The sequence below is a fragment of the Enterobacter sp. ODB01 genome, from assembly GCF_001623605.1.
Classification (GTDB): domain Bacteria; phylum Pseudomonadota; class Gammaproteobacteria; order Enterobacterales; family Enterobacteriaceae; genus Enterobacter; species Enterobacter kobei.
Map to the genome: position 1 here is coordinate 4306206 of NZ_CP015227.1, position 57671 is coordinate 4363876.

48 protein-coding genes, 6 tRNA genes, 1 other RNA gene and 1 pseudogene (2 of these 56 cut by a window edge) are annotated in these 57671 nt (G+C 52.8%); 22 read left to right on the top strand and 34 right to left on the bottom strand.

Annotation, left to right across the window (positions count from 1 at the left end; translation table 11 throughout):
• The 17 genes and pseudogenes from tssA to tssB form a co-directional block, all read right to left on the bottom strand.
• Positions 1-595, bottom strand: partial view of a type VI secretion system protein TssA gene (gene tssA / locus A4308_RS20480; RefSeq protein ID WP_045281769.1) — the 5' end (the start) only. The gene continues 1001 nt to the left of window position 1, outside the view; only the first 595 of its 1596 coding nucleotides appear in the window; the start codon lies at positions 593-595; the stop codon falls past the left edge of the window.
• Positions 595-4014 carry an ImcF-related family protein gene (locus A4308_RS20485; RefSeq protein WP_045134528.1) on the bottom strand — a complete coding sequence of 1140 codons (3420 nt, stop codon included), beginning with the start codon at positions 4012-4014 and terminating at the stop codon, positions 595-597. The genes tssA and A4308_RS20485 overlap by 1 nt, the downstream gene beginning before the upstream one ends.
• A complete protein-coding gene (locus A4308_RS20490) occupies positions 4001-5161 on the bottom strand; it encodes a hypothetical protein (RefSeq protein ID WP_045134529.1) in 1161 nt (386 codons plus the stop codon). The genes A4308_RS20485 and A4308_RS20490 overlap by 14 nt, the downstream gene beginning before the upstream one ends.
• Positions 5162-5164: 3 nt before the next feature.
• Positions 5165-5431: a PAAR domain-containing protein gene (locus A4308_RS22145; protein ID WP_071890886.1), complete on the bottom strand. Its 267-nt coding sequence runs from the start codon at positions 5429-5431 to the stop codon at positions 5165-5167.
• A 29-nt stretch (positions 5432-5460) separates the two neighbouring features.
• Positions 5461-6144: a hypothetical protein gene (locus A4308_RS20495; RefSeq protein ID WP_045134530.1), complete on the bottom strand. Its 684-nt coding sequence runs from the start codon at positions 6142-6144 to the stop codon at positions 5461-5463.
• The gene (locus A4308_RS20500; RefSeq protein WP_045281771.1) at positions 6141-8045 is read right to left on the bottom strand and encodes a LysM peptidoglycan-binding domain-containing protein; all 1905 of its coding nucleotides are present in this window, start codon (positions 8043-8045) and stop codon (positions 6141-6143) included. Before A4308_RS20500 ends, A4308_RS20495 begins: the two co-directional genes overlap by 4 nt.
• Positions 8046-8053: 8 nt before the next feature.
• The gene (locus tag A4308_RS20505) at positions 8054-8584 is read right to left on the bottom strand and encodes a hypothetical protein (protein ID WP_230278747.1); all 531 of its coding nucleotides are present in this window, start codon (positions 8582-8584) and stop codon (positions 8054-8056) included.
• A 1-nt stretch (position 8585) separates the two neighbouring features.
• A complete protein-coding gene (locus A4308_RS20510) occupies positions 8586-11222 on the bottom strand; it encodes a type VI secretion system Vgr family protein (protein ID WP_045134533.1) in 2637 nt (878 codons plus the stop codon).
• 370 nt (positions 11223-11592) lie between these two features.
• Positions 11593-12060 (bottom strand): putative T6SS immunity periplasmic lipoprotein, encoded by a 468-nt coding sequence (locus A4308_RS20515; RefSeq protein WP_045134534.1) that lies wholly within the window; start codon positions 12058-12060, stop codon positions 11593-11595.
• Positions 12054-12608 (bottom strand): hypothetical protein, encoded by a 555-nt coding sequence (locus tag A4308_RS20520; protein WP_045134535.1) that lies wholly within the window; start codon positions 12606-12608, stop codon positions 12054-12056. The genes A4308_RS20515 and A4308_RS20520 overlap by 7 nt, the downstream gene beginning before the upstream one ends.
• On the bottom strand, positions 12601-15240 hold the full coding sequence (gene tssH / locus A4308_RS20525) for a type VI secretion system ATPase TssH (protein WP_045281772.1): 2640 nt from the start codon (positions 15238-15240) through the stop codon (positions 12601-12603). Before tssH ends, A4308_RS20520 begins: the two co-directional genes overlap by 8 nt.
• Positions 15241-15408: 168 nt before the next feature.
• Positions 15409-15900 carry a type VI secretion system effector Hcp gene (hcp, locus tag A4308_RS20530; RefSeq protein ID WP_014884709.1) on the bottom strand — a complete coding sequence of 164 codons (492 nt, stop codon included), beginning with the start codon at positions 15898-15900 and terminating at the stop codon, positions 15409-15411.
• A 4-nt stretch (positions 15901-15904) separates the two neighbouring features.
• Positions 15905-17628 (bottom strand): annotated as a pseudogene (locus tag A4308_RS20535) (OmpA family protein).
• A 3-nt stretch (positions 17629-17631) separates the two neighbouring features.
• Positions 17632-18285, bottom strand: a complete 654-nt coding sequence (tssL, locus tag A4308_RS20540; protein WP_045134537.1) for a type VI secretion system protein TssL, short form — start codon at positions 18283-18285, stop codon at positions 17632-17634.
• Positions 18282-19619, bottom strand: coding sequence for a type VI secretion system baseplate subunit TssK (gene tssK, locus A4308_RS20545; RefSeq protein WP_045134538.1), 1338 nt, complete (start codon positions 19617-19619; stop codon positions 18282-18284). Before tssK ends, tssL begins: the two co-directional genes overlap by 4 nt.
• Before the next feature lie 18 nt (positions 19620-19637).
• On the bottom strand, positions 19638-21182 hold the full coding sequence (gene tssC / locus A4308_RS20550) for a type VI secretion system contractile sheath large subunit (RefSeq protein WP_014884713.1): 1545 nt from the start codon (positions 21180-21182) through the stop codon (positions 19638-19640).
• 32 nt (positions 21183-21214) lie between these two features.
• A complete protein-coding gene (gene tssB / locus A4308_RS20555) occupies positions 21215-21712 on the bottom strand; it encodes a type VI secretion system contractile sheath small subunit (RefSeq protein WP_014884714.1) in 498 nt (165 codons plus the stop codon).
• Between the two features lie 768 nt (positions 21713-22480).
• On the opposite strand from tssB, the gene lpxP reads away from it, so the two are divergent.
• Both lpxP and ypdK read left to right on the top strand, forming a co-directional pair.
• Complete coding sequence (gene lpxP / locus A4308_RS20560; protein WP_087529900.1) at positions 22481-23401, top strand: kdo(2)-lipid IV(A) palmitoleoyltransferase; 921 nt, start codon at positions 22481-22483, stop codon at positions 23399-23401.
• A gap of 358 nt (positions 23402-23759) precedes the next feature.
• The gene (gene ypdK, locus A4308_RS22600) at positions 23760-23831 is read left to right on the top strand and encodes a membrane protein YpdK (RefSeq protein ID WP_099458937.1); all 72 of its coding nucleotides are present in this window, start codon (positions 23760-23762) and stop codon (positions 23829-23831) included.
• Between the two features lie 52 nt (positions 23832-23883).
• On the opposite strand, the gene alaC is transcribed toward ypdK, so the two are convergent.
• Complete coding sequence (gene alaC, locus A4308_RS20570; RefSeq protein ID WP_014884716.1) at positions 23884-25122, bottom strand: alanine transaminase; 1239 nt, start codon at positions 25120-25122, stop codon at positions 23884-23886.
• Positions 25123-25509: 387 nt separating this feature from the next.
• On the opposite strand from alaC, the gene A4308_RS20575 reads away from it, so the two are divergent.
• Positions 25510-27216, top strand: a complete 1707-nt coding sequence (locus tag A4308_RS20575; protein WP_014884717.1) for a sensor histidine kinase — start codon at positions 25510-25512, stop codon at positions 27214-27216.
• A gap of 1 nt (position 27217) precedes the next feature.
• Positions 27218-27949: a LytR/AlgR family response regulator transcription factor gene (locus tag A4308_RS20580; RefSeq protein ID WP_045269731.1), complete on the top strand. Its 732-nt coding sequence runs from the start codon at positions 27218-27220 to the stop codon at positions 27947-27949.
• Between the two features lie 31 nt (positions 27950-27980).
• On the opposite strand, the gene glk is transcribed toward A4308_RS20580, so the two are convergent.
• Positions 27981-28946: a glucokinase gene (gene glk / locus A4308_RS20585; protein ID WP_045281773.1), complete on the bottom strand. Its 966-nt coding sequence runs from the start codon at positions 28944-28946 to the stop codon at positions 27981-27983.
• Positions 28947-29151: 205 nt separating this feature from the next.
• Between glk and A4308_RS20590 the strand changes: the two genes are divergently transcribed.
• A complete protein-coding gene (locus tag A4308_RS20590; protein WP_014884720.1) occupies positions 29152-30387 on the top strand; it encodes an ion channel protein in 1236 nt (411 codons plus the stop codon).
• On the opposite strand, the gene ipdC is transcribed toward A4308_RS20590, so the two are convergent.
• Entirely contained in the window at positions 30388-32046 is a 1659-nt protein-coding gene (ipdC, locus tag A4308_RS20595; RefSeq protein ID WP_045281774.1) for an indolepyruvate decarboxylase, read from the bottom strand.
• A gap of 184 nt (positions 32047-32230) precedes the next feature.
• Here ipdC and mgrA point away from each other — a divergent pair, with 184 nt between their 5' ends.
• On the top strand, positions 32231-33229 hold the full coding sequence (mgrA, locus tag A4308_RS20600) for an L-glyceraldehyde 3-phosphate reductase (protein WP_045134543.1): 999 nt from the start codon (positions 32231-32233) through the stop codon (positions 33227-33229).
• 127 nt (positions 33230-33356) lie between these two features.
• Complete coding sequence (locus tag A4308_RS20605) at positions 33357-33707, top strand: DUF2502 domain-containing protein (protein ID WP_023331027.1); 351 nt, start codon at positions 33357-33359, stop codon at positions 33705-33707.
• A gap of 32 nt (positions 33708-33739) precedes the next feature.
• Here the strand turns inward: A4308_RS20605 and A4308_RS20610 are convergent, their stop codons facing one another.
• Positions 33740-34978 carry an Nramp family divalent metal transporter gene (locus tag A4308_RS20610; protein ID WP_014884724.1) on the bottom strand — a complete coding sequence of 413 codons (1239 nt, stop codon included), beginning with the start codon at positions 34976-34978 and terminating at the stop codon, positions 33740-33742.
• Between the two features lie 346 nt (positions 34979-35324).
• On the opposite strand from A4308_RS20610, the gene A4308_RS20615 reads away from it, so the two are divergent.
• Positions 35325-36512 (top strand): NupC/NupG family nucleoside CNT transporter, encoded by a 1188-nt coding sequence (locus A4308_RS20615; protein WP_014884725.1) that lies wholly within the window; start codon positions 35325-35327, stop codon positions 36510-36512.
• Between the two features lie 44 nt (positions 36513-36556).
• Here A4308_RS20615 and A4308_RS20620 read toward each other — a convergent pair whose 3' ends face one another.
• From A4308_RS20620 to A4308_RS20630, 3 genes are all read right to left on the bottom strand, one after another.
• Positions 36557-38746, bottom strand: a complete 2190-nt coding sequence (locus A4308_RS20620; protein WP_032635939.1) for a sensor domain-containing phosphodiesterase — start codon at positions 38744-38746, stop codon at positions 36557-36559.
• Between the two features lie 215 nt (positions 38747-38961).
• Positions 38962-39037, bottom strand: a tRNA-Ala gene (locus A4308_RS20625).
• Between the two features lie 41 nt (positions 39038-39078).
• Positions 39079-39154, bottom strand: a tRNA-Ala gene (locus tag A4308_RS20630).
• A gap of 217 nt (positions 39155-39371) precedes the next feature.
• On the opposite strand from A4308_RS20630, the gene A4308_RS20635 reads away from it, so the two are divergent.
• Entirely contained in the window at positions 39372-39734 is a 363-nt protein-coding gene (locus A4308_RS20635; protein ID WP_014884727.1) for a YfeC-like transcriptional regulator, read from the top strand.
• A 1-nt stretch (position 39735) separates the two neighbouring features.
• Positions 39736-40128 (top strand): YfeC-like transcriptional regulator, encoded by a 393-nt coding sequence (locus A4308_RS20640; RefSeq protein ID WP_032629138.1) that lies wholly within the window; start codon positions 39736-39738, stop codon positions 40126-40128.
• Positions 40129-40172: 44 nt separating this feature from the next.
• Here A4308_RS20640 and gltX read toward each other — a convergent pair whose 3' ends face one another.
• Complete coding sequence (gltX, locus tag A4308_RS20645; protein WP_023331032.1) at positions 40173-41588, bottom strand: glutamate--tRNA ligase; 1416 nt, start codon at positions 41586-41588, stop codon at positions 40173-40175.
• A gap of 258 nt (positions 41589-41846) precedes the next feature.
• Here gltX and A4308_RS20650 point away from each other — a divergent pair.
• The 5 genes from A4308_RS20650 to A4308_RS20670 all read left to right on the top strand — a co-directional run bounded on the left by A4308_RS20650 (position 41847) and on the right by A4308_RS20670 (position 42379).
• Positions 41847-41922: transfer RNA gene (locus A4308_RS20650), tRNA-Val, on the top strand.
• Between the two features lie 41 nt (positions 41923-41963).
• A tRNA-Val gene (locus A4308_RS20655) sits at positions 41964-42039 on the top strand.
• 29 nt (positions 42040-42068) lie between these two features.
• Positions 42069-42144: transfer RNA gene (locus A4308_RS20660), tRNA-Val, on the top strand.
• A gap of 4 nt (positions 42145-42148) precedes the next feature.
• Positions 42149-42224, top strand: a tRNA-Lys gene (locus tag A4308_RS20665).
• Between the two features lie 29 nt (positions 42225-42253).
• Positions 42254-42379: non-coding RNA, RtT sRNA (locus A4308_RS20670), on the top strand.
• Positions 42380-42434: 55 nt separating this feature from the next.
• Here the strand turns inward: A4308_RS20670 and A4308_RS20675 are convergent.
• The 3 genes from A4308_RS20675 to xapA all read right to left on the bottom strand — a co-directional run bounded on the left by A4308_RS20675 (position 42435) and on the right by xapA (position 45525).
• A complete protein-coding gene (locus A4308_RS20675; protein ID WP_045281118.1) occupies positions 42435-43325 on the bottom strand; it encodes a LysR family transcriptional regulator in 891 nt (296 codons plus the stop codon).
• A 67-nt stretch (positions 43326-43392) separates the two neighbouring features.
• Positions 43393-44649, bottom strand: coding sequence for a nucleoside permease (locus tag A4308_RS20680; RefSeq protein ID WP_023331034.1), 1257 nt, complete (start codon positions 44647-44649; stop codon positions 43393-43395).
• Between the two features lie 51 nt (positions 44650-44700).
• Positions 44701-45525 (bottom strand): xanthosine phosphorylase, encoded by an 825-nt coding sequence (xapA, locus tag A4308_RS20685; RefSeq protein ID WP_023338616.1) that lies wholly within the window; start codon positions 45523-45525, stop codon positions 44701-44703.
• Between the two features lie 207 nt (positions 45526-45732).
• Between xapA and A4308_RS20690 the strand changes: the two genes are divergently transcribed.
• The gene (locus tag A4308_RS20690) at positions 45733-46074 is read left to right on the top strand and encodes a FlxA-like family protein (RefSeq protein ID WP_014884732.1); all 342 of its coding nucleotides are present in this window, start codon (positions 45733-45735) and stop codon (positions 46072-46074) included.
• Here A4308_RS20690 and A4308_RS20695 read toward each other — a convergent pair.
• On the bottom strand, positions 46071-47006 hold the full coding sequence (locus A4308_RS20695) for a LysR family transcriptional regulator (RefSeq protein WP_014884733.1): 936 nt from the start codon (positions 47004-47006) through the stop codon (positions 46071-46073). The genes A4308_RS20690 and A4308_RS20695 overlap by 4 nt on opposite strands.
• A gap of 89 nt (positions 47007-47095) precedes the next feature.
• Between A4308_RS20695 and A4308_RS20700 the strand changes: the two genes are divergently transcribed.
• Entirely contained in the window at positions 47096-48091 is a 996-nt protein-coding gene (locus A4308_RS20700) for a bile acid:sodium symporter family protein (RefSeq protein WP_014884734.1), read from the top strand.
• On the opposite strand, the gene A4308_RS20705 is transcribed toward A4308_RS20700, so the two are convergent.
• From A4308_RS20705 to zipA, 3 genes are all read right to left on the bottom strand, one after another.
• On the bottom strand, positions 48088-48303 hold the full coding sequence (locus A4308_RS20705; protein ID WP_014884735.1) for a DUF3820 family protein: 216 nt from the start codon (positions 48301-48303) through the stop codon (positions 48088-48090). The genes A4308_RS20700 and A4308_RS20705 overlap by 4 nt on opposite strands.
• A 1-nt stretch (position 48304) precedes the next feature.
• Positions 48305-50320, bottom strand: a complete 2016-nt coding sequence (ligA, locus tag A4308_RS20710) for an NAD-dependent DNA ligase LigA (protein ID WP_045281119.1) — start codon at positions 50318-50320, stop codon at positions 48305-48307.
• 69 nt (positions 50321-50389) lie between these two features.
• On the bottom strand, positions 50390-51373 hold the full coding sequence (gene zipA / locus A4308_RS20715; RefSeq protein WP_045281120.1) for a cell division protein ZipA: 984 nt from the start codon (positions 51371-51373) through the stop codon (positions 50390-50392).
• Between the two features lie 229 nt (positions 51374-51602).
• On the opposite strand from zipA, the gene cysZ reads away from it, so the two are divergent.
• The 5 genes from cysZ to crr all read left to right on the top strand — a co-directional run bounded on the left by cysZ (position 51603) and on the right by crr (position 56396).
• Positions 51603-52364, top strand: coding sequence for a sulfate transporter CysZ (cysZ, locus tag A4308_RS20720; protein WP_023338618.1), 762 nt, complete (start codon positions 51603-51605; stop codon positions 52362-52364).
• 163 nt (positions 52365-52527) lie between these two features.
• Positions 52528-53499, top strand: coding sequence for a cysteine synthase A (gene cysK / locus A4308_RS20725; RefSeq protein ID WP_014884739.1), 972 nt, complete (start codon positions 52528-52530; stop codon positions 53497-53499).
• Positions 53500-53816: 317 nt separating this feature from the next.
• A complete protein-coding gene (gene ptsH / locus A4308_RS20730; protein ID WP_000487600.1) occupies positions 53817-54074 on the top strand; it encodes a phosphocarrier protein Hpr in 258 nt (85 codons plus the stop codon).
• Between the two features lie 44 nt (positions 54075-54118).
• Positions 54119-55846: a phosphoenolpyruvate-protein phosphotransferase PtsI gene (ptsI, locus tag A4308_RS20735; RefSeq protein WP_014884740.1), complete on the top strand. Its 1728-nt coding sequence runs from the start codon at positions 54119-54121 to the stop codon at positions 55844-55846.
• Between the two features lie 40 nt (positions 55847-55886).
• A complete protein-coding gene (gene crr / locus A4308_RS20740) occupies positions 55887-56396 on the top strand; it encodes a PTS glucose transporter subunit IIA (RefSeq protein WP_003861316.1) in 510 nt (169 codons plus the stop codon).
• A gap of 44 nt (positions 56397-56440) precedes the next feature.
• On the opposite strand, the gene pdxK is transcribed toward crr, so the two are convergent.
• A complete protein-coding gene (gene pdxK, locus A4308_RS20745) occupies positions 56441-57277 on the bottom strand; it encodes a pyridoxine/pyridoxal/pyridoxamine kinase (protein WP_045281121.1) in 837 nt (278 codons plus the stop codon).
• A gap of 5 nt (positions 57278-57282) precedes the next feature.
• Positions 57283-57671 carry the 3' end of a cysteine synthase CysM gene (gene cysM, locus A4308_RS20750; RefSeq protein ID WP_045268314.1) on the bottom strand. The gene runs 523 nt beyond the window's last position, so the window shows 389 of its 912 coding nt (coding positions 524-912); its start codon lies beyond the right edge, outside the window; the stop codon is at positions 57283-57285.

A 57671-nucleotide genomic window follows, 5' to 3' on the forward strand; every position in this document is an offset into this window, starting at 1 on the left:
CGCCTCCCGCTTTCTGCAGACGACTTTCCAGCGCGCTATAAAGCGTATTGAGTTCGGGACGGGTTTCATCCGGCTCATTCTCAATAAGCTGTGATATCAGCAGCAGCGCACCAGTGATTCGCATCGCATCGATCCTGACAACCTCCGGGTACAGGGAAAGCGAATCAGTCATGCGCGACCCGGCCAGCCATTCCAGTGCCGCCTTACGGCTGCGGTCACGCTGCGGGTGCAACTGTGGTCCAAAGCGCTCCAGCAGACCAGCCAGCAACTCGAGTCCTTCGGCCAGCCCCTGCTCACCTTCGCGGTGTAGCTTCGCCCAGCAGTAGTATGTTGCCACACGGATATCTTTGGCGATCGTGGTCAGTAGCTTCTCAGCAAGCCGGCAGATGAGTTCGGTATCTGCACCGGAAAGTTTATTGACCTCTTCACGCATCTGCTGGAAGTCATCGTCATAGCCCGGGTCTTCGCCAGCGGACGATTGCCCGGACAGCGGCTGCAGCCAGCTTTCCCACTGCGCCACACGTTCACGGGTTGCTACAAGCAATGGTTCCTGTTCTGTCTGGCAGGCACTGAGTAAGGCATTGAGTGTGCTCATCAGTACGTCCCCCCGTCGTCACTGGCCGTATCTGTCGCCTGGTCTGAGGGCGCGATGCCGGTGGTGCTGAAGATGGTTTCCGGCAGGCGGAAATTACGCAGCTTCAGCAGTGCCAGCGGCCCCTCGCCGGCTTCGGTACGCAGGGTGTAATTGAGCGTGCGACCATCCTGTGCCTTCCAGCTCAGGCTGTAGCTGCTACCCACGCCCGGATAAGCACTGACCGCTGCCTTATCCAGCAGGCGTATCCAGCCCCAGGCACCCGGAATATCGGCGTACTGACGGGTTCCGGCCTGAGTACTAATCCAGCTCAGGTTCGCGCCGGGTGCTTCGGTATCCGCAGGCCAGGTGAAGCGCTTCCACGCCGGCAACTGGTTCATATAGGTCAGCTTCTGGCTGTCGATAATCATGTCGGTCTGCATCACCCCATCGGCGGTGCCCGGCCGCAGATCGAAGTTCATCCCGGCATTACCTTCCGTAAAGGCCACATCCGAGATATGGCTCAGGGTGTTGATGGCACTGAGGAATGCCGGGTTAAACGTCAGCCCCTGCGAATTGATGCTGTCCGGCACCCAGTGATTGCCCTCTTTGTGCAGCACGCCTTTAAGGCGGGTCTGCAGGAACTGCGCGATACGCCCGGAGTCTGCATTAAGGTACTTCGCCAGCAGAGGCAAAGAAACGTCACTACTGGCATTGTTAAACGGATAGCGGCCACCAAACGCAGAATTCCACTCACTGACGACTGCCTGCTGCCACTGGGCATTGAGGCTGTCAGCCGCCGGGGTCAGCACCTGCTGCCAGGCCTGCTCCATCGGGTTCACAAACACCGTGCGGCCAAAGCCGCTCCACTCCTGACCGAGCCCGGCAGCAATCAGACTGCCGTAGTCGCGGGTTTCGGTGAGGTCAACCGCCTTGCCCTCGAACACCGTCTGAGCAAGGGTCCGGGTCATTGCCTGCGGGTCGGCAGCGTTGGTCACCTGCTGCAGACGAAGACGCACCTGCGTCACGCGGGTCAGATATGACTGCAGGCTCAGTTCCTGTGCACCGGTGCGGCTCTTGTCCATCAGGGCCAGTACCGGACCAAAGGTCGCATCCAGCGGCCCGTGAACACCGGCACTCTGGTCAATGGCATCTTTGTTGTCACCGCCCAGCAGGTTCTTCGCGGATTTCACCAGGGAGTCAGAAATCGCCTCGCCGGTCTGTCCGGTGCGCCCCTGGATGTTAAGTGTGTTCATCAATGCAACAAGAGGGGACTGGCGCACATCGGCCATCAGCGTCAGCTGGTCAATGGAGTCCGACAGCGTCGCAGCCGGGTTCCAGCGCAGACTGTTCAGAAACGCCAGCCAGGCACCACCAAAGTCGGCGAAGTAACGCTCCGTCAGGCGCCTTTTCAGCACTTCCGGCGAAGTCTCGTCCTGTTTATTCACCTGATGCTTGCTGTCAGTCAGGACCCAGTCGAGCTCGTCCCGGCGTGCCTTCACCACCTTCTCGATAGCGGGCTGCACGGCCTGCTCCCAGGCCTGACGGGTAAACATCCCAGGTACGATTTCGGTGGTGCTGAACAGACGGGCGGCATCAGTGTCCCCGGTCATGTCTTCAAGTCGCATATCGACATACAGGTGCGCCACTTGAGAGAGCATCTTCTGGTACAGGGTAGATTCACTGTTACGCACGCCCATCAGGCGAACCAGCAGCGAACGCGCCTGGCTGACCATGCCCTCATCGGCACGGAGTTTCCACTCCGGGTGCGCAATCAGCTGAGCGCCCCAGAACGACAACAGAGACGGAGCCATCCCCTGCCAGACACCGTCTTTCACACCGTTACGCTTCGGCCAGTCGTTCAGCAAAGCAGAGCTGAACCATGCCGTGTCCATATGCTCCGGACGTGCCAGCATCAAATAGAGCTTGAGCTGGTCATAGGTACTTTTTGCCATCTGTTCTCGCAACGGACTACCCGGCGGCAGCGAGTTAAAGGCACTGACCTTCTTCTGCAGATGGTTTGCCGCCGCATCCCTTAACAATGGCTGTGTACTGTCCTGATAACGGGGCCAGAGTGCGGTCAGCAGCGCATCATTCTGACTCAGCCCAGCACGTTCATACCATGGCACGCCATGCTCAGCGCGATACTGAAGACGAGCCAGGGTCTTCTGCAGTTCCGACAGCGCGTGCAGACGCTGCTCCAGCGACTGATTCTCCCGGGCGGCAAGAGATGCCTGAGCATTTGCACCGGCAATCTGGTTGCGGTTGGTGACATACGCGATGCTCATCCACACAGCCCAGCTCACCATCGTAAGCGCAGCAGCAGACGCCAACACTCTGCGCCACGGAATGCCAGGTTTCACGGGGCGCAGTGCGGTAGGAAGCATCCCGACAGATTCAGGCAGTACATCCCAGCGCTTGTCCATACCCCAGTGATGCTGCACGCTACGTTCAGCACCGGCAGAGGGCTGACTGAACACCACACCAGCCAGCGGCAGCGGGCGGTACGGGTTTAGCATCACCGACAATGGCGCGGTCACACTCTCCGGTTCACGAATGAGCTGGTCGGCAAGCGTCAGCAGGAAGTGGTGTTTAACATCATCACAGGTCTGCTGCAGGCCCTTTAATATCAAATCTGGCGTCAGAGCGGAGAGTTGTTCTGCCAGCCCCTCGGTACGACAACCGGCAGGCAACAGGCAGCCGGTCGCCTGCGTAATGCGTCCTTCCGGCTTACCGGCTCGTGGGTGCAGGCACCAGACATACAGCGGGAGTTTCCAGCCAAGCGTATCCATACGCGCGCTGATAGCATGAGACAGGGAGTCCATGGTGCTTTCTGAAGGTACCGGTAGCGGCGGCTCCAGCCCTGGTGCTGAGAGCTGGTCAAAGGCCGAGGTGACCCACACCAGCCCATCTACCGGGCGACGGCGCAATTTGCGCAGCGCGGTCAGCCAGGCACTGTCGGCTGGGGTATTGAGGTCACCGCCCCACAGCAACAGTGTGCCTCGGTCTTCCTGCCAGAGCTGGCCCGTAAGACCCGGAGTCAACTGCTCCACCTCAGATATGGTCCCAGTGACCAGCAGAATGCGTGTTTTACGTCCCCAGCACCGACCGTAGAGGTTACGCATGGCGTCACGGATAGTATCAACGGTGACATTGCGTGGTGCTGTCTGCTTGACACGACCTTCATCGTCCGGCAGGACATTTTTACGCTTCCCCTGCAAACGCGACCACTGTTGTAAAATCGCAAGACTAATGATTTTGCCATGGCGGGCAAGCAAAAGAAGGATTATAGCTGCCACAGATCCCAGCAGCTTTAGTCCATTACTTGTCAGTCCGAACGCTTCACCGTTTTTCCAGATGACCAATCCTATCGCAACAGCAATTAGTGTGGTAATGCTGAGGCGCCCCCAGTTACCACGCCACACTGAACTATCCTTCGCCATTCATCAGATTCCCTGTAGTTACGGTATTTACAAATCGCTGCTCTTTGTCACCCGAAAGCATCAGGCAATCTTCTTTTGTGAGCAGAGCTATATCACTGACGACGGCGGCCACAATCCACGGTGAGAAGGGACCACTGAGTCCGGCATATTTTTCCAGCCAGTGGCACTGCTGAGGTTTCCATCTGCCTTCATATTGTTTTGCACTGGTCAGAAGAGCGGAAAAATCATCGCCCCACTCCATGCTGTCACCCATAATTGCACGCGCAGCAATAGCCTGTGACTGGGTCGAGAAAAAGGTATCGAGCTCTTTACTCAGCATTTGGGTTGATTCAATCGACATAGGCCGAAGCAGGCGAGCGTGATGGTTTAGCTGATACTTCGTTGCGACGTCATCAGAAGTCAGCATTAAAGCCGAGAGCGAATCACTGTACTCATTCCCTCCCTGAGTCTGGTGAACCAACAAAAGCTCAACATCCAGAATCGGGGATTTAAGGCGTTCGCCCACCCAATCGAAGGCCCGGCCTTTAAGAATCGTCAGTAACGGTACGGGATAGGCCATTCCAACTAACTGGAGCCAGCATGCTGTAAATTCTCTCTGCAATGTCTCATCAGGATCGTGTGAATCAGTCAGTAAGGTTGCGTGGAAAGGGAGGTCTGATAAGCGCTGTAATTCTGATATGTCCAGGCCCCCAATCAATGCTGAAAAAGTATCTTCGCCAGCAGGTAACGTTATTCTCCGAGAAAGAGAGCTACTCTGCTCGAGATCTTTGGGGGCCTGCAGAAATGTTGATGGTGTCAATTCACCAGGCAGAATAACCCGGCTATACAGAACCGCCAGATAACGCCCGGCCCAGGAAACCCATTGCTGCTGTGCATAATCTGCTTCATCAGATTCAAACTGGTGACGATCCATTGCGTGGTTATACATCCAGCCGCGAATACAAATCGTCACGAACCAGATGAAAAGAGGACTTCCGGCAACAATCCAGAGGTTAAATTTTTGCAATTCACCAAGAAACTGATTGGCGTAGAGTACAAAGAGCAACACTCCAGCAATAACAGCAACAAGGCCTGCAATCAGCCAGATGACCAGTGAAGGCTCATCAGGTTCTGCAGCAATTGTGGCTTTCTGACGCTCCCAGTTCATAACTTATCCTACTGAACAATCTGGCGCACTGGAGATAACATGGCAGCCACATTCACATTCGCAGCCATCCACAACAACAGGTTTCCCATCAGAGATCCATTCTGGTGATCCTTCGATAATGGCATTGACACCATGCCCCTCGACAGGGCAAAAAATTTCATCGCCAACAAGAGCCACTTTATTTCTGTTCACAGTCATGGTCGAAGATGCAGATATAACCTCACCGCCGTGAGTAGTTTTATCTCCTAGCAATACAAATCCTTTGGACATATCACACCTAACAAATTAGTTTGTATGTTTTAATTGAGCCGACGGAACTGAATCCATCCTTTTTTGATTTGTGGAACAACATCATCATTGAGGAATGCAGAACAAATACCGAGCTCACCGACAGCGAAAACTGTAGCAGGATACCCAACCAATATACCTTTCCTGCCTGATGGGTCTGGCTCCTCAACATCAGGAAGCCCCGTCTCTGCGTAATTATTAGCTTTTAAATATTGATTACAATCAATACTAAACCCTTTATCATTGACTTCTTCTATCGGTGCCTTCTCTCCAATATCAAGGCGAACAACTTTACCATTAAATTTATCACCAACAGAAATTCGTTCTTTCGAATCTTCTTTTAAAAAACGAATAGTGTTTGCTGAAACAATCATTTCGCCCTCTGAAAACTTAGCACTCGCCCAACCAACAACATTTAAATCGGCATCACTACTTTCATGATAAAAGAATATAGTAGGTACATTATCTTTTATTTGAATGTATATTTCATCAGTGGCGGCAAGTTCAGAGGTGGGGCTTAAAATGTATTCACCAGCATCTTTTCTTGGATTGTTAGCCAATACCCCATATTCTTTTAACACTCCCTTATCTTTATAAACCCAATAACCATAATACAAACCATCTTTTACTTGAGTGTTTTTTGCAAAAGTAATTACCGGAAAGATAAGAAAGACATAAAGAATTATTTTTTTCATTGTACAATCTCCACATGAAATGCAGGTTCACCATGAGTCTTAAGTGGACTTATGTATTTCATTGTGTCTGGATTATCTTCTGCATATTTAGTAAGCGCTTTATCAAATGCACGTTGCAATTTGGCGGGCATAGATGTTTTACTTATATCAAACACATTCCGAAGAGCGTACTCTTCAAGTGATACGCAATGTTTTGAAACAAGGCGCCCATCTTTTTGTAAAGATTCAACTTTGTCCATCATCGCCTTTTTAACGACACTTTCTTTGTTTTTATCTGTACCTCCTGCATCAACACCTGTCTGCACAACCTCCCGTCCCGGTGCTGCATAATAGTCAAGTTGAGACTGTATACCTTTGCTACGCATATTATCATACATAGCAACAACTTGCTTTTGCACCGTACGGAGTGTACTGGTAATCGTGATTTTATGAACACCCGACGATTTCATAATTTCTTTCATTATATCAAGGGATTGATTAGAAACTATATTCTTTAAATCTTCAGGTATTTTAGATGAAAAAATTATTGCTGGTACAAAGTCTTTATCAACAGAAACACTTTTAGTTTTCCCCTCGGAAGTAGTCTGATGCTTCTCTGGTTCATTTTTACTTCTACCAGCAACAGATTTATCCGTCGTCGTAGTTTTAATATGTATTACATTGTTTTTCTTTTCTGAGTCCGCAGATTTACTTCCTTTAGGCAACACAATATGACTTCTTGAATACTCTATGGCTGCTTTAGTATTAGCATTTTCAACCCCAACGCTTTTGAGAATCTCTTTCTTGGTCTGCTCAGAAACATAGCGGCTAACATATCCATGATTTTGATTACTATCAGGTATTTTTAATTTCGCACCAATACGCAACATATTTACATTATGGATCTTATTAATTCTTGCCAACTTCTCTACTGATACACTATATTTCTTCGCTATTGCTGATAAGGTGTCACCTTTCTTAACGGTATAAGTTAGAGTCTTATGTTTTTCATTGGTATTTTTTTCAACAGTTGCTTTAGCTAATTCTTTGTAATTATCAGCAAGAATAGTAAACACAATTTCTGAACCTGCGATAGCATTGACTGATTCAGTCATCCCGTTTGCATCAGTCACGCCTTTGATAAAAACTAGAGTTTTCTCATAGTCTGACACTAAATTTGGGCATGTTAAACTTGGAAATGGAGAGATTGCAGCAATATAATTTTTGTTTTTGAATGCTGTATTATTTCCCGTAGATAGTTTAAATTTAGTATTAACTTCAGTGTTTTTTAGTAACCCTTCCACAACTGATAAATGCTTATTTATATAAAGCGCCCACTTCTTTCCATCTGCACTTTTCTTACGTGTACCAGCGATATACTTTCCTAAACTATAGGCACCATCATGATGCAACAAATAAAGCCATTCCCAGTATTCACTTTGATCTGATGTGTAACTCTCCATCACCTTTGATTTGTTAAGTAAAAAGGAATAAACTACCGCATAACATCCTTTTTCAGCGTCAAAAACTTCTTCATTACGAAGATCTAGCTGAAAACCAAGAATGTCTTCAGATTGTGTCAATGCATCTTCGATAAAACCAACTGTTCCTTGTGCTAAACCAGCTGCACTAGTAGTCCCTGCTGCCGCATCGGGATTAAACCCGGACTCGACTTTAGTTGTTAATAATATATATGATATCTCTTTATAACTTAATCCATAGCGGACAGCTATGGTAATTATCATATCTATAATAGCTTCCTGGACATCTTTATCAGCATCTCCTATTGTACGACTGTTACCTCTTAGCTTTCGGGAAGTATCTATATCCGGATAGAGTGAGATTAAAGAAAACGGTTTAATCTGGTCATCAAAATATGCCTTTCCCTTTTTAGCATTTAAATACTCATATAAATCAGACATATCATACCTCAGCGATTGCTAATAAAGTCTATATTTGTATTGTCGTATGGGTTTTTCATCTCTCGAGATCTAAGCTCAGAAAGCTTGTTACCTGTAACAAAGTTCCCTGAAAGATCAATAAATGGGGCGTCAATATAGGACAACAATGAACCCTTAACTCTCTCCTCTTCATCCAAGCCTAGATGGTATCCGATCACAATATTTTCATTGTCATAGCATTTCATTGTGGAGGGAGTCCAATCACCAGGCTTAACTACATCATTAAAGGAATAACCCTGTCCTTCCAGGAGGACTTTTTGGCTGTTCGGGATGTATGGCAAAGAAAATTCTTTATTATTCGTGCCATTTTTTATTTCCAATTGGTAATTTCTGCATATATTTTCCGTTGGGCTTTTTTGATTCATCTGGCATTCAGCACTGACCTTTACCAAAGCTGAGCCACATTGCATTTGTGCTGATTTAGCATTCCATGTGCCACTTGCAAATGAAAAAAATGGAGCAAGCAACATGCATAACAAAAATTTAAACTTAAAAGTCATATCACGCACTTTTATTTTCCTCACAATCACTGCATTGGCAACCATCGTCCTGGAACGACATATCTGAGAATGATGAACGATGTACTCTGTCCACAATATTTTCACTATCGTACCAATAATCACTTTGAATCATTTCAAGTTCAAAAGGCTCATTCGGGTTTGATGAGTAAAATGGGACTGTTTCACCGTTCTCGTCTGTTCTACCAAATAATTTCTGCCCATTACTCGATGTCAACACGTATGCCGTAGCGGCAACTGGAACTCCGGCATCAGACGATGCAGTAAATTTCCCACTATATCCAGATGGAAACTGGGGCATAACACTACTCATGCTTACACTACCCATTTTCTGTGCATTGGCACATTTCCACAGGATATTACCTTCACAGCCCAGAATAATATTCTTACCCTGCAACTGGATGAACGACCCATCCAGATTTTTCAGCACGATATCTTTCGCCGCCGTGATCTCAATTCGCCCTTCTGTACTGGTTACGGTCACATCCTTTTTGGCTATCGCATCAAGCGCATCATCCTGAGCCTGAATTTCTACTTTTCCCTTAGCCGCAAAGAGTTTCATTCCGGCTTTACGGGCCAGCATACTCACGGCTTCACCTGCTGCTACGGTAAATCGTTTAAGTGCGCTAATGTCTGTATTCTGTTGCGACATGATCCCAACGCTGGCACTACCCGACGCCATACGAACCGCCTGCGGGCTGGTGATGCTTACTCCTTCAGGCGCATTTAGCACCATTCCTGGCTGGGCAAGGTCTTTAAGAGCATCAGTCAACTTTACCTGGCTCTGTATATCAGCAGGAAGTGCTTGTGCCGTTTCAGCAGCATCAGACAAACTTCTGGCAATACTCAGTGCATTTTCCAACTGGGCAATAGCTTCCTGCATCGAAAGCATCTTGTCCCCGGCAAACGGCTGTTTATCTGCTGTGATAAATACACCAGCTCCGCCGCGAACGGCCACCCATTTATCAGTACGTAACTCCGCACCTTCACCCCGAAGTACCCTGTCAGCATCCACATTGTGACCCAGATTAAGCTGCGTCTTACCGCCGTACTCTGTACTGATCTTAACGTGTTCTTCTCCCCGCTTATCTTCCATCCGCAGCTTGTTCAGGCCAGCTGTGCGAATGACGTTGCGAGTGCTGTTGGCCTCCGTAACATGGTCAACGTGGCGGGAGTCGTGGAGGGCATGAGCAATATACGGACGATCCGGATCGCCTTCATGGAATGCAATGGCAACTTCAGTACCCTGTATCAGCGGGAAGTGGAAGCCGTATTTGTCACCTCCGTAAGGCTTGGCAAAGCGCACAGGCATACTTTCCATGCCCTGGCGTTTATCGTCGCGGTCAGCATCGAATTTCACCCGGTACATGCCGGATGCATCCTGCCAGGCGTAGATGTCGTTATCTTTGGCACTGGTCACACGCGCCATCAGCGTGCCGCTGACCACCGGGCGCTTTTTAGCGGCAGGTCGCCAGCATCGGTTCTCGTAATATGGCATCCCCTCCCACATCACCATCAGGGCATCTTTACGACTGGCGATATAGCTCGTGCGGGTAATGATAATGCCGTTGTCCGTTTCTGATGGCAGGGTAGGCGACACCACACGTTCACTGATGGTCAGCACCTGGGCCGGAGAAAGCAGGGCATCATTACTACTGCCGCTGATAGTCGTCTGCCCGGACAGGAAACGTTCATGTTCAAGGCGTGCCCAGAAGTTGCCGGTTTCTGCTGCGGGGGTGATTTTGTCGCCGCGTTCAAGATGACGTGGCAGGTAGTGATACACATCACCGTAGGTCACACCTTCACCATCACCCCTCGTCATGTCTGCCGGTACAGAAGTCAGGATATTCTGGGCTTCACGGTGATTGTAATCACTGGCGGTGACAGAGCGCTCAACTACGTTCTGTCGGACGTGAACCCCCCATACCGAGTCCGCTGCATTGTCACTCATGCCCGATGGACTGCTCAGTGGCAGCGACTTACCGAACGTCCATGCACTCTGCTTGTCTGCAAAATGCACCACCTCAGTCTGGGTGTCGGGTTGCAAGGTAAAGAAGTAGAAAATCCCCACTTCAGCCAGCAGACGCTCAATGAACGCGAGATCGTTTTCCTTGTACTGGTTAATCTGTTCACGCTTCGGATAGTCAGCTTTGAGGGTGAACTCATACTCCCAACCTTTCAGGCCATGCTCCTGCAATACTTCAGTGACAACTTCCGGTACTGACTTATTAACGAAAAAGCGGTGGGTACGGAATTGATTGCGCAGCAAAGACAGGAACGGCTCAATAATAATCTGGTACGTCGCCTGGTCACGTGAGCCACTGATACGCTTAAAATGCGTCACCACACCATGCACCACTTTCTGCCCGGTCATCCCCATCAGAGGCCCGGTCCCCATGGTCAGCGTGGCAGGCTTAGTCAGCAGTTGCGCTGAACTGATATTTTGATCGCTGCTGGTAAAGATAACCTGGTAGTAATAAAGCTCACTCATAAACTCCTTACCGCTGAAAGTTTCCACATCCAGTAAGGCTGTGCAGGACGGAATATCCAGACGATAGCGGTTCAGCCCGCCTTCAGTTAGCGCAGACAGGGTGTTCTTAAGCGTATCTGTCAGACTCATGATATTGACTCCATGGGATAACCTGCAGTCCATGACTTTATTGCCAACGGGTAAGTAACAGGTTCAATCAGGGTACTCAGCGAGTACGAAAAAGGGTGATTACGGTTCCAGCCACGACAGCACACATGAGGGCTTTAACCAGCAACACGGTCATTTCAAAGTTGTCCATCGCATTTTCCCCATTACCACTGATGGGAATAAAACGCTTAACAAACGTGTAAATAAAAGCTTCAGGTAGAAATAGAACACCAACGATAACAAACAGAAATAAGATGAAAATTTCAATCTACTAGCCACCCCAACGTCAGGAAACAAAAGATTAAGCTATATATTTACAAAAAAATTTAAATACGGACACTTATTACACTTGCTATTCTGGAGCCTTAATTGAACCATACGGCCTTGCGAATTCGCGATCTGTCAAAGGGAAATTATACACTTGATCATTATTAATACCGACACCAACAACAAAGCTTCTCGCTTCTTTATTATCAAGTGTTGGATGAAGTACAAACTCAACTATATACTTGCTACCATCTTTAAAATTAAAATAAGATGGAGGAATACATAACTCACCTTCAATAACCTTAAGGCCGGGGGAAAAATTAAAATCTTTCTCCATTGAAGGCGTCCCTCGCAGATTGATACCCATATCTACTGGCTGATAATCTTGTGCATTATCAATATTCACGCAAACATTATCACCCTTTTTACTCACCTTTGCAGTTTCATCAAAACGAAATCTGTCACCTGGTCCAGGGCATCCCGTCAGGATTGGAAGACAAAAAAACGTTAACAACAAAGAGTTAAGCTTAATAAAATAGTTACGTCTCACCATGGAAAGCCCCTCAAAGCATTTTTATATCCCTCACGTATCACCGACTCAGAAGTATCCCCATCGAGCGTAATATCGGGGTATCTTTTATTTTCAAGGTGACTCCAGATTTCATACCCAAAAGTCTGTAAAACAAAATTATCTGCAATAATCTGCGCCTGCTGCTCCATCGGATATTCGCTTAAGAGACGACCATCAAGGGTATAACGGTAACTCACCATCCAGCTCACCAGCCCTCTGAAGATCACATTCATTCCTTTTCCACGCTGCCAGACATGACTTATTTCATGGATGAACAGATGCTGAAGACTGTCGGTTGTCTGTGAGAAATCATCGAAATATAGATCACGAAAATAGATCTCCCCGTTCGGGGTCATCGCCGTATTGTTATCCTGTAAATTGAAAGGGAGATAACTTTCTCTGTGTATCCATACTTTCGAATAATCAATGGTGGATAAAAAAACGGATTGCGCCAGCTGTATTTCCCCCGCCGTGAGTAGTCTGACACCACCCTCTTTGATTCTGAACCCATCCTGCGTTTCATCAGCCATGTGTAAACTCCAGCCCTATGCCCTCTTCCTCACTCCATCCCAGAGTCAGGGAGTGTGGTTTCTGCTTCGCCGCCATATGGCTCAGCAACTGCTGACTCAGCACCGGCAGAATCTGCTGATTCAGCAGACTGTCAACATTCCTCGCACCAGTATCCGGCAGCAGGCAGGCGGCGGTCAGCGCGTCATACAGGCTCTCTTCAATATGCGTCCGCAGGCCGTAGTGTCGGTTCAGCCGCTTACTGACCTGTGACAGCTTCATCTCCACGATGGTGCGCATAGCCGCTTCCGCCAGAGGACGGTAAATCACGGTCTGGAAGCGGGCCAGCAGTGCCGGCTGGAAGTGGTCACGTAATATCGGGCGCAGCAATTCGTGCAGGTCGCCTTCGGTGGCGTCAGGCTGTTCTTCCAGCAACTGCATCAGGTGGTCACTGCCGAGGTTGGAGGTCATCAGAATAACGGTATTGCGGAAGTCGATTTCACGACCTTCTCCATCACGCATAAAGCCCCGGTCGAATACCTGATAGAACAGGTTCATGACGTCACGGTGGGCTTTTTCCACTTCATCCAGTAGTACCACGCTATATGGTCGTTTTCGCACGGCTTCGGTCAAAATACCGCCCTGACCGTACCCGACATAGCCCGGCGGCGAGCCTTTCAGCTGCGAAACCGTATGCGGCTCCTGGTATTCAGAAAGGTTAATCGTGATGAGTGACTTCTCGCCGCCATACATGACATCGGCCAGCGCAAGCGCGGTTTCAGTTTTCCCGACACCACTCGGCCCCACCAGCAGGAATACGCCCTGCGGGCCGTTCTCGGACGTGAGGCCCGTTTTTGCCGCGCGCAGACGCTGAGCGAGGGCCTTAAGCGCCGTATCCTGCCCGACCACACGCTTCCCTATTTCATTTTCCAGCGTCAGCAGTTCGGTCTGCTCGTCTTTCATCAGCGATGACAACGGCACACCTGTCCAGTCGGCTATCACGTTGGCAACGGTACGTACATCCACATCCAGGGAGAGCAGCGGGTTACCGCGCTGCATCTCGTTAAGCTCCTGATGCAGCTGGTGAGTCTCGCTCTGGCGCGAGATATCCTGACGGCTTTCGAGCAATTGAGCGGTCAGCTTCAGTTCCTGACCATACTGGCTTTCGAGTTCATCGAGCGCCACAATCAAGTTTACCTCTTCCTGCTCTATCGCGCTCAGACGTCCAGCATGACTCTGATTGCCAATCGCGATATCTTCCAGCAGCGCCTGCTTCTCCATGTCGAGCGCGGTGATAGATGCGCGATAACGAATAAGTTGCTCCGGAACCGTGTCGATGCTCATGCGTACGCGGGCGGCAGCGGTATCCAACAGATCCACCGCTTTATCAGGAAGTTGACGTCCCGTCAGATAACGGCGCGACAGGGTAACTGCGGCACGAACCGCATCATCGGTAATGTGCACATGGTGATGTTCGGCGTAGCGGGATTTCAGGCCCCGCAGCATCAGGCAGGCGGTATCGTCATCCGGCTCATCGACTTTCACCATCTGGAAGCGGCGCTCCAGGGCTGCATCGCGCTCAAAGTATTGTTTGTATTCAGACCAGGTGGTGGCCGCAATTGTCCGCAGTTCACCCCGCGCCAGCGCGGGCTTCAGCAGGTTGGCTGCATCCGCGCCACCGGCCTGGTTGCCTGCACCGATGATGGTATGCGCTTCGTCGATAAACAGCAGAACGGGTACCGGGGACTGCTGTACTGCATCAATGACGTTTTTCAGACGCTGTTCAAACTCCCCCTTCACACCCGCGCCCGCCTGCAGCAGGCCGAGGTCAAGCGTACGTAGCACCACGGTTTTGAGTGATTCCGGCACATTGCCTTCGGCGATTCTGAGCGCCAGGCCTTCAACCAGTGCGGTTTTGCCCACGCCCGGCTCGCCAACCAGAATCGGGTTGTTTTTGCGTCGACGGGAAAGAATGTCCACCATCTGACGAATTTCGGTGTCACGACCGAACACCGGATCGATTTTGCCTTCTTTTGCCTTCGCAGTGACATCAAGGGTGAATTTATCCAGCGCATTCTGAAATGCAGGGTTGAGTTCTCCCTCTTTTACTTCTGCACCCACAGGGCGCCCGACGAACTCGACTTCTCCACCATGACTTTGCGCCAGTTCCGCTTCCTGCTGCACTTCCGGACGTTCATCTGACTGCGCATCAAGCAACGGTCGAAGACGCTCAAGCTGACTCTGGCCCAGGGTCAGCAAAGGCCACAGACCGTTGCAGCGCACCAGGTTTTGTTTCTCAACCAGTGCCATCAGTAAATGCACACTGCGGATATGTTCTTCACCCGCCAGTGAGGCTATCAGCCAGGCTTGCTGCATCAGAGACTGGATGCTTTCTGAAAGCTGCGGCCGGTGGCGTACCGAGCGCGGCTGTTTATCCAGCCAGCCCAGTAAATCCTGCCAGATGCCGTCCATATCCCATTCGTAGCGGCGAGCCAGCACCGTCAGGTCACCTTCCCCCTGCTCCAGCAGCTTCAGCAGCCAGTGCTCCGGCAGAATTTCTGCATGCGCGCGAGTCTGGCAGAGCGAAGCTGCACCTTCCATTGCCCGCGCGCAGTATGGATTAAGACGTCGAAGGAGGATTGCCGGGTTTTCCATGTTGGTTTTACTCACTGTTGTGGACCTTTCTGACACGCTACCGCCCCTGGCCGTTACCGAGGCCCATAAGGTCTGTTTCCGGGATGTGATGTTTTCTTTGCTCAGCGCCTGCAGCGGCAGACGTTCAGCAAAGAGAAAAGCGGACAGGAAAACCTGCCCGCTTGCGACTTACGCAGTAGCGCGTTCGTTCCAGGAGTCGGAATGAATGATGTTGCCGTCTTTGTAGGTCCAGGTGATTTTTTCGTAACGCAGTTCAACGCGCTCAAGGTGGTTGTGCTTCTCTTTAGAAGGATCCTTAACGTCATACATTTCAGGATTCACCTTCACCACCTTCACGTTTTCCAGTTTGGTGTTGAAATACTCCACTTCCTGGCCCGCGTCGTTGATTTTGTACCACTTGAATTCCGCAGACTTCAGGGTCTGACCCGTGGTCACAGCCTTATAAAGATATGGGCTGGAGGAATCGATTTCTTTGGTGAACAGGAATGGCGTGTGGATACGCGTCCCGGTCAGCTTGCCGGTATTGTTATCGGTCGGGATGTACAGGTTGTGTTCCTGAGCCACCACTTCGATGCTGCCTTCACGGTCCTGAACGTCTACAGACCCTTTAATGTCCGCGCCGCCATCGTCTTTCAGCCAAAGATAAACAGGAATTGCCATGGAATTACTCTCCATTTAATTGTGATGCGCCATCATCCTGCGATGGCGCCGGGTGTTTGCCGGGTAGCTGACAGGCATTGGCCTGCGGCACCAGACTGATTTCGACACGGCGGTTGAGCGCACGCCCTTCCGGGGTGTCGTTGGTTGCAGCAGGACGGCTTTCGCCATAGCCCTGCACAGCAAAACAGCTTTCAGGTACGTCGCCGGTGTCTCGCATCCAGTTGCGCACTGCCTCGGCACGTTTCAGCGAGAGCATCTGGTTCAGTTGCGGATTTCCGGTGTTATCGGTATGGCCGGATACGACAATCAGCCAGCCCGGCTTCGCTTTGATGCCCACCAGAGAATTCACCAGCATTTTGGTAGACCCCGCTTTGAGCACAAATTTTCCGGAGTCGAACAACGACATGCTGTCGAGACGAATGGTTTTCGGACCCTGAATAATTTTCTTAATGACCGGAGGCGGCGGTGGCGGAGGTGCCCAGTCACTGACTGCGGCCTCAACGGGCGGAATCAGTCGCAGTCCCTGATACAGACCCAGGCGATAACGCAGTGGCTCCCCGCGACGTTGCCAGTCGTCCAGCAATGCGCCATCGGCCCGCAGGCGCTGCTGGGCACGCAGTTTCGGGGCAACAGGCTGACCCGTCAGCTGGTGATATAACGCAAGGTGATCGCCAACGTTACGAATGAGGCGCTGGTTGTTCATCCAGGACGCCAGCATCGCCAGCGCGAGAAAAATCCCGCCCAGTAATCCGGCATAACGCCAGAACACCATCCTGCGGCTCACGCCACATCGGCGCGGCAACGCCGGCAGCAGCAGTTCAGGCAGCGGCAGTGGCTCGGTGCTCACAAAGGCATCCGGTGGCAGCGCCGTCAAGGAAGTGATGTGTTGTTGCCAGAGATTGCCCGCGATACCACTCACCGGCACTATGCACATACCCTGCACGCAGGGCGTCATCACCGGTAACTCCCCCGCCGTAGCGACAGCAGGTCGTTCACCGCGCTGTTTTGCCAGGCAAGCAGACTGTCCAGCCACAGGCCATGGCTCAAACGCGAAAGACGCCCGTCCGTTCCTATTTCCAGAGGCCAATCCGTCAGTGACACATTGCCCTGACCGGGCTGATACACCTGAATACCGCTTCGCGGGCTTACCGTGGTAAACCAGACGGGCTCAGCCTCTGCACAGGCCACAGGAGGAGATACCCAGGTCACGGTCCACAGCGGGGGGATAGTGCCAAATGCCGCACGGCACCGGACGACAGCACGCTGCCAGCCCCGAAGATGCTGGGTAAAATCATCGCCGGAGGTGTGCTGTTCAGGTACCACCGCCAGCATGACGGAGAGTTGCGACACCTGAGCCGGACGCACCAGGCTCAGGTGTTGTGCCAGGAGTGGCAACTGCTCCGCATCCTTCACCCACAGATACCAGCCCTGTCGGGTTTCCCGGTTATGGGAGCCGGACACAAACAGTGGGCTGTTGTCGCCACAAACAAGGATCACCGCACCCTGAAAATCTTCCGGCGGCAGATTTTCATCCACAATTTCCCGGACAGCGGTCGCTCGTGCCTGAGAAGCCCGACGCTGACGCCAGAGCATCACCCCTGACACCAGCACAATCAGCAGACTGAGTGCCACACGGCTGCCCGAGGACAGTGGCCAGAATCCCAGGATGAGCCACAGCGCCAGTACAGCACCCAGGGCAGTTAACAGACTTCGGTACGCATCCCGCATCGCTTACCCCGGCCTGACGGTCTGGCTTACCAGTTCGGTAAGCGAAGACGAAAGGAAAAACCAGAGCGCCACCATGGCGACAGCGGCCACAACCCAGCTCAGCCAGTACCCGCGACGGCCGCTGCGCAGGCGTGATGCCCGGGCAACAATGGGAGAGTCCTGTGCCAGCGTAAAGGCCGGTACCCGTTCCGCAAGCGCGCGAACAATATCTTCCCGACGCTCATCATCCTGTGCGCGATATTGCCCCACAAACCCCAGTAGCAGAGTCCGGTGCATACAGGTCAGGACTGCGGCGTCAGGGGAGGTTTCTTTCAGCAGGTCCCGGATCCTTTCCCACAACTCCTCACCGGCATTGAGAGTGCCAAAGAAGTGTGCCTGCAGCGGGTCACGCCGCCAGGTCAGATAGCCATCATCGGTGGTTCCCCGGTTCATCACGCTCTCATCAAGCAGAGCACACAGGGCATACACCATATGGTCACAGCTGATGTCGCTGTAACCTGCCTCCGTGAGCGCCGCTTTTGCCTCCTGCACCAGACGGCAGGCCCGACGATAGAGACCTTCCCCGTCACGAACCTCCTGTCCGCCCCGCAGCTGGCTGGCCATCAGCCAGCCGGGGTAGAAAATACGCTCAATTTGACTTATTTCTGATGTATTCATGTGCGCAGCACCGCAAAGAGTTCAAGTTTCACATCCCCCAGTGAGCGCGGGGTATAGAAGGTGCAGCTTCCCGCTTCCAGCATCGCCCGCGCTGCCTCACTACTCAGATCCAGCGAGAAATACTGGTTCTCAAGGCGTAACGGGATAGCGGCCGGCACATGGGTCAGCGGCTTGATAACCATCCCGCTCAGGGCCACATTCACCACATCCGAAACATCTTCAAAGCTGCCCGCTTTACACAGCTGCGGGAATTTCGTCTGAAGCTCATGGTTCGGCATGGAGGAGCGTACGGAGAGGTAGAAATCTGCCCCTTCGCGCAGGCGCGCATCGTGCAGGGCACCTTTCCAGATCTGATCCTGATGCTCCAGGTGGATACTCACCACCCGTGACGGCAGGCTCGCTTCCAGCAGCTTATCGAGTAGTGCCAGCAGCGGCGGGAATACCCGCTCCGGTGCATCGTGCTGATAGGCAGGAATATCGCCAGCGTCATGCTCCAGTGAGAAGGTCAGCAGACTGCCGGCGAGGCGTGCCAGTTCGCGGTACAGCAGTTCCGGGTGACGACCCGGAGTCTGTAGCAGTTCTGTTAACACCGGTTCTGCACTGTTTAGCGCATTGAGCAGCCAGAACAGGGAGACATCCGCGACTGCAAAGTCCGCCATTCGCTCGTTACTCTCACGGCGCATGGCCATCAGACGCTTACGTCGTGCCTGCAGGCGCACCAGCAGATCACCCAGTTCGGTGATCAGCAACGGGCTTGCAGAAACGGAAAGCATCGGTGGGATGAAAGCCGGGTCCCGGCTCCATTGTCCCTGAGCATTACGCACCAGACGGGCGAGCGGGCAGGTCAGGTATGCGGTATTTTCTTGAGTGGACAAACGCAGAGTGATGGCATTACGTAGAATAGCCAGTTCCCCCCTTTCATACCCGGCCAGTTCCTGGACTACCACACGCTCTGCTTTCCAGCGACGCGGGCGTTCACTGTCCTGTCCGTTATCAAGGTTACCACCACTGGCGCTCAGCAGCGGCAATGCGGCTACCACCTCAACTGTCTCAGAGCCATTTGCGGCTGATAAATCACAGACCGGGGGAAGATTATCCGCCAGATCCGTATCAACAATCGTGCCGTCCTGGAAACGCACCACCAGACGGATAGCATTCAGACGCGCAAGCGCAAGCGCGGCATCATCAAACTCTGCAGCAATCACCCCCCAGGGATGAGAAATAACCATCCCAGCGACCATGTAGGCAACGTTTTCATCCCAGCGAGCTTGCTGCTGGAATTGTTGCGGGGCCAGAGCGGCCCCATCCTCCCAAAGTGGGCGGTAAATTTTCATCCCTGATTACCCCTCGCCTTACGATTTCGCCTTCGGCATCTGGGAAACCAGTGACAGGTTGACGTCCATGCCTTCGACCTGGAAGTGAGGGATCGCGTACAGCTTCACGCGGAAGAAGCCCGGGTTGTCTTCAATATCTTCGACAACCACTTTCGCATCACGCAGCGGGTGAGACGCCTGCAGTTCATCGCCCGGATCGGTCATTTCAGTGACCAGACTGCGAACCCAGGTATTCAGCTCCAGTTCAAGCAGACGGCGATCCTTCGTGGTACCGATGTTTTCGCGCTGAATCAGCTTCAGGTAATGGGCGATACGCGACAGCAGGAAGATATACGGCAGACGCGCGTTGATGCGGCTGTTAGCCGTTGCATCTGCGGTGTCATACAGCGCCGGTTTCTGGCTTGAGTTAGCCGAGAAAAAGCAGGCATAGTCGCGGTTTTTGTAGTAGGACAAAGGAATGAAGCCCAGATTCGCAAACTCAAATTCGCGGGTTTCGGGGATCATGACCTCACTCGGGATTTTTACCTGATTACCGGTACCGAGATCGTAAAGATGGATAGGCAAGTCCTGAACCGCACCACCGGCCTGCGGACCCCGAATCTGTACGCACCAGCCATTATTGATAAAGCTACGCACCATGTTGGAAGCAAAGGCAAACGAGGCATTCGTCCACAGGTATTTGTCGTGATCCGGACCTTTGACCTCTTCGACATAATTGAAGCTGCGAACGGGAACGGTATCTGGTCCGTACGGTAAACGTCCCAGTACGCGCGGCATGACCAGGCCGATATAGCGAGCGTCGTCGGTATCGCGGAACGATTTCCACTTGATGTACTCTGCGCGGTCAAAATAGTTACCAATATCTTTAATCGCAGCGACGTCTTCCATAGACTCTTTAAGGAAGAATTTTGGACCTGCTGAGCCGATAAACGGCATGTGCGCAGCAGCGGAGACTTTAGAGATGTTGCGCAGCAGCGCGACATCCTGCGCTGAAGCATCGAACTCGTATGCGGAAATCAGTGCCGCAATTGGCTCGCCGCCTGGGGTGTCATATTCATCAATATAGGTGTGTTTATACAGACCACTCTGGATGATTTCCGGGCTGTCTTCGAAGTCCTGACGCAGGTCTTCTTTAGACATACTCAGCAGCTCAATTTTCACGTTCTGGCGAAAATCTGTTTTATCAATCAGCGACTTCACTCCGCGCCACAGGCCTTCAACTGCCTGAAACTCCTCATGGTGCATTACCGCGTCCAGCTGACGGCTGATCTGGTAATCGAGTTCAGCAATGTGGTGATCAATCAGGCTTTTATCCAGTTTTTCGACTTTCGCACCGGCTTTGGTCAGACATTCCAGGAAGACCTGCATACCTGCCGTCAGACGTTCATCCGCGGTCGCATCCGACATCGCCTGCGCGTCCTGCCAGATATCCAGGGCGCTCAATTCAGAGACGGGACTTAAGTTGATTTTCTCAAACAGGGAGGCGTAAACCCCACCCGCAGCAGGACGTTCCAGCACCATGCTTTCACCGCCAGCAATATTATTTTGTACAGACATGAGCATTCCTTGATTAATCCGTTAAAACATCGTGATGGTTAAGCTTTTTTGGGTGCCAGTGCGGATAATTCATTGCGCAATTCAGCGCTAAGCGACTGGTCAAGAACGATTTTTTCCAGCTCTTTTCGGAAAGTCTGGTTATCCAACAGGTTGGCCTTAAGATCGCGGAGTAAGTTGCGCATCGCCAGCATCGCCTTCAGCTGTGGTATCTGGGCAGCCACCTGCTCTGGCGTGAAATCTTTCATGCTCTGGAAAGTCAGCTCAATATTGTCCTCACCACCATCATCTGACAGGGTGTTTTTGACGCTCAGATTAACTTTTGGGGAATATTCGGAAAGAACACTGTCGAAATTATTTTTGGTGATGTTAACTTTTTCACGCTCAGATATTGGCGCAGCATCCTGACCATTACTGAAATCACCGGCAACAAGCAGTTTTAAGGGTAATTCCATTTTCTTGCTTGCTCCGCCAGTATGCAGGTCAAGCTTCAGGTTAATACGTGCCTTAGGCACTTCATTCTGAAAACTGTCAGACATTTGATCATCCCTCTTTGTTTTGCGATGCAAACTTCACGGTATCGTTCTTGATGCGCAATATTAGAACAATGATCGACCGCAAATCAAATACACAGATCATTTATCCGCAATTAGAAAATTCTTAAGAATTTTCCTCTAAGATATTATTGCAATTTATCAGACCAACCCAGAAAAAGAAGCTACTCTTTTTCTGTAAAACAAATATTTGTATCGTAAAAGCGATTGCAGCCAGTCAGATGCTAAAAAAACAATATTGTTTTGATTTGCATCACAGCACTATATCAAAAACACAGGAGAGAACTACTTTAGACTCGATAAAAAGAAAGGTGAATAAATTATGGACTCAGGCACTTCATTCATTGGATGAATAATAAATAAGAACTTTCACAAAGAAAATTCTTATTTGTTAAACGAAGAGGTACAAAAAAAATTTGAATGCGGAATCTGCCACAAAAAAATAGCGCTTTTAATCCTTCCTCTCTCGAAGAGGCTTCCTGCCCGACTCAGGTGGAAGGTGTTCTCATGACTGACTGCCTATAAAAACTGTAAAATCAACCACCTCCTTGACTGCCGCTTTTTTAATCAAAAACGAGTAATAGCACATAACGTATAACGGTGCTACATTACGCCGCCCACCCAAATCAGCAGTGGTCAGGCAACGCCGTAAAGTTCGGTAAAGCCTGAAACCATCACCTTGAAGAACGGTCTTAATGGCACGTCGTATCGCACACGCTGCGCTACCTTTACAGGCTTCACATAGGTTTTACTATCTTGTCTCAATCCAAATTTGAACGTGCGTTTTTACACCCGCGTTACTGGTTTACATGGTTTGGTCTTGGCGTACTCTGGCTGCTGGTGCAACTTCCCTACCCTGTGCTGCGTTTGCTGGGGTCGAAACTGGGCAGCGCCTCTCGCTATTTCCTGAAACGTCGCGAAGCCATCGCGCGCAAAAACATCGAGCTTTGCTTTCCTCAGTACAATGCTGAAGAGCGCGAAAAATTGATCTCTGAAAACTTTAAATCTATCGGTATGGCGCTGCTCGAAACCGGTATGGCCTGGTTCTGGTCGGATGAACGCGTCCGCAAGTGGTTTGATGTCGAAGGGCTGGACAACCTTAAACGCGCGCAGTTGCAAAACCGCGGTGTGATGGTTGTGGGCGTTCACTTTATGTCGCTTGAGTTGGGTGGCCGGGTGATGGGTCTTTGCCAGCCAATGATGGCGACCTACAGACCGCACAATAGCCCGGTAATGGAGTGGGTACAGACGCGCGGCCGCATGCGTTCCAATAAAGCGATGATCAGCCGTAATAATCTGCGTGGAATGGTCGGTGCCCTGAAGAAAGGTGAAGCCGTCTGGTTTGCCCCTGACCAGGATTATGGACGTAAAGGCAGCAGCTTTGCCCCCTTCTTTGCCGTTAAAGACGTGGCGACAACCAACGGTACCTTTGTGATTTCGCGGTTGTCAGGCGCCGCCATGCTGACCGTGACGATGGTGAGAAAAGCGGATAAATCAGGCTATCGTCTGCACATCTCTCCTGAAATGGCTAACTATCCTGAAAACGAATGCGAAGCCGCAGCGTTTATTAACAAGGTCATCGAAACTGAAATCATGCGCGCGCCAGAGCAATATCTCTGGATGCATCGCCGTTTCAAAACGCGCCCACTTGGCGAAGCCTCGCTCTATATTTAAGTCCCGCGTGACGGTTAGTTTCGATAAGAAACTAACCTTTTCAATCACCTGTAATAACCCCGTGTAACGGTTTTTCGTCGCGTCGCTCAAAGTGAATTTATTGCGTTGTGAAATCAAACTGTCGCCGTTCCACGACACCCGTAAGTGTCGGAAATTATTTAAAAAAATCCCTCTTGTCACCCCTCATTTTTAGGCGTACATTAGCGCCGTCTGGCTACAGGAAAGCACAGAATTCTGAGCTGGAGTCGGCGGCATAGCGGGAAAATTCTCATTTCCGTTTTGGCCGGATTTCAGTTCTCTATACTCAGTTGGACTCTGTTTTTAAATGCGTACCACAAGATACGCGGAGCGATGAAACGTGAAATATTTCTTTATGGGCATTTCGGTGATCGTTTTAGTCTGGGCCGGAACCTTTGCCCTGATGATCTAGTGAAGAACATGCAGTCAAAAAGACAGGAGCCATAGGCTCCTGTCTTTTTATATCATGATGATGCGGGGTGTTCGGAGACGCTCTTTGTTGAGAGCAGGCCATCGGCCCGGAACATACTCTTGATGCCCCTCACCGCCTGACGAATACGGTCGCTATTTTCGATTAAAGCAAAGCGCACGTGGGTGTCACCGTAATCACCAAAGCCAATGCCCGGTGAAACACACACCTTCGCGTCCTGCAGCAGTTTTTTAGCAAACTCAAGCGATCCCATTGCCGCATACGGCTCCGGAATTTTCGCCCAGACGTACATGGACGCTTTCGGCATTTCCACCATCCAGCCCGCTTCATGTAACCCTTTTACCAGCACGTCGCGGCGGCGTTTATACTGGGCTGCAATGTCGTGAACGCATTGCTGATCGCCTTCAAGCGCCGCAATAGCTGCAACCTGTAGCGGCGTAAAGGTGCCGTAATCGTGATAGCTCTTGATTCGCGCCAGCGCACTCACCAGCGTTTTGTTACCCACCATAAAACCAATACGCCAGCCCGCCATGTTGTAGCTTTTCGACAGAGTAAAGAATTCTACCGCCACGTCACGCGCCCCCGGCACCTGCATGATTGAAGGCGCTTTCCAGCCGTCATAGACGATATCCGCATACGCCAAATCATGTACCACCAGCACGTCATAACGCTTAGCCAGGGCCACAACCTTCTCAAAGAAATCGAGCTCCACGCATTGCGCCGTCGGGTTGGACGGGAAACCAAGGATCATCATCTTGGGTTTCGGATAGCTTTCGCGAATTGCGCGCTCCAGTTCGTTGAAGAAATCGACGCCTTCCACCAGCGGTACAGAACGTACCTGCGCCCCGGCTATCACCGCGCCGTAAATATGGATTGGGTAACTCGGATTGGGAACCAGTACCGTATCACCGTGATCCAGCGTGGCCAGCATCAGGTGCGCCAGCCCCTCTTTCGAGCCGATGGTCACAATGGCTTCACTCTCAGGATCGATATCAACCTGATAACGATCCTGATACCAGCGCGAGATCGCGCGGCGTAATCTGGGAATACCGCGCGAGGTTGAGTAGCCGTGCGTATCCGGACGCTGGGCAACCGTGCAGAGCTTCTCAACGATATGCGGTGGCGTTGGGCCGTCAGGGTTGCCCATGCTGAAATCAATGATGTCTTCGCCGCGCCGACGCGCAGCCATTTTCAGTTCAGCGGTGATATTGAAAACATAGGGGGGGAGACGATCGATACGCGTAAAACGGCGTTCAGGACTGAATTCAGCCATAGATTCCTCAGATTAACGTTAGCGCCCGGACCGTCCGAGCGACGCTGCCACTGATGTGACGTGCTTAGAAAATAACCTGAAAAAAATCACGCTGTCGAGAGGGAAATGAAAAAAAAGAGAACCCCATGAAAACCGGAACACGGGTACGCCTTAAAGCGGAAGGAGGGGGACTCATATCGGCTTTCCGTTATCCATTGTTTAACACAATGATATCAAAACAGTTACCGGACGATGCGACAGCAGGAAAAGATCGGGAGGTATCAATCCTCATTCGATAATCCCCTTTCTAAAACAGGGTTTTTCCTCATTTGATAAACCTGACGGATAGCTGGTCAATATGCCCCAGGTTTTTTATCATGGTTCTTTCCCGTTTTCCCAGGTCTGCTCGTGCACGAAATATTCACTATGCTGCTGGCGGTTTTTGATCGCGCAGCATTAATGCTGATTTGCCTGTTCTTCCTTATTCGCATTCGCCTGTTTCGCGAGCTGTTGCATAAATCTGCTCACTCGCCGAAAGAACTGCTGGCCGTCACCGCTATCTTTTCGCTCTTTGCGCTGTTCAGCACCTGGTCCGGCGTGCCGGTAGAGGGCTCGCTGGTTAACGTGCGGATTATCGCCGTCATGTCTGGCGGAATTTTGTTTGGTCCGTGGGTAGGTGTCATCACCGGCGTGATTGCCGGAACCCATCGCTACCTGATTGATATCGGCGGCGTCACGGCGGTGCCGTGCTTTATTACCAGCATTATCGCCGGGGTACTATCCGGCTGGATCAGCCGTAAAATCCCGAAAAAGCAGCGCTGGCGCGCCGGGATCCTCGCAGGCATGGTGTGCGAAACGCTGACCATGATCCTGGTTGTCGTCTGGGCTCCCACGACCGCGCTTGGGCTGGATATCGTCTCGAAAATCGGCATCCCTATGATTCTGGGTAGCGTGTGCATCGGTTTTATCGTGCTGCTGGTGCAGAGTGTGGAAGGGGAAAAAGAGGCCAGTGCCGCTCGCCAGGCCAAGCTGGCGCTGGATATCGCCAACAAAACGCTGCCGCTTTTCCGCCACGTTAACGCGGAGTCGTTGCGTCAAGTCTGCGAGATTATTCGCCACGACATTCACGCGGATGCCGTCGCTATCACCAATATTGACCACGTGCTGGCTTACGTCGGCGTTGGCGAGCACAACTACCGCGACAATGATGACACGATAAGCCCGACCACCAGACAAGCGATTAACTACGGTAAAATCATTATTAAAAACAATGATGAAGCCCACCGAACGCCGGAGATCCACTCTATGCTGGTGATCCCGCTTTGGGAGAAAGGCGTGGTGACGGGCACGCTGAAAATTTATTACTGTCACGCGCATCAGATCACCTCAACGCTGCAGGAGATGGCGATAGGTCTGTCGCAGATCATCTCCACGCAGCTTGAGGTCTCCCGGGCGGAACAGTTACGCGAGATGGCAAATAAGGCAGAGCTGCGCGCGCTGCAGAGCAAAATCAATCCCCATTTCCTGTTTAACGCGTTAAACGCCATCTCCTCTTCGATTCGTTTGAATCCGGACACCGCGCGCCAGCTGATTTTCAACCTGTCGCGTTATCTGCGCTACAACATTGAGTTGAAGGATGACGAGCAGATCGACATCAAAAAAGAGCTGTATCAGATTAAAGACTACATCGCGATCGAGCAGGCGCGCTTCGGCGACAAACTGACGGTCATTTACGATATTGATGAAGAGGTCAACTGCGTGATCCCGAGCCTGCTGATCCAGCCGCTGGTCGAAAACGCCATTGTTCACGGTATTCAGCCCTGTAAAGGCAAAGGTGTGGTCACCATTAGCATCACCGAAAGCGGCAACCGGGTGCGTATCGCCGTGCGCGATACCGGCCATGGGATTGACCCAAAAGTCATCGAGCGCGTGGAGTCTAATGAGATGCCGGGGAATAAAATCGGGCTGCTGAATGTGCATCACAGGGTCAAGCTGCTCTACGGCGATGGGCTGCATATTCACCGTCTTGAACCCGGCACTGAAATCGCTTTTTACGTCCCGAATGAACGCTCCCCTGTTCATGCGACGGCATCACTGTTACCTCAGGGTGAGTAATATGAAAGTCATTATCGTTGAAGATGAAATTCTGGCTCAACAGGAGCTCACCTGGCTCATCAAAACCCACAGTCAGATGGAGATTGTGGGTATCTTTGACGATGGGCTGGACGTGCTGAAATTTCTGCAGCATAACCGGGTCGACGCCATTTTTCTGGATATTAATATTCCTTCGCTGGACGGCGTCTTGCTGGCGCAAAACATCAATCAGTTTGCCCACAAGCCGTTTATTGTGTTCGTTACCGCCTGGAAAGAGCATGCCGTTGAGGCCTTCGAACTGGAGGCGTTTGACTATATTCTGAAACCTTACCAGGAGTCGCGGATTGTCAGCATGCTGCAAAAGCTGGAGGCCGCATGGCAGCAACAGAGCGCTCCGGTCACCGCCAGCCCGACGGTACGGGAAAACGACACCATTAATCTGGTCAAGGATGAACGCATCATCGTGACGCCAGTGAATGATATCTACTACGCCGAAGCGCATGAGAAGATGACGTTTGTCTATACGCGGCGGGAATCGTTTGTCATGGCGATGAACATTACCGAATTCTGCGGCAAGCTGCCGTCGGCCCACTTTTTCCGCTGCCACCGTTCGTTCTGCGTGAATTTAAATAAGATCCGCGAGATCGAGCCGTGGTTTAACAATACCTATATTTTGCGTCTCAAGGATCTGGATTTTCAGGTGCCGGTGAGCCGCAGCAAGGTGAAAGAGTTCCGTCAGCTGATGCACCTGTAAAACGCCCTCTCCCGGCGGAGAGGGCTCTGTGTCAGAGGATTTGCCCGAGAACCTGACGCAGATGGGCACCCGAACCCAGCAGGCCAGGGTTATCATGCACGATAAGATAAACAGGAATATCCTGCACGTAGCTTCTGAAGCGTCCTTTATCTTCAAACCCACCGCGGAAACCTGAAGCTTTAAAGAAGTCGAGGAAGCGTGGCACAATCCCGCCTGCAATATAGACCCCACCAAAGGTGCCCAGCGTTAGCGCCAGGTTGCCGCCGAAACGCCCCATGATGACGCAGAACAGCGACAGAGCACGACGGCAGTCGATGCAGCTGTCCGCCAGCGCGCGTTCGGTGACGTCTTTCGGCTGCAGGTTTTCCGGCAGACGTCCGTCCGATTTCACAATTGCACGGTACAGGTTCACCAGCCCGGGTCCAGACAGGACGCGCTCGGCAGAGACGTGACCGATCTCAGCACGTAACTCTTCGAGAATAATGCCCTCTTCTTCGCTGTTTGGCGCAAAGTCTACATGACCGCCCTCACCCGGCAGGCTTACCCAGCGCCGATCAACATGCACCAGATGCGAAACGCCCAGGCCCGTACCGGCACCGTAAACCGCAATAGGCTTTCCCTCGACCGGTTCAGCGCCGCCGAACTGGATCAGATGCTCTGGCTTGAGCATCGGGATCGCCATAGACACGGCGGTGAAGTCATTGATGATTTCCAGATGCGCAAAACCGAGGTTCTTTTTCATCTCTGCAATAGAGAATGCCCAGGTATGGTTGGTCATGGCGACCCAGTCGCCAGTTATCGGGCAGGCAATGGCAATGCAGCCATCCTCGACGCTCACCTGCTGTTCATCCAGATAGACGCGGACAACGGCCTCAAGGCTGGGATAATCCAGCCCCGAGTAGGTTTTCGCCCGGGAAATTTCACCGCTACTTACATCGCATAATGCGAGGCGCGCGTTCGTGCCGCCCACATCACCTACCAAAGCATACTTTGTCATTCTTCTACTGCTCCGCTAAAGTCAGAATAAATCTTTGGGACACTGTAAATTCAAGGCGTGATAACAACAACGACTGGAAGGTGAATGCCCATGGATTATCGATCTTCGTCACAGAATAACTTTACCGTTTCAGCACCTTTTGCACTATTGCCATAAAGCTGATTGTGCAGAGTAACGTTATACCGTTTTGTACAAGGAAATCATCATGCTCCACCCGCGAGCCAGAACCATGCTGTTGCTGGCAATTCCGGCGCTCATCATTGGCGTGGCGTCAAGCCTGGTACTCATTGTCGTGATGAAAGTCGCGTCGGTGCTGCAAGCCCTGCTATGGACGGCGCTTCCGGCGAAACTGGGGATCACCGCTGATTCTTCAGCGTGGATCATTTTGATGCTGACGTTAACCGGTATTGCGGTAGGCCTGGTGATCCGATTCAGTCCCGGCCACGCCGGACCGGACCCGGCGCTGGAGCCGCTGATTGGCGCCCCGGTTCCGCCCTCTGCGCTGCCGGGGTTGATCATCGCGTTAATTGTGGGCCTGGCGGGCGGCGTCAGCCTCGGACCCGAGCATCCCATTATGGCGGTGAATATTGGTCTGGCGGTGTTCCTGGGCTCACGCATTTTACCGCGCGTGGGTGCGCTGGACTGGACGATCCTCGCCTCCGCAGGCACCATCGGGGCGCTTTTCGGCACGCCCGTCGCTGCCGCGCTGATTTTTTCACAGACGCTTACCAGCAACAATGATGTCCCGCTCTGGGACAAACTGTTTGCTCCCCTGATGGCCGCGGCGGCGGGCGCGCTAACAACCAGTCTGTTTTTCCATCCCCACTTCTCCCTCTCTCTGCCCCACTACGGAGAGATGCGAATAGCGGATATTTTCAGCGGTGCCATCGTCGTTGCAATTGCCATCGCGCTGGGGATGGTCGCGGTATGGTGTCTGCCGCGCCTGCACCGGCTGGTGCATAAACTCAAGCATCCGGTGTTGATTCTGGGCACAGGGGGATTGATCCTCGGTATTTTAGGCACCATCGGCGGGACGGTGACGCTGTTTAAAGGCCTGGACGAGATGCAGCAGCTGGCATTCAGTCAGGTATTTAGCGTTTCCGATTATCTGCTGTTTGCCGTCATCAAACTGGCGGCGCTGGTCGTCGCGGCTGCGTGCGGTTTCCGCGGTGGACGCATTTTCCCGGCAGTCTTTGTCGGCGTGGCGCTGGGGCTGATGTTGCACGAACATGTGGATGCGGTTCCGGCGGCAATTACCGTCTCCTGCTCGATTCTGGGTCTGGTTCTGGTGGTGACGCGTGACGCATGGCTGAGCCTGTTTATGGCGGCGGTTGTGGTGCCGGATTCGACGCTGTTCCCGCTGCTCTGCATCGTGATGTTGCCCGCCTGGCTCCTGCTGGCGGGCAAACCGATGATGATGGCCTGGCGAAACGATAAGTAATCAGGCGCTGTTGCGCGCTTCCAGCGCTTTGGTGAGCGCGCTCAGCAGCGGCGGTATGTCGGATTTCGGCAGCATGACCTCGATCAGCGAAAGCCGCTCGTGGTGCGCCACTTTTTCCAGCACATCCACCAGCTCACCCGCCTCACTCACCTGCCAGCACTCGGCCTGAGGCGCGAGACTCAGCGCCTGAGGAAGGTGCGTCCAGTTCCAGAGCGCAATATCGTTATACCGTTGCTCCGGCCCATGGATGGCCCTTTCGACCGTGTACCCTTCGTTGTTCAGCACCAGAATGATCGGACGTTGTTTATCACGCAACATCGACCCGAGCTCCTGAATAGTCAGCTGCGCCGCGCCATCCCCCGTCAGCACTATCACACGCCGGTTCGGGCAAGCCGTTTGCGCGCCAAACGCTGCGGCCAGCGTGTAGCCGATCGACCCCCACAGCGGCTGGACGATAAAATTCACGTCAGCCGGAAGGCGCAGGTCAATGGCGCCGAAGGCCGACGTTCCCTGATCGGCAAGGATGATGTCTCCTGGGCGAATAAACGTTTGCAACGTTTTCCAGAAATTCTCCTGGGTCAGCGCGCCCTCCGGCTGAGGGAAGCTCATTGCACGATGGGAAACTGGCGCAGGTTTATCATGCACATGCTGTTTGCACAGTTCCACCAGCGTTTCGATTGCCTGAAGCATCGGAATGCCGGTAAACCATACGTCACCGACGCGGGCAGCGTGAGGCTGAACTTCTATCGTTTGGGCCGGGGTTAGCTGATGGGTGAAACCGGCGGTGAGGGTATCGGTAAAACGGGTGCCGATGCACAGTACCGTATCCGCCCCTTCAATCGCCTCTTTTACCGGGCCGGCGCTTGCCGAGCCGCTGTATGTGCCGTAAAAACCGGCATGACGTTCGTCGAATATCCCTTTACCCATTAGCATCGTGGCGTGCGCCATCGGCACGTCCTTCACCCACTTCTGTAGCGCATGCTTGTGTCCATGGCGCAGAACAAGGAAATCAGCTAACAGCGCGGTACGCTTGCTGGTTGCCAGTTTATTTTCCGCAGCATCCCGAAACGCTTTCAGGCAGGCACTGTCGGCATGGGCATGGTGAAGTGTGAGAGCGTTTACAGGAGGCGTGGCGGCTTTTTTTGCCACGTCGGCAGGTAACATCAAATAGCCGGGACGACGCTCCCGGAGCATGGTGGTCAGAACCCGGTCGATTTCATAGCAGGCGTTTTGTTCGGTCAGGATCGCCTGAGCGACGGTAATCGGCTCGCTCATATGATAAAAATGGCGGAACTCCCCATCACCCAGCGTATGGTGCAGCAGTTCCCCTCGTTGCTGTGACGCCGTCCCCGGCGCCCCGACAATATGCAATACCGGAACGTGCTCGGCATAGCTTCCCGCGATGCCATTCATGGCACTTAACTCGCCTACGCCGAATGTTGTGAGCAGCGCGGCGAAGCCCTTACAGCGGGCATATCCGTCAGCAGCATACGATGCGTTTAATTCGTTGGCACAGCCCACCCAACAGATGTCGGGGCTGTCTATTACATGGTCGAGAAACTGCAGGTTATAGTCGCCCGGCACGCCAAACAGATGATCGGCTCCACAATCAGTAAGACGGTCCAGCAGGTAATCGGCGACGCAGTATGGGGTACGCATGAACAGGTATCCTTCTAATGTTGACCTCACTTTGAGTATTAGAGAAGCGTGATGGCTGTCCAGAATCAGCGGTAAGAAGGGTATGGAAAGAATGCTTTACAAAAAAGGCTGCGCTATGCTGCTTTTTTTCACGTTAATGTAAACGCATACACTGATTTTTCTCATCTGCGCACGAGGTCATAAAATGGGTTATCAGCCGGATAAAAATCGTTACCAGACAATGCAGTATCGTCGCTGCGGTCAAAGCGGGCTCAGGTTGCCCGTCATATCGCTGGGTCTGTGGCATAACTTTGGGGACGCCACGCGTCTCGAAAACAGCCGTCAACTTTTACAGCGCGCCTTCGACCTGGGTATTACGCATTTCGACCTTGCCAATAACTATGGTCCTCCACCGGGGTCGGCCGAGCGTAATTTTGGGCGTATTTTGCAGGAGGATTTTCTGCCCTGGCGCGACGAGCTGATTATCTCGACGAAAGCGGGATATACCATGTGGGACGGCCCCTACGGCGACTGGGGATCGCGCAAATATCTGCTGGCAAGCCTGGATCAAAGCCTGAAACGCATGGGGCTGGAGTATGTCGATATCTTCTATCATCACCGTCCTGACCCGGAAACCCCCCTGACTGAAACCATGAAAGCGCTTGACCATCTGGTGCGCCAGGGAAAAGCGCTGTATGTCGGGTTATCCAACTATCCTGCAGAGCTGGCGCGAAAAGCGATTGATATCCTGAATGACCTTGGCACGCCCTGCCTGATCCACCAGCCGAAATACTCCATGTTTGAACGAGGACCGGAAGGGGGTTTACTGGCCGTGCTGCAGGAAAAAGGCGTCGGCTGTATTCCCTTCTCGCCGCTGGCGGGAGGACAGCTCACCAACCGATATCTGAACGGTATTCCCGCAGACTCCCGTGCGGCAAGTGGCAGTCAGTTCCTCAACCCGGATCAGATCACCGAAGAGAAGCTGGAAAAAGTGCGTAAGCTCAATGCCCTGGCGGAAGACCGCGGCCAGAAGCTATCGCAGATGGCGCTGGCCTGGGTGTTGCGCCATGACGACGTGACGTCGGTGCTGATTGGGGCAAGTCAAGCGGCTCAAATTGATGACGCCGTTGGCATGCTGGAAAACCGCCATTTCTCCGCGGAAGAGCTGAACCTTATTGAAGAAATACTGAGTAGCTCAAAATAAAACCACTTTTAGCAAAAAGTGCTCTGAACCTGGAATTCGGAGTTGAGGCGATGAAACGAGGCTTTACCAACTCGTAATATTGCGTTAACAGGCCCCACAAAGGCCCCGATCCTGAAGGAGAAAGAGTATGTTCAGGTCACTGATTCTTGCAGCGGTATTACTGGCTTCCGCCCCGCTGATCGCCACTGCGGGCGAAATCACCCTGTTGCCATCAGTAAAACTACAAATTGGCGATCGTGACGACTACGGCAGATACTGGGACGGCGGCTACTGGCGCGACCGTGATTACTGGCATCGTCACTATGAGTGGCGCGGAGACCGCTGGTGGAAACACGATAACGGCAGACACCGCGGCTGGTATAAAGATAATGCCTATGAACGCGGCTATCGCGAAGGCTGGAACGATCGTGACGACCGCCGCGGTGGCTGGGGTCACGGCCCAAAAGGACACGGTGGTCACGGCCACGGTCGTCATTAATGTAAAAAGGAGCCTTTCGGCTCCTTTCTCTTTTATAACCCCAGCGCTGTGCCAATCAACAGCCATAAATTTAGCGCCACCACTACTACCACAATCGCCCAACCTGTCCGTTTCACCAGCGTCGAGTTAACCAGATCGCCCATCAGGGCTGGATTACTGGTAAAAATCAGCAGAGGAACCAGCGCCAGTGCGATACCAAAACTCAGCAGCACCTGACTCATCACCAGAATTCGCGTGGGATCAAGCCCCATCAGAATTACAACAAATGACGGCAGCATGGTGACGGAACGACGAACCCACAGGGGAATATGGAAGCGCACAAATCCCTGCATCACCACTTGCCCTGCCAGCGTGCCCACCACCGTGGAAGAGAGACCGGCAGCCACCAGGCTCAAACCAAAAATCGTGGCAGCAGCATGGCTCAGTAACGGCTCCAGCGTGAGATACGCCTGGTCGAGATCGGCAATACCTGTATGACCGTTAAAGTGAAAAGCGGCGGCTGCGGTGGCCATCATCGCCAGGTTCACAAAACCCGCGATGGTCATGGCAATCGCCACATCCCATTTGGTTGCCGAATAACGTTCTTTACGCGTCCCACCGTGAAGATGCTGGGTCAGCGAAGAGTGCAGATAAATGACGTGCGGCATAATGGTCGCCCCAAGCACCCCGGCAGCCAGGAACACGGCTTCCGACGTTGGCAGGCTGGGGATCACCATGCCTTTACCAAGCTGTACCAGGTTTGGCTGGGAGAATATCAGCTCGACAATATAGGCCGCCGCGACAAACAGCAGCAGACCACCAATCACCTTTTCAAGCGGCTTTTGCCCCCGACGCTGTAACATCAGGATCAGGAAAGTGGCAATCCCGGTCAGGACTGCCCCTTGCAATAGCGATACGCCCAGAATCAGCTTAAAGCCGATCGCCGCACCGATAAATTCAGCGAGATCGGTTGCCATGGCGATGATTTCAGCCTGCACCCAGTAGAGCCAGACGGCCGGACGTGGGTAGTGGTCGCGGATTTGTTCTGCCAGGTTTTTGCCCGTAGCAATCCCCAGTTTTGCTGAGAGCATTTGAATCAGCATCGCCATCAGGTTCGCCCAGACGACCACCCACAGCAACTTATAGCCGAAGCTGGCCCCGGCCTGAATATTGGTCGCAAAATTACCCGGATCGATATAGCCAATGGCAGCAATGAACGCAGGTCCCATTAATGCGAACCGCAGCTTGCGCGCCGCTCTGCCACTGCTACCCTCTACGCGACTGTTAGTCATTATCTGCCTCTGGAAATATAGCCTTTGCTATGTTTAATGCTATCAAAATGAGAATGATTATCAAGATCACTTACGTGGTTTAACATGATTTCTCTGATAGCTAAGAACGATAGATGGGCAGGTGGTGCGACTTCACAGAATGTGAAAATGCGCAGTCATTTGTGAAGCGTAGCACACAAACTTAACTTTTCACTCATTTACCTAACATAACGAAAATGTATTGTGGATCACTATTTTTGAGACTCGTCACAGGATGTAACTATAGTGTGTCCTTGATCTCGTTTTCTTTTCGCTTGTTGCATAGAATGTGCACGAAAATTAAACCTGCCTCATATTTGGAGCAAATATGGACCGCGTCCTTCATTTTGTCCTGGCACTTGTTGTCGTTACTGCACTCGCATTGCTGGTCAGCACAGACCGCAAAAAAATTCGTATTCGTTATGTTGTCCAGCTGCTGGTCATTGAAGTTTTACTTGCGTGGTTCTTCCTGAACTCCAACGTAGGTCTCGGCTTCGTAAAAGGCTTCTCCGAAATGTTCGAAAAACTGCTCGGATTCGCCAACGAAGGGACCAACTTTGTCTTCGGTAAAATGAACGACGAAGGTCTGGCATTCTTCTTCCTGAAGGTGCTGTGCCCAATCGTCTTCATCTCCGCGCTCATCGGTATTCTGCAGCACATCCGTGTTCTGCCGTTCGTGATTCGTGGAATTGGTTTCCTGTTATCCAAAGTCAACGGCATGGGCAAGCTGGAGTCTTTCAACGCCGTCAGTTCCCTGATCCTCGGTCAGTCTGAGAACTTCATCGCGTATAAAGATATTCTCGGCAAAATGTCGCGTAACCGCATGTACACCATGGCGGCAACCGCAATGTCTACCGTTTCCATGTCTATCGTGGGCGCGTATATGACCATGCTGGAGCCAAAATATGTTGTCGCTGCGCTGGTTCTGAACATGTTCAGCACCTTTATCGTGCTGTCGCTGATCAACCCATACCGCGTTGACGCCAGCGAAGAGAACATCCAGATGTCCAACCTGCACGAAGGCCAGAGCTTCTTCGAAATGCTGGGCGAGTACATTCTGGCCGGTTTCAAAGTGGCGGTTATCGTTGCCGCCATGCTGATCGGCTTCATTGCGCTGATCTCTGCGCTGAACGCCCTGTTCGCCGCGGTGCTGGGTATCTCTTTCCAGGGTATTCTGGGCTACATCTTCTATCCTGTTGCCTGGGTGATGGGTGTTCCGGCTCACGAAGCGCTGCAGGTGGGCAGTATCATGGCAACCAAACTGGTTTCTAACGAATTCGTTGCGATGATGGATCTGCAGAAAATTGCCAGCACGCTTTCTCCGCGCGCGGAAGGCATCCTGTCCGTGTTCCTGGTCTCCTTCGCGAACTTCTCGTCCATCGGTATTATCGCCGGGGCGATTAAAGGCCTGAACGAAGAACAGGGTAACGTGGTTTCACGCTTTGGCCTGAAACTGGTGTATGGCTCCACTCTGGTGAGCGTTCTGTCCGCGTCCATCGCAGCGCTGGTCCTGTAACGTTTACTGCAAAACAAAAAACCGGGAGCAAGCTCCCGGTTTTTTTATGCCCGAATTTCTTCCAGCGGTTTGGGTTTACCTATCAGGTAGCCCTGCAGGTAATCCACGCCGAAGCGAAGCAACATCTCCCGCTGTGCGGGTGTTTCGACATACTCCGCCACCACACATAGCGATTTCGTCTTCGCCAGATTACACATCGACTGGACGATCATCGCATCCATGTCATCAGTACAAATGTCTTTAACAAAGCAGCCGTCAATTTTGATGATATCCGCCTGCAGACGTCTGAGACGCTCGTAGTTGGCGTACCCCGTACCAAAATCATCAATAGCAATCCGGAATCCACAATCCCGCAGTTGCTGAATATTATTGATGCTGCAACCTGAATTGGAGAAAGCCTGCTCTTCGGTGATCTCAATGACCACGGTTTGAGGGGCAACGCCGTACCGTTCAAACAGCGCACAAATCTCGGTCGCTACCTCTTTTTGCATCAGCGTGAGCGGCATCAGATTGACGGAGAAACGGGCCCCAGGCTGCGTCGCAGGATGATCGCGCAGCCACAGCAGTAATTTTTCCATAACGCACATATCAAACCGGTGGCTAAGGTTGAACTGAGCAATCAGCGGAATAAAGCGATCAGGGGTGATGATTTCGCCCTCGCTCTCCATACGCGTCAGAATTTCGTAGTAACCGCTACCGTCTGCCTTCTGGATCGGTTGCGCGTATAAATGGAACTGACCCGCCTCCAGGGCATGCTTAATCCGCGCTAACATCAGGACGCGCTCTGTTGTTTGTCCTGATGCAGCCTCCAGGCTATTCGTCAGCGCAAGTACGTTCTGTCCTGCACAAGATTGCTCAGCCAGCCAACTTAGTTGCCCCAGCGTGTGATGCAATTTTTCACCGTTTTCGACCATCCCCCAGGAGGCACCAAACTCAATATCCAGCCCGGTGTTGTTCCAGAAAATTTTCCGGCTGTTCAACCGATCAACCATATGCTGGAGACGCTCAGCAATTTCCGGCCCCAGCAAGACCACCACCAGCTCGCTTCCGGGCAACTGGAAGAGCATCTCGTCCTTTTGCAGAAGGGGCTGCAGCGACGAGGCGATCGTGCGTTTGCAGTGGACCCGCATCAGGATCCCGTAATGGCGGCTCAAAAATTCCAGGTTATCCATGCGCAGAATGCACACTTTGGCATCCTGGTGAATCTCAAGATACTCCTCCAGCGCACGGATATTGGGCAAACCGGTCAGCGGATCGGTCAGCGCTCTGCCCTGCCATCCCCGCTTCAGCCACTCGCTACGCTGGTAAATCCGCGACATGTAAAGCAAGCAGATGGCAAACGAGATCAGCACGGACAGGATAAAGGAGAGTGAATGGCCCGACTCCACACCATTCAGGAAGTTATAGTTGTAGGTCAACAGCAGAAGCGCTGAAGCAGCCCAAAGCAGAGAGATAAGTGCATAGGTCAGGCGACTTATCGCTAAGGTAAAGAGAATAAAAATCAGCGGCATTAAATAGCCCGCAATAACAGGGGATTCAAAAGGGCCACATAAAACAGCGAGAATGAAGCCTAGAAGCATGAGCCAGACAAATATAAACAATGAATTCTTATGGAAAAAAATGGGCTTCACGCTTCGTCGCCAGAAGGTAATGGCATAACGAGGATTAATTATCATTCTTAACGGGTAATAGAACATCATGGTAAAAATCAGCGCCGCGCCTATCAGACTTTGAATATCCACGACGTTATAAATTACCGTCCCTTCACCGAAGAAGGTGGAGATAGTTACCGGGAAATCAAACAAATAGCCCGCTAAATACATCGACATTTTAATGCCGAGTGGCACAATAAAACCGAGCCAGAATATCCGTAATCCAATGTGCTTGTTAGGAATGCAGTAGCGCCAGCGCCTGCCCAGCATGAGGCGCAACAAGCCGCACGCCGCGAACAACGCAAAGGTCTGACAAAACAGCAATACTGAATATTGTAGCGGTGCTAAATTAATATAGAATAAATTAGTGACAGTAAAACCTAACAGAATGGGAAGAATTGCCCGACGACCAAATAACAGAATTACCGCCAGCATAACGCTCAGGGGTAACCACGCTAAATAAACGTCGTGACCATTCACAATCGCGCGCGGGGAGAGATAACGGGAGAAAGGAACCGCGATCAGGCATATCGCCAGGGCAATTATAAATATCTTTACATTATTGTACGTTTTTCTATTCATTAAGCTGATGCGATTATTATCCGTTCATATCATTGACCGGATGGATAATAGGTTTATTAATTGTGCGAATCAAGTTGAAGTCTATTTATGGACAGGTTTATTGATTTCGATTGAGGTCAGGTACAGGAATACCTTCTTTTTGATAACAAAATGCGGTGGTGAACGTTACAAACAGATAAAAAAAACCCTCGTCTTTTGACGAGGGTTTAAAATTTTGGTGGAGCTAAGCGGGATCGAACCGCTGACCTCTTGCATGCCATGCAAGCGCTCTCCCAGCTGAGCTATAGCCCCACATGTGACTTTACTGACCGCACTCTGTTGGGTTCAGAGTTTGGTGGAGCTAAGCGGGATCGAACCGCTGACCTCTTGCATGCCATGCAAGCGCTCTCCCAGCTGAGCTATAGCCCCATCGTAAAGCTGTCATGTTGACGGGCGGCATAATATGAATTCCGCCGCGGAGTGTCAACGGCAAATTCATTGACCGTGATTCAATCGCCGAAAATTCATGCAAATGAATCACTTTGCGAGCCTGCTCGCAGTCATGAGTTAAGCCTGTCACGTTTTCACGTTAAACGGTGCTATAAAATGAGCCGTTAATTAACCCCACGAATATTCAGGAAATTGTATGATCAAGGAACGAATGACGCCGGAAGAGTTAGCCCTGCTCACCGGCTATAGCCGACAGACCATCAATAAATGGGTACGCAAAGAGGGTTGGATAACGTCACCAAAACCAGGCGTCCAGGGGGGCAAAGCACGCCTGGTACATGTGAATGAAAAGGTGCGTGACTTTATCCGCAGCGCGCGACGGGCAACGGAGACATCCGCAATGCCTGACGGCATCAGCAATGAGCGTTCGCTTCATACCCTCCTCCTGACGCTGGCAAATGAAATGACGCCAGAAGAGCAGAAGCAGATGACATCACTGTTACTGCGGGAAGGGATTACCGGTTTGTTACAACGCCTGGGAATTCGCGACCAGAATTAATATGAAAAGATTACGTAGCAAAATGACCACGGAAGAGCTGGCGGAGAGTTTAGGCGTTGCCAGGCAAACGGTGAATCGCTGGATACGCCAGCAGGGATGGGAGACCGAAGGTCTCAATGGTGTGAAAGGCGGTCGGGCGAGGCTCATACACGTCGATGCGCGCGTGAAGGAACATATCATGCGCCTCCCGGCTATCCGAAACCGTCAGGCAGTGTACCACCTGGCAGAGACAACAGCGCCATACATTGTCCCCTCCTCTACTCTGCGACCGGATATCATTGCGACGCTGGAAAACCTGACGCCGTCTGAACAGGAACGTCTGGATGCATTCCTGAAGCGCGAAGGGTTACGCGGCTTTCTTACCCGTCTGAATCTGGCTGAATATACGGCATAAAAAAACGGCAAGTCCCCCTGCCGTTCTGCCAGACTAAAATGTGATTACTGCTGGTTTTCACGTGCCGCAATAAAGTCCAGCGCTTTGTTAATACGCGCCACGCTGCGTGATTTACCAATTGCATGCACGGTCACATCCAGTGCGGGGGACTGGCCCGCACCGGTCACCGCAACACGCAGCGGCATACCGACTTTACCCATACCAACTTCCAGCTCGTCCGCCGTCGCCTGAATAGCGTGATGCACGTTCTCTGCGGTCCAGTCAGCGATCGCAGTCAGCTTGTCTCGCACCACTTCCAGCGGCTGACGCGCAACCGGGCGGAGGTGTTTCTTCGCCGCATCCGCGTCAAACTCATCAAACTCTTCATAGAAGTAGCGGCAGCTTTCAGCCATTTCTTTCAGCGTTTTGCAGCGCTCGCCGAGCAGTTTCACCAGGTCCGCCAGTTCAGGGCCTGTACGGGTATCAATATTTGCCTGCTCAATGTGCCACTGCAGGTAAGTCGCCACGTATTCCGGCGGCATGGTATTGATGTAATGATGGTTCAGCCATTGCAGCTTATCGGTATTAAATGCGCTCGCTGATTTGCTCACTGAGCTCAGAGAAAAGAGTTCAATCATCTCTTCGCGGCTGAAGATCTCCTGGTCGCCGTGGGCCCAGCCCAGACGCACCAGATAGTTCAGCAGCGCTTCCGGCAGATAACCGTCATCGCGATACTGCATAACGCTGACCGCGCCGTGACGTTTAGACAGTTTTTTCCCGTCGTCGCCGTTGATCATGGAAACGTGTGCATAGACAGGCACAGGGGCGTTCAGCGCTTTCAGAATGTTGATCTGGCGCGGCGTGTTGTTGATATGGTCTTCACCACGGACAACGTGGGTAATTTCCATATCCCAGTCGTCAACCACAACGCAGAAGTTATAGGTTGGGGAACCATCGGTGCGGCGGATGATCAGATCGTCCAGCTCCTGGTTGCTGAATTCGATCGGGCCACGGATCTGGTCGTCAAAGATCACCGAGCCATCCTGCGGGTTAGCAAAACGCACCACGCACGGTTCATCAGCAGCATGCTCGCTATGGTCATGGCGGCAGCGGCCGTCATAACGCGGCTTTTCACCGTTTGCCATCTGCTCTTCACGCAGCGCATCCAGACGCTCTTTGGAGCAGTAGCATTTATACGCCGTGCCCGCGACCAGCATCTCATCAATAACTGCGTTATAGCGGTCAAAACGTTTGGTCTGGAAATACGGGCCTTCATCCCACTCCAGGTTCAGCCAGTTCATCCCATCCATAATGGCTTCAATTGCTTCCGGCGTGGAGCGCTCAAGATCGGTGTCTTCAATACGCAGCACGAACTCACCTTTGTTGTGGCGTGCAAAAAGCCAGGAATAGAGAGCAGTACGAGCACCACCGACGTGCAGATAGCCTGTCGGGCTCGGCGCGAAGCGAGTTTTGATTTTCATGAAATGGCCTTACGTTATAAAGATGCCGGCAATCGGCAAATCCCGGGGAAAAAACAATGGGCAATATTCTATCACTGTGGGGGGATTCCTCAATGTTCATCCCTTTATCATGAGCGAGTTTGCTGTTTTTGTTTAGAAATCATGCGCCACCGCCCGTTTTGCGATCGTTTTGTTTAATTTTACGACGAACGAATAAAAACTTTAGAAAATGCGTTGACTCATTTTCAACTCTCCCTATAATGCGACTCCACACAGCGGGGGTGATTAGCTCAGTTGGTAGAGCATCTCCTTTACACGGAGGGGGTCGGCGGTTCGAGCCCGTCATCACCCACCATCTACTTCGGTAGACTCGCAGTGTAGATAAGTGTTGAGATTGGGCGATTAGCTCAGTTGGTAGAGCATCTCCTTTACACGGAGGGGGTCGGCGGTTCGAGCCCGTCATCGCCCACCATTCTCATCTTATCGCAGCAGTTCCGAAATGGGCGATTAGCTCAGTTGGTAGAGCATCTCCTTTACACGGAGGGGGTCGGCGGTTCGAGCCCGTCATCGCCCACCATTTCGGGTCGTTAGCTCAGTTGGTAGAGCAGTTGACTTTTAATCAATTGGTCGCAGGTTCGAATCCTGCACGACCCACCAATGTAAAAAAGCGCCCTAAAGGCGCTTTTTTGCTTTCTGCGATATGGATGATTCGAACCTGCAGCAGGTTCGAGCCGAACGCAGTGAGGCACCGGAGCCGTTTACGGCGACGGCCCGAAGGGCGAGCGAAGCGAGTCATCCTGCACGACCCACCAATCTAAAAAAGCGCCCTAAAGGCGCTTTTTTGCTATCTGCGCATCTGCAGTTTGTCTACTTTCCTGCCGTCAACGTCTCAATCAACGTCTTCACCGCCGGCGTCACCTGTTTCTCGTTATACACGACATACAAATCTGCCGGAATACGCTCTTTCAGCGGGCGAAACACCACGCCCGGCCACTGCATTTGCGCGTAACTGTCGGCAGCGAGCGTAATCCCCATCCCCATGCTTATCATCGCCAGTACCGTTTGTGGCTCTACGGCTTCGCGTACAATCATCGGTGAAAAACCGGCCTGCTGGCAGACGCGATGTAAAAATGCCCAGTCAGAATGTGCTGACGGCATCGTGACGAAATACTCGTCCTGTAAATCAGCAAGCGCAACGGAGGGTTCCCTGATCAGCCGGTGATCTTCCGGCATCGCCACAAGAAACGCCGCCTCGCGCAACCGCACGCTGGTAAACCCCGCGGTGGGTTCCGTTGCCATTCGCCAGATCCCAATATCCAGCTCCTGACGCTCAAGCTGCGCCATCTGCATGACCGGCGACTTTTCGCGAAAAACGACATCAACATTCGGATGTTCTTTCAAAAAAGTGCGCATAACCGTGCGCACCTCGCTCCACATGGCGGTACCGACAATACCCAGCTCAATGCGCCCTGCCTCACCCCGGCCAATTTGTTCGACGCGCGCCAGAGCCTGATTTGCGCTGGCAAGCAGCCGACGAGACTCTTCCATCAGCACTTTACCCGCATGCGTCAACGCGACGCTTCGCGAGTGGCGAATAAACAGTAACGTGCCCAGCTGGCTTTCCAGCTCTTTAATGTGCAGGCTTAATGGCGGCTGGGACATATTGAGACGGGCCGCAGCCCGTCCAAAATGCAGTTCCTCCGCCACGGCCAGAAAATAGCGCAGCAGCTTGAGGTCGGTTCGATAGACGCGTTCCATCAAAACATATCCTGGCGATAACACTTAAGCGCCTACCTTAAAGCCTTTCACCGCAGAGAGGGGAAATTTAGTGCGCAACTGTGCGCATCTCGCTGTTTTTACTGGCGTGGTGGTAGTTAAAGCTAAAATAAAACACCACGGCCAGTACCAGGGCATAGGCTGCAAACACCAGCCAGATCGTCTGCCAGTCTTTCACCCCATCCACCGAGAAATAATCAACTGCCATACCGCTCAATACCGATCCGAAATAAGCCCCAATACCGTTAACCGTCGTCATAAACAGCCCCTGTGCGCTGGCGCGAATATCGGTGCTGACCTCCTGTTCGACAAACACTGAGCCGGAAATATTGAAGAAGTCGAATGCACAGCCATAGACAATCATGGAAAGCATGAGCAGCACAAAGCCCGTTGCGGAGGGGTCGCCAAAGGCAAACAGACCAAACCGGAGCATCCAGGCCACCATGCTCATCAGCATCACGGCTTTAATACCAAACCGTCCGAGGAAGTACGGAATGGTCAGAATGAAGAACACCTCTGACATTTGCGAAACGGAGAGCAAAATGGACGGGTACCTGACGATAAAGCTATCTGCATACGCCGGATTACGGGCAAAATCATGCAGGAAGGGGCTACCGAAGGTATTGGTGATCTGCAGCACAGCACCCAGCAGCATCGCGAACAAAAAGAATACCGCCATGCGAGGCTGTTTAAAAAGAACAAAGGCATTAAGGCCCAGCTTGCTGGCCAGAGACTGGGACGTTTTCTGCTTCGCCACGGGAATGGCCGGCAACGTCAAAGAATAGAGCGCCAGCAGCAGAGACGCGCCAGCTGCAATATAAAGCTGCACGTTGCTTAGCTCCGCCCCCATCAGGCTTATGGCCCACATTGCCGCAATAAAGCCCACGGTGCCATACACCCGCACGCGCGGAAAATGGCTTACCGTCTCCAGACCCGCCTGCTCAAGACAGGAATAGGAGATCGTATTCGACAGCGCAATGGTGGGCATAAAGGCCATCGCATTGACCAGCATGACCCAGAACATCAGGCCGGGCTCATTCACCTGCGCGGCGTAACAGAGTGCGGCGGCACAGACGAGGTGGCAAATGACGTAGGCGCGGTCTGCCCGTAGCCATTTGTCGGCAATGATTCCCACCAGCGAAGGCATAACGATCGCGGCAAGGCCTTTGGAGCTGTAGACCATGCCCACGTCGGAGCCGGTAAAGTGTAGGGTGTTGATCATGTAAGCACCGAGGGTAACCAGCCAACTCCCCCAGATAAAATATTGCATAAAGGACATCATCTTTAAGCGAGTCGTGATGTTCATAGCCCATTCCTTATAGCAGTGTGGCCCTGACGGGCCACTTTATTGTTTTACTCAGGCAATATGGCGGAGAAAACCGCAGATAAGATTGATGAAGTTCTGGCGTGAGAGCTCAGCCGCCGCGAGCGTCTGCTCATGCGACAGCTTTACCTCGCCCAAACCTTCGGCGAGGTTGGTAATTGCAGAAACGGCTACAACCTTCAGGCCACAGTGGCGTGCGGAAATCACTTCCGGCACCACGGACATGCCGACCACATCGCCGCCGATAATTTGCATCATGCGGATCTCTGCCGCCGTCTCGAAGTTCGGGCCCGGATAAGAGACAAATACCCCTTCATGCAGCGGGAAACCCTCTTTCGCCGCCACGGTTTGCAGCATCGCACGGTAATCCGCGTCGTAAGCATTGGCCAGGGAGAAGAAACGGTCGCCAAAGCGCTCATCGTTCAGCCCCACCATCGGCGTGCCAGGCATGGTATTGATATGGTCGCTCAGGGCAACCAGGCTCCCCGGCAGAACTTCCGGGCGCAATGAGCCTGCCGCATTGGTGCTAAACAGCAACTCACATCCCAGCAGTTTGAACGTGCGGATCGCATCGGTCATGATGGTCATCCCGCGCCCCTCATAGAAGTGCCCTCGCCCTTTCATACAGGCAACAGGCACCCCGGCAAGATGCCCCAGCACCAGCTCGCCTGCGTGGCCGTGGACGGTGCTCACCGGGAAGCCCGGCAGTTTTTCATAGCTCAGGGAAACGGCATCATCAATCTGGTCGGCGAGCGCGCCAAGGCCAGAGCCGAGAATAAACGCCACGCGAGGCGTGAAGTCAGGCTTAGCCGCACGGATAATATCGGCGCAATACCACGGGTTTTTTGAGAGGGTCATAGAGGCTCCTTGAGAATGAAGATCGCGATAGCATGGATCGCATGACCTTAGTCTTATATCCGGAGCCTGCGGGTGACCTCCAATACACTTTCCCTGCACCATCAATACTGTTTTTGTATCAATGTAATGTCCTGCCAGATATGGCAGTTTTGCTCAAGCTAATCCCGTCAGTGCCGATACCTCTGTTTTATAACGCGAGGAAAAAGTATGACGACTATCCAGGCTTCAGCCCCACCCATTCAAACCAGCGGCGGCGGGAGTGGGGCTTCCGGCGGGAACGATATTGCTGCGCAAATCAGCCGTATTCTCGACAAAATCCAACAGCTGACTCAGCAGTTAAAAGAGCTGGCGGACAGTTCCGGCAGTGCAGATGAAAAGAAAAAGCAGCAGGAGCTCATTCAGACCCAAATCACCGTGCTACAGGCGCAGCTCGCCGCGCTGCAGCACCAGCAGGCTGAAGAGGAGCAAAAGAAACAGGAGCAAGCGCCGGGTAAAGTGGAAGGGGTGAATAGCCCGACAGACGATCATCAGATCGATATCTATATTTAATCGTCGGATGCGTTAAACAGTGGGTCGCGTATGCGGGCCTCGGTTAATCGCTGTGCCTGGATACGCACCACTTCCCATATAGCCTGCGCCGCCCCCGAGAGGGAACGATTTTTGCGCCGTACTAACATCAGTTTTCGCTCGACAACAGGCGTTAAACGCTTCACGGCCAGTCGGCTCCCCTGCGGCAGGGGGAGCGCCAGAGCGGGCAACACGCTGATCCCAATTCCGGCTTCCACCATGGGAAACAGCGTGGCCGGATGCCCAATTTCCTGCACGATGGTGGCCTTTACGCCCTGATTAACCAGCGCGGAATCGATCAGCGGACGGCTGCCGGAGGCATAATCCTGCAAAACCAGGTTCGCGCCCTGCAGGGACTGCCAGTTGACCGCCGGCAACGTTGCCAGCGGATCGTCATCCCGGCAGAGCAGTAAAAAAGGCTCAGAAAGCACGCTTTCGCACGCCAGGTCGCTCACCTGGCCGGGGTCGATCACAATACCAAAATCCACATCTCCCTGACGGATGCTTTCCAGCACCCACTGCTGCGGCCGGTCATGCAACACAAAATCAATGTCCGGATAGCGGTGGTTTCCCTCCGCGATACACTGCGGGATAAGGTGTGCCGATATTGTCTGGCTGGCTGCGACCCGCACGGTACCCGAAAGCTGCTGCCCCAGCCTTCCCACGTCTCTGAGCGTGCTGTTCAGTTCATCCAGCAGACGTTCGAGGCGCTGGGCCAGCTGCTGCCCTGCTTCGGTCAGCACCACTTCGCGTGTGGTACGGTCAAGCAACCGCACGCCGGTCTGATTTTCCAGCTCTTTCACGCTGTGGCTGACGGCTGACTGGCTGAGGCCAATCATCTCTCCTGCCCGGCTGAAGCTACGGGCATGGGCGACGGTGACAAAAATACGAAGCTGGCGTAAGGAGTAATTCATCTGTTTAATTCATGAATGAATGCAATAAATCAATTTTATTTCTCAAATGGAAAAAAGCACAATAGCGACATCTGTTTTCAGGAGTCATTATGAAACTATTTCGTATTGTTGATCCGTTTACGCTTACTCTGGTGGTCACCGTTTTACTGGCCTCGTTTTTCCCGGCCCGCGGTGGTTTCGTCCCGTTTTTTGAGGGGCTGACGACGGCCGCTATCGCGCTGCTGTTCTTTATGCACGGCGCAAAACTCTCCCGCGAAGCGATTATCGCGGGTGGTGGCCACTGGCGACTGCACCTCTGGGTGATGTGCAGCACCTTTATTCTGTTCCCCATCCTCGGGGTGCTGTTTGCGTGGTGGGCGCCGGTTAACGTCGACCCGGCACTCTACACCGGTTTTTTGTATCTCTGTATTCTGCCAGCCACCGTGCAGTCGGCCATTGCGTTTACCTCCCTCGCGGGTGGCAACGTTGCGGCCGCGGTCTGCTCCGCGTCGGCATCCAGCCTGTTAGGGATTTTCGTCTCCCCGCTGCTGGTGGGGCTGCTGATGAACATGCATGGCGCGGAAGGTAACCTTGAGCAGGTTGGCAGGATCTGTCTGCAGCTGCTGCTGCCGTTTGTCCTGGGCCATCTCTCGCGCCCGTGGACAGGTGCGTTTGTGACGAAGCATAAAAAGTGGATCTCCAAAACCGACCAGACCTCGATTCTGCTGGTGGTTTACTCCGCCTTCAGCGAAGCGGTCGTGAACGGGATCTGGCACAAGGTGGGCGCAGGCTCACTGCTGTTTATCGTGGTGGTCAGCATTGTCCTGCTGGCGATTGTCATTGCCGTAAACGTCTTTGTGGCACGTAAATGCGGCTTCAACAAAGCAGATGAAATTACGATTGTTTTCTGCGGTTCGAAGAAGAGCCTGGCGAACGGTATCCCGATGGCCAACATTCTGTTCCCGACCTCGGTAATTGGGATGATGGTATTGCCGCTGATGATTTTTCATCAGATCCAGCTGATGGTCTGCGCCGTGCTGGCGCGTCGCTATAAACGTCAGACGGAAAAACTGGCGCAGGAAGAGACCCGCGCCGCGAAGGCTTAAGGACGTTTCAGGGGCTGAACCAGCTGGGTCAGCCCCTCGGTTTTGATCAGTAGCGTAATAGCCATCAGCTCGCCCAGTCGCCCGGCCGGGAACTCATCCTTACGGGCAAACCACAGCAGATACTCCTCCGGCAAATCGATCAGCCTGCGGCCCTTATATTTACCGAACGGCATCTCCGTATTGGCGATCGCAACGAGCTGCTCTTTTTCCACGTTACTCTCCTAACAGACGCATCATTTCCGCTTCGTCGATAACCTCAATGCCGAGTTCCTGGGCTTTCACCAGCTTCGAACCCGCTGCTTCCCCGGCAATCACCAGGTCGGTTTTCTTCGAGACGCTGCCCGCCACTTTTGCGCCCAGCGCCACCAGACGCGCTTTCGCATCGTCGCGTGAAAGCTGGCTCAGGCTGCCGGTCAGCACCACCGTTTTACCGGCGAACGGACTGTCGATCTCTTCGGCATTAACCACCACCGGCGCGGGCCATTTGATGCCCTCTGCCAGCAGTTTGCCAATGACTTCGCGGTTGCTCTCTTCCGCAAAGAAGTTAAAGACGTGCGTGGCGACTACAATGCCGACATCCGGCACTTTCTGCAGCTCGTCGATGCTTGCCTTTTCCAGCGCCTCCAGCGTGCCAAAGTACGCCGCCAGACCTGCTGCCGTTGCTTCCCCCACTTCACGGATGCCCAGCGCGTAAAGGAAACGGGCGAAGGTGGTCTCTTTTGCGGCTTCCAGAGCGTTAACCACGTTCTGCGCCGACTTCGGCCCCATGCGATCCAGACCGGTCAGCTTGCCCGCCGTCAGTTTGAAGAGATCCGCTGGCGTATGCACATACTCTTTTTCAACCAGCTGATCGATAATCTTATCGCCCATGCCGTCGACGTCCATGGCGCGACGGGAGACGAAGTGCTTCAGTGACTCTTTACGCTGCGCGCCACAGATCAGGCCGCCCGTACAGCGCGCTACCGCCTCACCTTCAACACGCTCCACGTCAGAGCCACACACCGGGCAATGGGTCGGGAAGACCACTTCACGCGTATCATCAGGGCGTTCAGACTCAACGACGTTTACCACCTGCGGAATAACATCGCCCGCGCGACGAACCACCACTTTGTCACCAATCCGCAGGCCCAGACGTTCAATCTCATCGGCGTTATGCAGCGTGGCGTTACTCACCAGCACGCCCGCGACCTGCACAGGCTCAAGACGGGCGACCGGGGTAATGGCGCCCGTACGGCCGACCTGGAACTCCACGTCGCGAACGAAGGTCATCTGTTCCTGAGCAGGAAACTTAAACGCCACCGCCCAGCGCGGCGCACGCGCCACAAAGCCGAGTTGCTCCTGAAGCGCCAGTGAGTTCACCTTAATGACAACGCCATCAATATCAAAACCGAGCGTCGGACGGTCCGCTTCCACCTTGTGGTAGAACGCGAGTACCGCTTCTGGCGAGTCACAGAGCTGCACGCGGTTACTCACCGGCAGGCCCCACGCCTTAAACTGCATCAGACGCCCGAGATGCGTATCCGGCAGCTCGCCTCCCTCCAGGATCCCCACGCCGTAGCAGAAGAAAGTGAGCGGTCGCTTCGCGGTGATACGCGGGTCAAGCTGGCGCAAAGAGCCTGCCGCCGCATTACGCGGGTTAGCAAATACTTTCCCGCCGGTGCGGCGCGCTTCTTCGTTGATTTTCTCGAAACCCGCCTGGGGAAGAAACACTTCGCCGCGCACTTCCAGGCGCGCAGGAATGTTGTCCCCCTGCAGCTTCAGCGGGATCGCGCGGATGGTACGCACGTTGGTCGTAATGTCTTCACCCGTCGTGCCGTCGCCACGCGTCGCGGCACGCACCAGCACGCCGTTTTCGTAGAGAAGACTGACCGCCAGGCCATCAAGCTTCAGCTCGCAGCACCAGGCGAGAGCGTCGCTGCTTTTCAGACGGTCCTGCACGCGCTTGTTAAACGCGAGGAAGCTCTCTTCATCAAAGACGTTATCCAGCGACAGCATCGGTACTTCATGGCGTACCTGGCTGAACGCTCCCAGCGGCTCGGCACCGACGCGCTGGGTGGGAGAATCCGGCGTAATGAGTTCCGGGTGCTGCGCCTCCAGTTCGCGCAGCTCGCGCATCAGGCGGTCATACTCCGCATCCGGCACCTCCGGCGCGTCCATAACATGATAGAGATATTCATGATGGCGAAGCGTGGTTCGCAGGTCAGTGAGTTGTTGTTCGATTGAGTCCATATCGCACCATCAATGAGAAAAAACCCCCGACATGCGGGGGTTGAGGAGGAGTTGACGTAAACGCGATGATTACGCGTTGGCTTCCTTAACTTCGCGGATGCGGTCCTGATACTCACGCAGTTTTTGCGGAGTCATCATTCGACGCTGATCGTCGAGCACCACACCGCCCACTTCGTCAGCAATGTGCTGAGCGGATTGCAGCATCAGCTTGAAGTTTTGCAGTTCATCGCCGTAGGACGGCACCTGCATAAAGATGGTGACACCTGGGGTCACGAAATCACCGGTCATTTCCGGATCAAAGGTGCCAGGGTTAACCATATTGGCCAGGCTGAACAGCGCCGGGCCGCTACCGTCAGGGCTCAGGTGGCGATGGAAAATATTCATGTCGCCAAACTTGAATCCTGCCTGTTGAATACTGTTAAGCAGCACGTCACCGTTGAGATGGCTACCGTGATGCGCGGCCACGTTCATGATGATCACCGCTTCTTTACGCTGCGGTTTTTCAACAACCGGTTCTGGCTCTGCTACGGGTTCTGGCTCAACATGCTGTGCTGGAGCAGGCTGCGGAGCTGGCTGCACATGACCAGGCTGCTGCGGCTGTTGTACCGGCTGCGCGGGCTGTAGTTGCACAGGCTGCTGCACGGGCTGCGGTTGAACCGGCTGTGGCGCAGCAGGCTGCTGATGGACAGGCTGTTGCGGCGGCTGGCGCACAGGCTCTTCTACCGGCTGCGGCGCCTGCTGGCGCGGCTGAGCAGAGGCGTACGGCGGTTGATACTGGTGCTGCGCAGGACGGGGGGCTTCATGCTCCCCATGAGCCGCGCCGGGCGCAGTATTGACCCGATGAACACGAACTTCACCCACGCCGTCATCGTCGCGATCGTCGATGTCATCTTCAATGTCATCGTCATCACGACTGGACTTCATGCGCTTCAGTGGGCGATCGCGGAACATCGAAGAACGCTCTTTACGGCTGGTCCAGAAACCATGTACCAGTAAAGCGATTATGGCGATCGCGCCAACAATGATTAATATCAGACGCAAATCCTGCATCATTATATTCTCTGTTGTTCTAACACCTTGCCACCACGGCAAACATTTACTCACTAAGAGTATTTGCCGTTTACGTCAAGTGCAAGTGTGTGCAGAGCATTCACAGCATAAAGATGAAGGAAATCGTGCTTTTTGCTGGTTTTTCGAACATTTCCGAACTGGTCATTAGTCCACAAGTGGATAATATAGGCGGCAATTCCACTGGTTGTGAAAAAAGGAGTACAGCCTGGTTATGGTTTCAACATCTTCTTCTCCCCCACGCAGCGGCGTCTGGTATTTTTCTCAGGGCTGGAAACTGGTTTCACTGCCGGGTATCCGACGCTTCGTCATCCTTCCGCTGTTGATCAACATTCTTCTGATGGGCGGCGCGTTCTGGTGGCTTTTTACAAAGCTCGAGAGCTGGATCCCTGCGTTAATGAGCTATGTGCCCGACTGGCTACAGTGGCTGAACTATCTGCTCTGGCCGGTGGCGGTTATCTCCGTGCTGCTGGTGTTCGGCTATTTCTTCTCAACCATCGCTAACTGGATAGCCGCACCGTTTAACGGCCTGCTGGCAGAACAGCTGGAGGCGCGGCTTACCGGCGCGACGCCGCCGGACACGGGCGTGCTCGGGATCATGAAAGATATCCCCCGCATCATGAAGCGCGAGTGGCAGAAATTTGCCTGGTACCTCCCCCGCGCGGTAGTGCTGCTTATCCTCTATTTTGTGCCCGGCATTGGCCAGACCGTGGCGCCGGTGCTGTGGTTCCTGTTCAGCGCCTGGATGCTCGCCATCCAATATTGTGATTATCCGTTCGATAACCACAAGGTACCGTTTAAAGCGATGCGCAACGCCCTGCGTACCCAGAAGGTCGCCAATATGCAGTTCGGCGCGCTGACCAGCCTGTTCACGATGATTCCCTTCCTGAACCTGTTCATCATGCCGGTTGCTGTGTGCGGCGCGACGGCAATGTGGGTGGACTGCTACCGTGCTAAGCACGCGTTATGGAAATAATGCAAAAATGTGTAAAGCAGGGGTGGCTTATGCCGCCCCTTATTCCATACTGATCCCCATTATTTCCTTGCAGTATATAGATATGCGAATTCCTTACTTCCCCCTCCCTGCTTAGCAGGTATGCTGGGGCGGTATCCCAATTTCATACAGTTAAGGACAGGCCATGAGTAAGATTTATGAAGACAACTCGCTGACTATCGGTCATACGCCCCTGGTTCGACTGAACCGTATCGGTAATGGACGCATTCTGGCGAAGGTCGAATCTCGTAACCCGAGCTTCAGCGTAAAATGCCGTATCGGTGCAAACATGATTTGGGATGCTGAAAAACGTGGCGTGCTGAAGCCTGGCGTTGAACTGGTTGAACCGACCAGCGGTAACACCGGTATCGCTCTGGCCTATGTCGCTGCCGCGCGTGGCTATAAACTGACGCTGACCATGCCGGAAACCATGAGTATCGAACGCCGCAAACTGCTCAAAGCACTCGGCGCGAACCTCGTACTGACCGAAGGTGCGAAGGGCATGAAAGGTGCCATTCAGAAAGCGGAAGAGATTGTCGCCAGCGATCCGGCAAAATATCTGCTGCTGCAGCAGTTCAGCAACCCGGCTAACCCGGAAATTCACGAGAAGACCACTGGACCGGAAATCTGGGAAGATACTGACGGTCAGGTTGACGTGTTTATCTCCGGCGTTGGTACCGGCGGCACCCTGACCGGCGTGTCACGCTATATAAAAGGCACAAAAGGTAAAAAAGATCTGATCACCGTTGCGGTTGAACCCACCGACTCACCGGTTATCACCCAGGCACTGGCGGGCGAAGAGCTCAAGCCGGGTCCGCATAAAATCCAGGGTATTGGCGCGGGATTCATTCCGGGCAACCTGGATCTGAAGCTGATCGATAAAGTGGTCACCATCACTAACGAAGAAGCCATCTCTACCGCGCGTCGTCTGATGGATGAAGAAGGCATTCTCGCCGGTATCTCTTCCGGTGCGGCTGTTGCGGCAGCGCTCAAACTTCAGGAAGATGAAGCCTTTACCAATAAGAATATTGTGGTTATCCTTCCTTCCTCGGGTGAGCGTTACTTGAGCACCGCACTGTTTGCCGATCTGTTCACTGAAAAAGAGCTGCAACAGTAATGCCAGCATGTTAATAACGCGTAAAAAAGCACCTTTTCAGGTGCTTTTTTGTGGCCTGCTTCAAACTTTTGCCCCTCCTGGCATTGCTTCACCCCGTTGGGTCTGGTATTTAAACCAGCAATTATTTTGATGCGTGAAATTAATCAGTGAACGAAATAGCCTTGCTGAATCGATTTTATGATTTGGTTCAAGTCTTGCTTTCGCTGCATAATGTTTAATGACGATCGAAACGTCAGCGCTAACAATACAGGCTAAAGTTCAGTCGCCAGGCTAGACTTTAGTTCCACAACACTAAACCTATAAGTTGGGGAAATACAATGTTCCAGCAAGAAGTTACCATTACCGCTCCGAACGGTCTGCACACCCGCCCTGCTGCTCAGTTTGTTAAAGAAGCGAAAGGCTTCACTTCTGAAATCACTGTGACTTCCAACGGCAAAAGCGCCAGCGCAAAAAGCCTGTTCAAACTGCAGACTCTGGGCCTGACTCAGGGCACCGTAGTCACCATTTCTGCGGAAGGTGAAGACGAGCAGAAAGCAGTTGAGCATCTGGTAAAACTGATGGCTGAGCTCGAGTAAGTTTCCGGGTTCTTTTAAATATCAGTCACAAGTAAGGTAGGGTTATGATTTCAGGCATTTTAGCATCCCCGGGTATCGCTTTCGGCAAAGCACTGCTGCTGAAAGAAGACGAGATCGTCATCGACCGGAAAAAAATTTCTGCCGACAAGGTTGATCAGGAAGTTGAACGTTTTCTGAGCGGTCGTGCCAAGGCATCTGCGCAACTGGAAGCAATCAAAACTAAAGCTGGCGAAACTTTCGGTGAAGAAAAAGAAGCCATCTTCGAAGGGCATATCATGCTGCTCGAAGATGAGGAGCTGGAGCAGGAAATCATAGCCCTGATTAAAGATAAAGGCATGACGGCCGACGCGGCTGCGCATGAAGTTATCGAAGGTCAGGCAACTGCCCTGGAAGAACTGGATGATGAATACCTGAAAGAACGTGCGGCTGACGTACGTGACATCGGTAAGCGCCTGCTGCGCAACATCCTGGGTCTGGCCATCATCGACCTGAGCGCGATTCAGGATGAAGTGATCCTGGTTGCCGCTGACCTCACCCCGTCCGAAACCGCACAGCTGAACCTGAAAAAGGTCCTCGGTTTCATTACCGACGCGGGTGGCCGTACTTCCCACACCTCTATTATGGCCCGTTCTCTGGAACTGCCTGCCATCGTGGGTACCGGTAGCGTCACCTCTCAGGTGAAAAACGGCGACTATCTGATTCTGGATGCCGTAAACAATCTGGTTTACGTCAACCCAACAAACGAAGAGATCGAAAAACTGCGCGCGGTTCAGGAGCAAGTTGCGACTGAAAAAGCGGAACTCGCTAAGCTGAAAGACCTGCCAGCCATCACCCTGGACGGCCATCAGGTTGAAGTATGCGCAAACATCGGTACCGTACGTGACGTTGAAGGCGCTGAGCGCAACGGTGCGGAAGGTGTGGGTCTCTATCGTACAGAATTCCTGTTCATGGACCGTGACGCGCTGCCTACTGAAGAAGAGCAGTTTGCTGCGTATAAAGCCGTAGCAGAAGCGTGTGGCTCTCAGGCGGTTATCGTCCGTACTATGGACATCGGTGGCGACAAAGAGTTGCCATACATGAACTTCCCGAAAGAAGAGAACCCGTTCCTGGGCTGGCGTGCAGTGCGTATCGCCATGGATCGCAAAGAGATCCTGCGTGACCAGGTGCGCGCAATTCTGCGTGCCTCTGCTTTCGGTAAACTGCGCATCATGTTCCCGATGATCATCTCTGTTGAAGAAGTGCGTGCACTGAAGAAAGAGATCGAAATCTACAAACAGGAACTGCGCGACGAAGGTAAAGCGTTTGACGAGTCAATCGAGATCGGCGTGATGGTGGAAACCCCAGCAGCCGCGACCATTGCGCGTCATTTAGCCAAAGAAGTTGATTTCTTTAGTATCGGCACCAATGATTTAACGCAGTACACCCTGGCAGTTGACCGTGGTAATGATATGATTTCACATCTCTACCAGCCAATGTCACCGTCCGTTCTGAACTTGATCAAGCAAGTTATTGATGCTTCTCATGCAGAAGGTAAATGGACTGGCATGTGTGGTGAGCTTGCAGGCGACGAACGTGCTACACTTCTGTTGCTGGGTATGGGTCTGGACGAATTCTCTATGAGCGCCATTTCCATCCCGCGCATTAAGAAGATTATCCGTAACACGAACTTCGAAGATGCGAAGGTGTTAGCAGAGCAGGCTCTTGCTCAACCGACAACGGACGAGTTAATGACGCTGGTTAACAAGTTCATTGAAGAAAAAACAATCTGCTAATCCACGAGATGCGGCCCAAATTACTGCTTAGGAGAAGATCATGGGTTTGTTCGATAAACTGAAATCTCTGGTTTCTGATGATAAGAAAGACTCCGGAACTATTGAGATTGTTGCTCCGCTCTCCGGCGAGATCGTCAACATCGAAGACGTGCCGGATGTAGTGTTTGCTGAGAAAATCGTTGGTGATGGCATTGCTATCAAACCAACTGGCAACAAAATGGTTGCTCCAGTTGACGGCACCATCGGTAAAATTTTTGAAACCAACCATGCGTTCTCTATCGAATCTGATAGCGGTATCGAACTGTTCGTTCACTTCGGTATCGACACCGTTGAACTGAAAGGCGAAGGCTTCAAACGTATCGCGGAAGAAGGCCAGCGTGTGAAAGTTGGCGACCCGGTAATTGAATTCGATCTGCCACTGCTGGAAGAAAAAGCCAAGTCTACCCTGACGCCGGTTGTTATCTCCAACATGGACGAAATCAAAGAACTGATCAAACTGTCTGGCAGCGTCACCGTGGGTGAAACCCCGGTTATCCGCATCAAGAAGTAATTCTTGCCGTACAGAAAAATGGCGCCTTCGGGCGCCATTTTTGTTTATGCGGGAAGGATAAGCTCGTCGTACCCTTTCGACTGGGTGTACAACATCACGTCAGTCACCCGATCCCCCGCCATGCGGATAGCATCGGCAACGGTTTTCCCCTCAACGATACCACTGACCAGCTCGGAACAGAACAGATCGCCCGTCCCTTTCAGATCGGTTTCTACGCGCGGATGCGCGCTAACGGTAACGCCCTCTTTCGTCACCAGCACCACGTGGATGTTGTGCGGGTCGTCAGCGACCGGCGCGCTGGTAATCGCCACCCATTTCAGGGAATCGGAAAGCAGCCCCTGCGCTGCCTCGACGGCGCTTTCCGGCGTGCGGCACGGTTTTCCGCTTAATACTTCCAGTTCATAGACGTTTGGCGTAATACCCTGCGCCAGCGGCAACAGGTGCTCCCGATACGCTTGCGGAATATCCGGCTTCACGTACATTCCACTGTCAATGTCGCCAATAACCGGGTCGACCAGTACCAGCAGGTCAGGATGGTGCGCTTTGACCGCCTTCAGCCACTGAGCCAACAGGGCGATCTGGCTGGCGCTGCCCATATAACCGGTGGTAACCGCTTTAAGCTCGCGCAGGATCTCGCGTTCTTCCAGCGCCTTCAGGTAGCCGCTGAACCACTCATCGGGGATCACGCCGCCGTAGAAAGTGTCATAGTGCGGCGTATTGCTGAACAATACCGTCGGCACGGCGGTGACGTTCAGCCTGTGGGTACGAATATTCGGAACCGCAATGCTGTTCCCCACGCTGCCATAAACCACCTGCGACTGCACTGCGACAATATCGGTTTGCTGCGCCCGGGTGTTATCCCGGAATAAAATCATCTCCATGACGCTTAAATTCCCGCCCCCTGCGAATAACTCTCTTCACCAAAGACGCCGGTAGACAGATAGCGATCGCCGCGGTCGCAGATAATCGCGACCACAACGGCGCCTGGATTCGCCTGCGCAACGCGCAACGCCCCCGCTACCGCGCCACCCGAGCTGACCCCGCAGAAGATGCCTTCACGCACGGCCAGCTCACGCATGGTATTCTCCGCCTCGCGCTGGTGAATATCCAGCACCTGATCCACCAGCTGCGCATTAAAAATACCCGGCATGTATTCTGCTGGCCAGCGGCGAATCCCCGGAATGCTGCTCCCCTCTTCTGGCTGCAGGCCAACGATAGTGACGGCTTTTTCCTGCTCACGCAGGAAACGCGACACGCCGGTGATGGTACCGGTGG

Coding starts and splice junctions, on each gene's coding strand:
- A4308_RS20485 (WP_045134528.1), bottom strand. CDS start 4,014: ATGGCGAAGGATAGTTCAGTGTGGCGTGGTAACTGGGGGCGCCTCAGC.
- A4308_RS20490 (WP_045134529.1), bottom strand. CDS start 5,161: ATGAACTGGGAGCGTCAGAAAGCCACAATTGCTGCAGAACCTGATGAG.
- A4308_RS22145 (WP_071890886.1), bottom strand. CDS start 5,431: ATGTCCAAAGGATTTGTATTGCTAGGAGATAAAACTACTCACGGCGGT.
- A4308_RS20495 (WP_045134530.1), bottom strand. CDS start 6,144: ATGAAAAAAATAATTCTTTATGTCTTTCTTATCTTTCCGGTAATTACT.
- A4308_RS20500 (WP_045281771.1), bottom strand. CDS start 8,045: ATGTCTGATTTATATGAGTATTTAAATGCTAAAAAGGGAAAGGCATAT.
- A4308_RS20505 (WP_230278747.1), bottom strand. CDS start 8,584: ATGACTTTTAAGTTTAAATTTTTGTTATGCATGTTGCTTGCTCCATTT.
- A4308_RS20510 (WP_045134533.1), bottom strand. CDS start 11,222: ATGAGTCTGACAGATACGCTTAAGAACACCCTGTCTGCGCTAACTGAA.
- A4308_RS20515 (WP_045134534.1), bottom strand. CDS start 12,060: ATGGTGAGACGTAACTATTTTATTAAGCTTAACTCTTTGTTGTTAACG.
- A4308_RS20520 (WP_045134535.1), bottom strand. CDS start 12,608: ATGGCTGATGAAACGCAGGATGGGTTCAGAATCAAAGAGGGTGGTGTC.
- tssH (WP_045281772.1), bottom strand. CDS start 15,240: ATGGAAAACCCGGCAATCCTCCTTCGACGTCTTAATCCATACTGCGCG.
- hcp (WP_014884709.1), bottom strand. CDS start 15,900: ATGGCAATTCCTGTTTATCTTTGGCTGAAAGACGATGGCGGCGCGGAC.
- tssL (WP_045134537.1), bottom strand. CDS start 18,285: ATGAATACATCAGAAATAAGTCAAATTGAGCGTATTTTCTACCCCGGC.
- tssK (WP_045134538.1), bottom strand. CDS start 19,619: ATGAAAATTTACCGCCCACTTTGGGAGGATGGGGCCGCTCTGGCCCCG.
- tssC (WP_014884713.1), bottom strand. CDS start 21,182: ATGCTCATGTCTGTACAAAATAATATTGCTGGCGGTGAAAGCATGGTG.
- tssB (WP_014884714.1), bottom strand. CDS start 21,712: ATGTCTGACAGTTTTCAGAATGAAGTGCCTAAGGCACGTATTAACCTG.
- alaC (WP_014884716.1), bottom strand. CDS start 25,122: ATGGCTGAATTCAGTCCTGAACGCCGTTTTACGCGTATCGATCGTCTC.
- A4308_RS20580 (WP_045269731.1), top strand. CDS start 27,218: ATGAAAGTCATTATCGTTGAAGATGAAATTCTGGCTCAACAGGAGCTC.
- glk (WP_045281773.1), bottom strand. CDS start 28,946: ATGACAAAGTATGCTTTGGTAGGTGATGTGGGCGGCACGAACGCGCGC.
- A4308_RS20590 (WP_014884720.1), top strand. CDS start 29,152: ATGCTCCACCCGCGAGCCAGAACCATGCTGTTGCTGGCAATTCCGGCG.
- ipdC (WP_045281774.1), bottom strand. CDS start 32,046: ATGCGTACCCCATACTGCGTCGCCGATTACCTGCTGGACCGTCTTACT.
- mgrA (WP_045134543.1), top strand. CDS start 32,231: ATGGGTTATCAGCCGGATAAAAATCGTTACCAGACAATGCAGTATCGT.
- A4308_RS20605 (WP_023331027.1), top strand. CDS start 33,357: ATGTTCAGGTCACTGATTCTTGCAGCGGTATTACTGGCTTCCGCCCCG.
- A4308_RS20610 (WP_014884724.1), bottom strand. CDS start 34,978: ATGACTAACAGTCGCGTAGAGGGTAGCAGTGGCAGAGCGGCGCGCAAG.
- A4308_RS20615 (WP_014884725.1), top strand. CDS start 35,325: ATGGACCGCGTCCTTCATTTTGTCCTGGCACTTGTTGTCGTTACTGCA.
- A4308_RS20620 (WP_032635939.1), bottom strand. CDS start 38,746: ATGAATAGAAAAACGTACAATAATGTAAAGATATTTATAATTGCCCTG.
- A4308_RS20635 (WP_014884727.1), top strand. CDS start 39,372: ATGATCAAGGAACGAATGACGCCGGAAGAGTTAGCCCTGCTCACCGGC.
- A4308_RS20640 (WP_032629138.1), top strand. CDS start 39,736: ATGAAAAGATTACGTAGCAAAATGACCACGGAAGAGCTGGCGGAGAGT.
- gltX (WP_023331032.1), bottom strand. CDS start 41,588: ATGAAAATCAAAACTCGCTTCGCGCCGAGCCCGACAGGCTATCTGCAC.
- A4308_RS20675 (WP_045281118.1), bottom strand. CDS start 43,325: ATGGAACGCGTCTATCGAACCGACCTCAAGCTGCTGCGCTATTTTCTG.
- A4308_RS20680 (WP_023331034.1), bottom strand. CDS start 44,649: ATGAACATCACGACTCGCTTAAAGATGATGTCCTTTATGCAATATTTT.
- xapA (WP_023338616.1), bottom strand. CDS start 45,525: ATGACCCTCTCAAAAAACCCGTGGTATTGCGCCGATATTATCCGTGCG.
- A4308_RS20690 (WP_014884732.1), top strand. CDS start 45,733: ATGACGACTATCCAGGCTTCAGCCCCACCCATTCAAACCAGCGGCGGC.
- A4308_RS20695 (WP_014884733.1), bottom strand. CDS start 47,006: ATGAATTACTCCTTACGCCAGCTTCGTATTTTTGTCACCGTCGCCCAT.
- A4308_RS20700 (WP_014884734.1), top strand. CDS start 47,096: ATGAAACTATTTCGTATTGTTGATCCGTTTACGCTTACTCTGGTGGTC.
- ligA (WP_045281119.1), bottom strand. CDS start 50,320: ATGGACTCAATCGAACAACAACTCACTGACCTGCGAACCACGCTTCGC.
- zipA (WP_045281120.1), bottom strand. CDS start 51,373: ATGATGCAGGATTTGCGTCTGATATTAATCATTGTTGGCGCGATCGCC.
- cysZ (WP_023338618.1), top strand. CDS start 51,603: ATGGTTTCAACATCTTCTTCTCCCCCACGCAGCGGCGTCTGGTATTTT.
- cysK (WP_014884739.1), top strand. CDS start 52,528: ATGAGTAAGATTTATGAAGACAACTCGCTGACTATCGGTCATACGCCC.
- ptsH (WP_000487600.1), top strand. CDS start 53,817: ATGTTCCAGCAAGAAGTTACCATTACCGCTCCGAACGGTCTGCACACC.
- ptsI (WP_014884740.1), top strand. CDS start 54,119: ATGATTTCAGGCATTTTAGCATCCCCGGGTATCGCTTTCGGCAAAGCA.
- crr (WP_003861316.1), top strand. CDS start 55,887: ATGGGTTTGTTCGATAAACTGAAATCTCTGGTTTCTGATGATAAGAAA.
- pdxK (WP_045281121.1), bottom strand. CDS start 57,277: ATGGAGATGATTTTATTCCGGGATAACACCCGGGCGCAGCAAACCGAT.